At 65.9% G+C, this 56,508-nt stretch carries 50 protein-coding genes and 5 tRNA genes (2 of these 55 running past the window's edge); 20 read left to right on the top strand and 35 right to left on the bottom strand.

Annotation, left to right across the window (positions count from 1 at the left end; genetic code table 11):
- The 16 genes from AC57B5_RS01815 to AC57B5_RS01740 all read right to left on the bottom strand — a co-directional run.
- Positions 1-305, bottom strand: partial view of a type IV pilin protein gene (locus AC57B5_RS01815; RefSeq protein WP_496398578.1) — the 5' portion only. The gene continues 184 nt to the left of window position 1, outside the view; the window shows 305 of its 489 coding nt (coding positions 1-305); the start codon lies at positions 303-305; its stop codon lies off the left edge, out of view.
- Between the two features lie 5 nt (positions 306-310).
- Positions 311-4,789, bottom strand: coding sequence for a pilus assembly protein (locus AC57B5_RS01810; protein WP_496398577.1), 4,479 nt, complete (start codon positions 4,787-4,789; stop codon positions 311-313).
- A 46-nt stretch (positions 4,790-4,835) separates the two neighbouring features.
- A complete protein-coding gene (locus AC57B5_RS01805; RefSeq protein ID WP_496398576.1) occupies positions 4,836-5,429 on the bottom strand; it encodes a pilus assembly PilX family protein in 594 nt (197 codons plus the stop codon).
- Entirely contained in the window at positions 5,426-6,220 is a 795-nt protein-coding gene (locus tag AC57B5_RS01800; RefSeq protein WP_047468784.1) for a prepilin-type N-terminal cleavage/methylation domain-containing protein, read from the bottom strand. Before AC57B5_RS01800 ends, AC57B5_RS01805 begins: the two co-directional genes overlap by 4 nt.
- A 28-nt stretch (positions 6,221-6,248) precedes the next feature.
- Entirely contained in the window at positions 6,249-6,770 is a 522-nt protein-coding gene (gene pilV / locus AC57B5_RS01795; RefSeq protein ID WP_496398575.1) for a type IV pilus modification protein PilV, read from the bottom strand.
- Positions 6,771-6,793: 23 nt separating this feature from the next.
- Complete coding sequence (locus AC57B5_RS01790; protein WP_065346276.1) at positions 6,794-7,306, bottom strand: GspH/FimT family pseudopilin; 513 nt, start codon at positions 7,304-7,306, stop codon at positions 6,794-6,796.
- A 450-nt stretch (positions 7,307-7,756) separates the two neighbouring features.
- Positions 7,757-7,832: transfer RNA gene (locus AC57B5_RS01785), tRNA-His, on the bottom strand.
- Between the two features lie 255 nt (positions 7,833-8,087).
- Positions 8,088-8,163 (bottom strand) — tRNA-His (locus AC57B5_RS01780).
- A 74-nt stretch (positions 8,164-8,237) separates the two neighbouring features.
- The gene (locus AC57B5_RS01775) at positions 8,238-10,133 is read right to left on the bottom strand and encodes a SurA N-terminal domain-containing protein (RefSeq protein ID WP_496398574.1); all 1,896 of its coding nucleotides are present in this window, start codon (positions 10,131-10,133) and stop codon (positions 8,238-8,240) included.
- A gap of 60 nt (positions 10,134-10,193) precedes the next feature.
- A tRNA-Val gene (locus tag AC57B5_RS01770) sits at positions 10,194-10,269 on the bottom strand.
- A gap of 14 nt (positions 10,270-10,283) precedes the next feature.
- Positions 10,284-10,556 carry an HU family DNA-binding protein gene (locus tag AC57B5_RS01765; RefSeq protein WP_012204727.1) on the bottom strand — a complete coding sequence of 91 codons (273 nt, stop codon included), beginning with the start codon at positions 10,554-10,556 and terminating at the stop codon, positions 10,284-10,286.
- Positions 10,557-11,008: 452 nt separating this feature from the next.
- Positions 11,009-11,578, bottom strand: coding sequence for a CDP-diacylglycerol--glycerol-3-phosphate 3-phosphatidyltransferase (gene pgsA, locus AC57B5_RS01760; RefSeq protein ID WP_026062576.1), 570 nt, complete (start codon positions 11,576-11,578; stop codon positions 11,009-11,011).
- A gap of 77 nt (positions 11,579-11,655) precedes the next feature.
- Positions 11,656-13,608, bottom strand: coding sequence for an excinuclease ABC subunit UvrC (gene uvrC, locus AC57B5_RS01755; RefSeq protein ID WP_034391951.1), 1,953 nt, complete (start codon positions 13,606-13,608; stop codon positions 11,656-11,658).
- Positions 13,609-13,666: 58 nt separating this feature from the next.
- Positions 13,667-14,653, bottom strand: coding sequence for a Bug family tripartite tricarboxylate transporter substrate binding protein (locus AC57B5_RS01750; RefSeq protein WP_034391950.1), 987 nt, complete (start codon positions 14,651-14,653; stop codon positions 13,667-13,669).
- 51 nt (positions 14,654-14,704) lie between these two features.
- A complete protein-coding gene (locus AC57B5_RS01745) occupies positions 14,705-15,694 on the bottom strand; it encodes a hydroxymethylglutaryl-CoA lyase (RefSeq protein WP_496398573.1) in 990 nt (329 codons plus the stop codon).
- Positions 15,691-16,908 carry a CaiB/BaiF CoA transferase family protein gene (locus AC57B5_RS01740; RefSeq protein WP_013803127.1) on the bottom strand — a complete coding sequence of 406 codons (1,218 nt, stop codon included), beginning with the start codon at positions 16,906-16,908 and terminating at the stop codon, positions 15,691-15,693. The genes AC57B5_RS01745 and AC57B5_RS01740 overlap by 4 nt, the downstream gene beginning before the upstream one ends.
- 168 nt (positions 16,909-17,076) lie before the next feature.
- On the opposite strand from AC57B5_RS01740, the gene AC57B5_RS01735 reads away from it, so the two are divergent.
- The 5 genes from AC57B5_RS01735 to AC57B5_RS01715 all read left to right on the top strand — a co-directional run bounded on the left by AC57B5_RS01735 (position 17,077) and on the right by AC57B5_RS01715 (position 22,046).
- Entirely contained in the window at positions 17,077-17,961 is an 885-nt protein-coding gene (locus tag AC57B5_RS01735; RefSeq protein ID WP_496398572.1) for a LysR family transcriptional regulator, read from the top strand.
- Positions 17,962-17,966: 5 nt separating this feature from the next.
- Positions 17,967-19,100 (top strand): elongation factor P maturation arginine rhamnosyltransferase EarP, encoded by a 1,134-nt coding sequence (earP, locus tag AC57B5_RS01730; RefSeq protein WP_496398571.1) that lies wholly within the window; start codon positions 17,967-17,969, stop codon positions 19,098-19,100.
- Between the two features lie 162 nt (positions 19,101-19,262).
- On the top strand, positions 19,263-19,817 hold the full coding sequence (gene efp, locus AC57B5_RS01725; protein WP_012204719.1) for an elongation factor P: 555 nt from the start codon (positions 19,263-19,265) through the stop codon (positions 19,815-19,817).
- Positions 19,818-19,970: 153 nt separating this feature from the next.
- Positions 19,971-20,573, top strand: coding sequence for a DUF2239 family protein (locus AC57B5_RS01720; RefSeq protein ID WP_496399422.1), 603 nt, complete (start codon positions 19,971-19,973; stop codon positions 20,571-20,573).
- Positions 20,574-20,627: 54 nt separating this feature from the next.
- Positions 20,628-22,046 carry an MATE family efflux transporter gene (locus AC57B5_RS01715; RefSeq protein WP_096915858.1) on the top strand — a complete coding sequence of 473 codons (1,419 nt, stop codon included), beginning with the start codon at positions 20,628-20,630 and terminating at the stop codon, positions 22,044-22,046.
- A 63-nt stretch (positions 22,047-22,109) separates the two neighbouring features.
- Here the strand turns inward: AC57B5_RS01715 and adhP are convergent, their stop codons facing one another.
- The 9 genes from adhP to AC57B5_RS01670 all read right to left on the bottom strand — a co-directional run bounded on the left by adhP (position 22,110) and on the right by AC57B5_RS01670 (position 32,798).
- A complete protein-coding gene (gene adhP / locus AC57B5_RS01710; protein WP_034391942.1) occupies positions 22,110-23,138 on the bottom strand; it encodes an alcohol dehydrogenase AdhP in 1,029 nt (342 codons plus the stop codon).
- Between the two features lie 150 nt (positions 23,139-23,288).
- Complete coding sequence (rimO, locus tag AC57B5_RS01705) at positions 23,289-24,677, bottom strand: 30S ribosomal protein S12 methylthiotransferase RimO (RefSeq protein WP_016453016.1); 1,389 nt, start codon at positions 24,675-24,677, stop codon at positions 23,289-23,291.
- 92 nt (positions 24,678-24,769) lie between these two features.
- Positions 24,770-25,309, bottom strand: coding sequence for a polyhydroxyalkanoate synthesis repressor PhaR (phaR, locus tag AC57B5_RS01700; RefSeq protein WP_043819348.1), 540 nt, complete (start codon positions 25,307-25,309; stop codon positions 24,770-24,772).
- A gap of 213 nt (positions 25,310-25,522) precedes the next feature.
- Positions 25,523-25,599: transfer RNA gene (locus AC57B5_RS01695), tRNA-Val, on the bottom strand.
- Between the two features lie 70 nt (positions 25,600-25,669).
- The gene (locus AC57B5_RS01690; RefSeq protein ID WP_034391915.1) at positions 25,670-26,935 is read right to left on the bottom strand and encodes a Zn-dependent hydrolase; all 1,266 of its coding nucleotides are present in this window, start codon (positions 26,933-26,935) and stop codon (positions 25,670-25,672) included.
- A gap of 24 nt (positions 26,936-26,959) precedes the next feature.
- Complete coding sequence (gene hydA, locus AC57B5_RS01685) at positions 26,960-28,420, bottom strand: dihydropyrimidinase (RefSeq protein ID WP_496398570.1); 1,461 nt, start codon at positions 28,418-28,420, stop codon at positions 26,960-26,962.
- Between the two features lie 30 nt (positions 28,421-28,450).
- Positions 28,451-29,944, bottom strand: a complete 1,494-nt coding sequence (locus AC57B5_RS01680) for an NCS1 family nucleobase:cation symporter-1 (protein WP_100566248.1) — start codon at positions 29,942-29,944, stop codon at positions 28,451-28,453.
- Positions 29,945-30,076: 132 nt separating this feature from the next.
- Entirely contained in the window at positions 30,077-31,396 is a 1,320-nt protein-coding gene (preA, locus tag AC57B5_RS01675) for an NAD-dependent dihydropyrimidine dehydrogenase subunit PreA (RefSeq protein ID WP_013803150.1), read from the bottom strand.
- Between the two features lie 34 nt (positions 31,397-31,430).
- Positions 31,431-32,798 carry an NAD(P)-dependent oxidoreductase gene (locus AC57B5_RS01670; protein ID WP_496398569.1) on the bottom strand — a complete coding sequence of 456 codons (1,368 nt, stop codon included), beginning with the start codon at positions 32,796-32,798 and terminating at the stop codon, positions 31,431-31,433.
- Between the two features lie 324 nt (positions 32,799-33,122).
- Here AC57B5_RS01670 and AC57B5_RS01665 point away from each other — a divergent pair, with 324 nt between their 5' ends.
- Both AC57B5_RS01665 and speG read left to right on the top strand, forming a co-directional pair.
- Positions 33,123-33,803 (top strand): TetR/AcrR family transcriptional regulator, encoded by a 681-nt coding sequence (locus tag AC57B5_RS01665; RefSeq protein WP_013803152.1) that lies wholly within the window; start codon positions 33,123-33,125, stop codon positions 33,801-33,803.
- Between the two features lie 4 nt (positions 33,804-33,807).
- Complete coding sequence (gene speG, locus AC57B5_RS01660; protein ID WP_012204707.1) at positions 33,808-34,338, top strand: spermidine N1-acetyltransferase; 531 nt, start codon at positions 33,808-33,810, stop codon at positions 34,336-34,338.
- Positions 34,339-34,348: 10 nt separating this feature from the next.
- Here the strand turns inward: speG and AC57B5_RS01655 are convergent, their stop codons facing one another.
- The 4 genes from AC57B5_RS01655 to AC57B5_RS01640 all read right to left on the bottom strand — a co-directional run bounded on the left by AC57B5_RS01655 (position 34,349) and on the right by AC57B5_RS01640 (position 38,290).
- Positions 34,349-34,762: a DUF1801 domain-containing protein gene (locus tag AC57B5_RS01655; RefSeq protein ID WP_496398568.1), complete on the bottom strand. Its 414-nt coding sequence runs from the start codon at positions 34,760-34,762 to the stop codon at positions 34,349-34,351.
- Positions 34,763-34,892: 130 nt separating this feature from the next.
- Positions 34,893-34,969: transfer RNA gene (locus tag AC57B5_RS01650), tRNA-Val, on the bottom strand.
- A 67-nt stretch (positions 34,970-35,036) separates the two neighbouring features.
- A complete protein-coding gene (locus AC57B5_RS01645) occupies positions 35,037-37,286 on the bottom strand; it encodes a RelA/SpoT family protein (RefSeq protein ID WP_099750527.1) in 2,250 nt (749 codons plus the stop codon).
- Positions 37,283-38,290 (bottom strand): alpha/beta fold hydrolase, encoded by a 1,008-nt coding sequence (locus AC57B5_RS01640; RefSeq protein WP_454710457.1) that lies wholly within the window; start codon positions 38,288-38,290, stop codon positions 37,283-37,285. Before AC57B5_RS01640 ends, AC57B5_RS01645 begins: the two co-directional genes overlap by 4 nt.
- Before the next feature lie 69 nt (positions 38,291-38,359).
- On the opposite strand from AC57B5_RS01640, the gene AC57B5_RS01635 reads away from it, so the two are divergent.
- Positions 38,360-39,154, top strand: coding sequence for a 3-hydroxybutyrate dehydrogenase (locus AC57B5_RS01635; RefSeq protein WP_012204702.1), 795 nt, complete (start codon positions 38,360-38,362; stop codon positions 39,152-39,154).
- A 72-nt stretch (positions 39,155-39,226) separates the two neighbouring features.
- Here the strand turns inward: AC57B5_RS01635 and AC57B5_RS01630 are convergent, their stop codons facing one another.
- On the bottom strand, positions 39,227-39,973 hold the full coding sequence (locus AC57B5_RS01630; protein WP_043819357.1) for an SIMPL domain-containing protein: 747 nt from the start codon (positions 39,971-39,973) through the stop codon (positions 39,227-39,229).
- 305 nt (positions 39,974-40,278) lie between these two features.
- On the opposite strand from AC57B5_RS01630, the gene ompR reads away from it, so the two are divergent.
- Positions 40,279-41,016, top strand: coding sequence for an osmolarity response regulator transcription factor OmpR (gene ompR, locus AC57B5_RS01625; protein ID WP_017404718.1), 738 nt, complete (start codon positions 40,279-40,281; stop codon positions 41,014-41,016).
- 243 nt (positions 41,017-41,259) lie between these two features.
- Positions 41,260-42,762, top strand: coding sequence for an ATP-binding protein (locus AC57B5_RS01620; RefSeq protein WP_012204699.1), 1,503 nt, complete (start codon positions 41,260-41,262; stop codon positions 42,760-42,762).
- A 103-nt stretch (positions 42,763-42,865) separates the two neighbouring features.
- On the opposite strand, the gene ispF is transcribed toward AC57B5_RS01620, so the two are convergent.
- Positions 42,866-43,345 carry a 2-C-methyl-D-erythritol 2,4-cyclodiphosphate synthase gene (gene ispF, locus AC57B5_RS01615; RefSeq protein WP_013803157.1) on the bottom strand — a complete coding sequence of 160 codons (480 nt, stop codon included), beginning with the start codon at positions 43,343-43,345 and terminating at the stop codon, positions 42,866-42,868.
- A 16-nt stretch (positions 43,346-43,361) separates the two neighbouring features.
- Positions 43,362-44,192, bottom strand: a complete 831-nt coding sequence (gene ispD, locus AC57B5_RS01610; protein WP_454709244.1) for a 2-C-methyl-D-erythritol 4-phosphate cytidylyltransferase — start codon at positions 44,190-44,192, stop codon at positions 43,362-43,364.
- A 161-nt stretch (positions 44,193-44,353) separates the two neighbouring features.
- Here ispD and mfd point away from each other — a divergent pair, with 161 nt between their 5' ends.
- From mfd to AC57B5_RS01590, 4 genes are all read left to right on the top strand, one after another.
- Complete coding sequence (mfd, locus tag AC57B5_RS01605; RefSeq protein WP_013803159.1) at positions 44,354-47,848, top strand: transcription-repair coupling factor; 3,495 nt, start codon at positions 44,354-44,356, stop codon at positions 47,846-47,848.
- Positions 47,849-47,865: 17 nt separating this feature from the next.
- Positions 47,866-48,531 carry a hypothetical protein gene (locus AC57B5_RS01600; RefSeq protein WP_349613091.1) on the top strand — a complete coding sequence of 222 codons (666 nt, stop codon included), beginning with the start codon at positions 47,866-47,868 and terminating at the stop codon, positions 48,529-48,531.
- 79 nt (positions 48,532-48,610) lie between these two features.
- Positions 48,611-49,324 (top strand): phosphoserine phosphatase SerB, encoded by a 714-nt coding sequence (serB, locus tag AC57B5_RS01595; protein ID WP_012204694.1) that lies wholly within the window; start codon positions 48,611-48,613, stop codon positions 49,322-49,324.
- Between the two features lie 305 nt (positions 49,325-49,629).
- Positions 49,630-50,160, top strand: coding sequence for an ABC transporter substrate-binding protein (locus AC57B5_RS01590; protein ID WP_141833792.1), 531 nt, complete (start codon positions 49,630-49,632; stop codon positions 50,158-50,160).
- A 66-nt stretch (positions 50,161-50,226) separates the two neighbouring features.
- On the opposite strand, the gene AC57B5_RS01585 is transcribed toward AC57B5_RS01590, so the two are convergent.
- Entirely contained in the window at positions 50,227-50,445 is a 219-nt protein-coding gene (locus AC57B5_RS01585; RefSeq protein ID WP_063326593.1) for a DUF3820 family protein, read from the bottom strand.
- Positions 50,446-50,641: 196 nt separating this feature from the next.
- Between AC57B5_RS01585 and AC57B5_RS01580 the strand changes: the two genes are divergently transcribed.
- A complete protein-coding gene (locus tag AC57B5_RS01580) occupies positions 50,642-51,427 on the top strand; it encodes a MetQ/NlpA family ABC transporter substrate-binding protein (protein ID WP_012204689.1) in 786 nt (261 codons plus the stop codon).
- Positions 51,428-51,524: 97 nt separating this feature from the next.
- On the opposite strand, the gene AC57B5_RS01575 is transcribed toward AC57B5_RS01580, so the two are convergent.
- The gene (locus tag AC57B5_RS01575) at positions 51,525-52,427 is read right to left on the bottom strand and encodes an EamA family transporter (protein ID WP_034391880.1); all 903 of its coding nucleotides are present in this window, start codon (positions 52,425-52,427) and stop codon (positions 51,525-51,527) included.
- 108 nt (positions 52,428-52,535) lie between these two features.
- Between AC57B5_RS01575 and AC57B5_RS01570 the strand changes: the two genes are divergently transcribed.
- Positions 52,536-53,033 carry an Lrp/AsnC family transcriptional regulator gene (locus tag AC57B5_RS01570; RefSeq protein WP_013803176.1) on the top strand — a complete coding sequence of 166 codons (498 nt, stop codon included), beginning with the start codon at positions 52,536-52,538 and terminating at the stop codon, positions 53,031-53,033.
- 30 nt (positions 53,034-53,063) lie between these two features.
- Entirely contained in the window at positions 53,064-53,375 is a 312-nt protein-coding gene (locus AC57B5_RS01565; RefSeq protein WP_496398567.1) for a hypothetical protein, read from the top strand.
- Positions 53,376-53,384: 9 nt separating this feature from the next.
- On the opposite strand, the gene AC57B5_RS01560 is transcribed toward AC57B5_RS01565, so the two are convergent.
- Positions 53,385-54,035, bottom strand: coding sequence for a LysE/ArgO family amino acid transporter (locus tag AC57B5_RS01560; RefSeq protein ID WP_496398566.1), 651 nt, complete (start codon positions 54,033-54,035; stop codon positions 53,385-53,387).
- A 70-nt stretch (positions 54,036-54,105) separates the two neighbouring features.
- Between AC57B5_RS01560 and AC57B5_RS01555 the strand changes: the two genes are divergently transcribed.
- From AC57B5_RS01555 to pilV (AC57B5_RS01545), 3 genes are all read left to right on the top strand, one after another.
- On the top strand, positions 54,106-55,011 hold the full coding sequence (locus tag AC57B5_RS01555) for an HTH-type transcriptional regulator ArgP (protein WP_012204684.1): 906 nt from the start codon (positions 54,106-54,108) through the stop codon (positions 55,009-55,011).
- Positions 55,012-55,461: 450 nt separating this feature from the next.
- Positions 55,462-56,304, top strand: a complete 843-nt coding sequence (locus AC57B5_RS01550; RefSeq protein ID WP_496398565.1) for a GspH/FimT family pseudopilin — start codon at positions 55,462-55,464, stop codon at positions 56,302-56,304.
- Between the two features lie 19 nt (positions 56,305-56,323).
- On the top strand, positions 56,324-56,508 hold the beginning of the coding sequence (gene pilV, locus AC57B5_RS01545) for a type IV pilus modification protein PilV (protein ID WP_496398564.1). The gene runs 304 nt beyond the window's last position; the window shows 185 of its 489 coding nt (coding positions 1-185); the start codon lies at positions 56,324-56,326; the stop codon falls past the right edge of the window.

Below are 56,508 nucleotides of genomic sequence, written 5' to 3'. Positions count from 1 at the left end.
TCCCCCCAGGGCAGTCTGAGGTTGGCGACGGAGCTTGTGTAGCCGCCGTTCTGCGCCCGCCAGCGCTCCTGCCGGGCGGCGGCCTCGCCCAGCAGGCTTTGCGCCTCCACGCGCCGCGATCGCAGCACGTATTCCTGGTAGGAGGGGTAGGCGATCGCCGAAAGGATGGCGACCACGGCCACCGTGATCATCAGCTCGATCAGCGTGAATCCATGTAGCTTGCTGCGCACGCATTTCTCCTTGGAGGCCCGCAGGGCCAGCCAGACGGCCGGGGCCGGCAGGCCCCTGTGTGTAGTGGATGGCATGGCGGTCACGGGTTCGCTGGCTGGCGGCGCCAGCTCTGTCGCCCCCGGTCCACTCCGCTGTTGATATCGTCGCCCCCGGTCTTGACTGGGTCTCCCGCCCCGCTTGGCTTTCCGCTGGAGTCGAAGATCTTCGCGCCGCTGATGGTGGGCCTGCCCGGCCCCACCTCGCGGCCGTTGACCTGCTGGCCTGCCAGGTTGTCGGAGGCGTTGAAGATGCCGTCGCCGTTCACATCGAAGGCGACATAGTCGGTCTTGCCCCCGGTGTCGGGATCGATGGCGTAGATCGTGCTGGCCAGGCCTGCGGAGCAGGGGTCGCCCAGCGGCGGCCGGATGGAGGTGAACACCAGTCCCCGCCCGTACAGGCTCATGTCGTAGACCAGTCTTTCTCCGTCGCGCGGCAGATCGACGTACCAGCCCCAGCTGTGCACATTGGAGTCGGCGGTGCTGGTGGCGTCCTTGTACCAGGTGACCGGGTTGGCCGACAGGGCGAACTTGCCCGGAAAGCCGCTCACCTGGGTGAACTGCTGGGCCTGCAGATCCCCGCGCCCCTTGCCGGCGGTAGGCAGCGGCTGCGGCGCAGTCGTGGCGGGTGTGCCGTAGCGATCCCAGACGCCGAACACCGATTGCCGGCGCATGTCCAGCTTGTCGTCATCCGTCATGAAGCGGCCCGTGCCGAAGGCCACCACATCGCCCTTGCCGCTGGAGTGCCGCACCACGTAGGGTGCGGTGGTGATGGACAGCCGCTTGCCGCCGCTGCGTTCGGACTCGCGTGCCACAAAGAACAGTTGCGCATTCCATGAGCCGCTGGCACCACTGGCCAGGTCCACGCGCCATACATTGCCCGCAAGATCACCGGCATAGGCCAGGTCCACCTTGCCATCGCCGTTGTTGTCCACCACGGCGGCACGCGACAGGCCGTTCTTCGGCGCAGGCAGCGCGTTCAGCTCCGCAGCCGTCATGCCTGCCGCGAAATCAAAGCGCCGGATGACCTCGCCACTGGAGACATCCAGCACAAACAGGCTGGACTCGCCGGAGGCGCTGTTCGACGCCTGGTAGCCATTGGACAGGAACACCACCCACCTGCCCTTGGACCGGCCGGCGTCGTTGAGCCGCGCAACGACAGGCGCGGGCATCGAGTAACCCATGCGTTCGTCCTGTTCAACCCCGAACTCCCACAGCAACCGGGGGGAGGTGGGGTCCGTGACGTCCAGCGCGAAGACCTGCCGCCCGCCCGCGCCCAGGCTGCCGACCAGCACCCTGTGCCAGGCGTTGCCGAAGTAGACATCCGAGACCACGGGCGTCCCGTCCACGAAGTAGCGGTGGGGAGCGCCGCCCGTGCCATACCGGGACGCCAGGACATTGAGCGAATCCTTCACGCCCGATGGAATGAAGGCGAACTCCTCCTTGCCCGATGCCGCATCGAAGGCGTGCAGCATGCCGTCGTTGGCGCCCACATACAGCATCTCCTTGGCAGCCTGTTTCGCGGCAAAGGCGGCATAGGTGGTGCTGCCCTCCAGCTTGTCCGCAGCGGAGGCGCGGTACAGGCCGCCCTTGACCCGCACCAGCGAGGAATTGACGATATCGCCCAGCACATTGGGCTTTCCGCTGTCCAGGGGCTTGCGCACGCGCAAGTCATCGCGCACCTCGCCACGCAGGAACTCGATGCGCTTTTTTGCCTGGCCATCGGCGGAGTTCGTGGCCGGGTCCGTGTTGAGCACGGCCAGCCAGGACGCATCGGAGCGCTGCCCGCTGAGACTGGAGTACGTGAAAGGGCTCAGCGACACGGCACTGCCGGTCCTGCTGGGATAGTAGATCTTGCGGTCATCGGCGGACCGCGCCGACAGGAGTTCCGCCGCGCTCCAGACCAGCGTTCTGTCGCTGGTAGTGAGCTTCTCGCGGATGACATCGCCGCTCCAGTACTGGACCTCGAACGTGGTCCGGTACAGGTCGGCGCCTTCGCCCAGTGTCGCAGTGGGCATGTCCACGCTGACCGCCGTCACGGAACTGATGCTCTGCAGGATGTCGTTGAACGCCTTGGTCAATTGGTCCTTGAGCGTGCCGGCATTGGTCACCAGAAAATAGTTGTCCGGATCTCCCGTGATCTTGGAGGGGTCGCGGTCCGGCACACCGTACTTGGCGGCATACCACAGCGGCCCCTTCAGGAAGCTGCCCGCGTCGGTCGCATTGCCGGGAGTGAAGCTGCGGGTGGCCGTGAGCCCCAGGTTCGTGCATTCCGTGCGCTGCTGGGCCGAGATGCTGCCCCGGCAGTAGCCCGGATCGCGATTGGGTGGCGTGTTGTAGGCGTAGTAGGCCGAGGCCGTATCCTTGTCACGCACCTCCAGGTACATGCCGTCCTTGGTGGTGCCCGAGATCACATAGCCCATGTGCTGTCCCAGGCCGCCAGCGGCGTATTCGGACACCATGTCGATCTTCACCTTGCCATCGGCCTGCAGCGCGACCGTGTAGCGCGCGATGGCGTCCATGTCATGGTCGGCGCCCTGCTCCACGTCCTCGTAGTTGATGCGGAACTCCGCATAGGGCCGCCCGCCATTGACCGAGGCATCGATGTCCGCCTTGCCCGTGTTGGCAATGTTGACCACGTAGTAGTCGACGATCTGGTTGGTCGGCGTGAAGACCGCATTGTTCACGGTGCTGCCACCGGCACTGCCGGAGACGGTCTTGGCAAACGGCGCAATGGTCACAAAGCGTTTGCCGCCGATCGGAAAGCGTATTTCCGGCAGCGGTGACGCAATGGCCACGGAGTAGGTCCTCAGCGCATTCTTGCCCTGGCTGTTGCCGAAGATGGCATTCCTGGCGCCGAAACGGGCCACACCGGCGGCATAGTAGGTGCCTTCCTTGCTGGGCTCCTCGGGAGACAGGCCGCGCGCCCAGGACAGGTCTGCAATGGTCTTGACCGAAGGAGCCTGGTCGGCATTGGCCGACGTTGACTGGCCGATGAAGAAGTTCTTCCCGTCTATGCGCTCGGCCGAGCCGATGGCCGCCACCTCGTCAGAGACATTGAAGCCATTGAGGGCGCTGGCGCCGACGCTCGCGTAGCGGCTGCCGGGCAGCTTGCCGTCGTAGGAGGGATTGATGTCGCTGAGCACCGTCATGACGGGACGGGAGCAGTACTGGTAGCCGCCCCCGCCTTCGGCCTTGGCCTTGTAGGGCGTTTCCCAGGCGGGCTTGGACAGGCCCAGGGACGCGTCCTTGGAGGAGCCGCCGGCGTAGTCATAGATGCCGAGGGCCTGGGACGCGCCGCCGAAATAGCGCATGGTCTCGAACATCATTTCGCTGATGGGATTGCCCCACATGGCGCACTTTGAAGGCTTGTCCAGCGAACTGATGGGGCCGGACGTGATCCAGCCGCATTCCACGTATTTGCCGCCGGTGTAGCCGATCAGGCGCTGGCGGTCTATGTTGGCGACCACGCCATTGACACCCGTCCTGAACTGGCCCGTCTGAGGGTCGACCTCCTCTGCGAAATTGCTGATATTGCGGCGCAGCACGCCGCCGGCGATGTTTTTCTCGTACGAGCCTGTGAGCAGGCCGAAGTACATCTTCCCGTTCTCTCCGAAGTCGTGCAGCAGCCCCGTGGGCTTGTAGATGGTCTTGCCGCCGTTGGGATAGGCCTTGCAGCTGGCCTCGAGCAACTGGACATTGCTGCTGGAGCAGGCCTCCACAAGCAGGTTGTAGTCGGTGATCCTGCTGGTGCCTCGCGCGCACGAATTGCCGCCTGCACAGTTGCTCTGCCCTGCAAAGCCCTCCTGGGACACCCAATCCCAGATCTGGAACGAGGAGTCATTGAGCACGCGCAACTGGGTGATGACGCCAGCGGCCTCCCCCAGCGTGGTGACGGCAAACAGATGGCGCGTGCCGGACGCCGGCTGGCGCAGCGGCGCATAGTCCGAAATGCTGTAGACCCCGAGATCCCGCGCAGGGTCATAGGCCTTGCCCCAGCTGTGCGCATCCCTGGGAATGTAGGCGGTCTGCAAAACGGTGCGCGAAGCCGTGTCCTCCGCACGCATGCCGCCATAGAGCACGCGGCGTATGGCGTCCATGCGCGATGTGCCCAGATAGTTCAGGAAGTCGCCACTCCAGTTGTTCGAGCACTTTTTCCTGTTGCTTCCGGTCGCTGCCTGCGAGGGCACGAAAACACCCTTGGAATAGCTGTAGCAGACGTTGTTGTTGAAGTAGCCGTAGTAGTCGATCTGGTCCGGCTTGTATCCGACATCGATCACACCGTCGCCGTTGAGGTCGGAGGCATCGTTGTAGGCCTCGTAGTACAGCTTGTGGTCACGCCCCATCACCAGCATGTTCAAGGGCGCCAGCGCCTGGTTCACGAACAGCGGCATCTGGGACAGCACGGTGTCCGCGCGCCCCTGGGCATGCGCCGGCGTACTGGCCAGTGCCAGTGCGCACGTCCACAGCGCCAGGGCCGGCCACGCGAGTGCCCGGCCCTGGCGCGCCCTCGGGCCATGCATGGTTTTCCAACTTGCAATGCGAGCCATTGAAGCTCCCTCCCCCTGCTTACTTTATGAACATGTTGACGCTGGACCGCAGGCACAGCGCATCCGCTCCGCAGGCCTGAGCCTGCGACTTTTCCGTGGCCTGGGCATTGACCTCATAGAAGTCCGTGCAGCCGGTGGCGGGTGCATCCAGCGCGGACGTCGCACTACCCGACTTGGGACAGGCGGTCGTGATGTATCGGGGATACCAGTACCCATCGGGCTTCTGAAACCCGGCCGCCTTGGCCTTGGTCGTCCGAAAATCCGTACCGAGCCCGATGGAGTCCGTACGCACATCGGACACCGAGCAGGGAATGCCGCTGCCCTCGGCCACCGGAGTGCCGGCGCCATTGCAGGGCTTGAGCGCGACGGCATGCTCCAGCAGCTTGCGCTCGCCTTCTCGCAGCGTGCCATCCGCGGTTTCATACAGCCGCTGGCTATCCACCATGTTGGCGGCGATGCGCGCCTCCAGCGTGGCCACGCGCATGCCGACCACCGCCAGCAACAACACCAGCAGCAGCATGATCATGGACACCAGCAAGGCATTGCCGCGCTGGCGCCCGTCCAGGACACAGGACATGCAGCGGCGGCTCCGGGCTCCGATCAGCGCGGTCATGGCATCAGATTCCTCAGGGTGAGCGTGCCGGTGGCCAGTTGCAGCAGGGCGCCGGCATTCGCATCGCATCGGGCCGCGGCGCCGCCCAGTTGCGCCCAACGCTCGCAGACGGTGGAGGCCATGCCCTGCGTCACCTTGCCGGAGCTTTCCAGCAAGAGGGCAAGGCGCAGGGAACGGATGGCTTCCTGCTGCCCGGGCAACGTGGCCGCGAAGGCATCGACCCGACGTATCGCGCCGGGCGCTGTCTGCCGATCGATGCCGAACTCGAAATGCACCGCCCGCACGCCATCGGCAAGCGGCACAACCTCCTGCGCAGCCCGGCAGACCAGCACACCACTTTCAACGGTGTATTTCTCCGCGAACATGCCGGTCGCCGGCGCCGGAGCGTCATAGGGGCCGGCGGCTCCCAGGTTCGCGGGCGTGCCCGCACAATCGGTTTCCGCAGCGTCCCGGGGCTGGAAGCGAAGGCAGATGCTCTGCGCGTCAGCCGCGTAGAGCGCCTGTCCCTGGGCGAACTGGCAGCCGTTGGGATGGGGCGAGGAATCGGCAGGAAATGCGTCGAACATCGCCTGCGAAGGGTCTCTTCTGTAGCCTGCCTTGGAAAACTCGGAGTCCAGCACGGCCAATGCCAGCCGGCTGTTGCCGAGGTTCTCGCTCTGCCCCACGCGAAAACCGAAGCTCGACAGCCCCTGCATGTAGATGGTGGTGGCAATCAGCACGAGGAACAGGCCGATGGCCAGCGCCACCAGAATCTCCACCAGGGACAGGCCCGCCTGGGAGGGCATGCGCATGCGGCACGCCCGTGCGCCCGGCCCGCGCTCAAAGCCGCGACCGCAGCGTGAATGTGCAAAATTCATTGTCGCTTCCATCCAGACATTGGCCTTTCTTGACCGGCCAGGCCACCGTCACGGACACCAGGCCATCGGCATCGGCGCTCACGGCGAAGGAGCTGTCGATGCGGTCCGCGGTGAGATCGGGCACCAGCTTGCGGGCCCGGTCGCCCCAGCAGGCCAGGCGCTGCGCCCGCGGCTGCGGCAAAGGCTGGCAGGCCGCAAGGGCCGCGGGCATCGCGGCCCCCTGCAGCTTCTGATAGCCGGCCAGTTCCTCCACGGGCGCACCCTTCGCGTCCAGGACCGTGGCCGTATCCCCCCGCAGGGTCTCCAGCAGTTCGGAAGCCAGCATGGATGCCATCTGGCGCCGCTCGGTATCCACGGTGTATTCAATGGCACGCACATGGATGCGCACGGCGCCCAGCAGCCCCACGGCCACCAGCAGCACGGCGACGAGTACCTCGATAAGGCCTGCGCCGCGTTGCCTGCGAGAAGAAAAAGGAATGGACATGTTGCAGACCCGTTGCACGCGCATCAGCAACTGCCGCCGGCAGGCAGCCGCTGCTGGCGCACAAGCCCGGCGCGAGTCACTCTCAGGCAGTGCATGCGCGTGGCATGGCGAGCCGTGACGGTCAGCGTGTACAGCGTGCTGGCGCCGGAGAACTGCCTGGCGGTCCCCGTGGTTTCGAACAGGACGCCCTGGGAAGAATCACCGGAGGGCGACACGGTCACGGCATCAGGCACCCGGGCCTCGCGCACCAGTTGCCCTCCCGACTTGGCGGACCATGTCTGCCCCGCACCCACGAAGCTGCTTTCCACCCGTTTGTAGACCGCTTCGGAGCGAGCCAGCTGCAGCAACGACTGCAACTCGAGCGCAGCCGAGCTGACGCGCTGGTTGGCTATTTGGACGATGAAGGAAGGAGCGGCCAGAGCGGCCAGAATCGCGACCAGCGCCACCACAACCATCATCTCGATGAGGGTGAAGCCACGGGGCCGTTGCCACCTGCCGCCTGGACAGCCGTTGCGCGTGTAACCGGGATTTTTCATGCAAGCGTGCTTCTCGTTGGCGGGGGACCATGCGACAGGCCTGCAAGCCCTGCGCCATTGCTCTTGATTGATGTTTGCAATCGTAATTCAATAGCAATGCAAAACACCTATTGACACAGGTCATAGGACAAATATAGGACTTGTCTTATAAAAACCTGCGCAGAGCGCAACACCCCATCCAGCAAGCCCGGCCCGCCGTCCGCGCACGCAAGCTCGGCGGAACGGCCGGCGCAACGGGCATGGCCACGGTGGCGATACGGCAGATCGCGAAGTCAGGCAGGCAGGCCTCGCATCAAGCGCCTGAAAATCCACGGCAGCATGAGTGGCCGCAATCCAGCCGCAGCGCGATTGGCCATGCGAATATCCCGTCTGCTTCCAGCCCGAGGAAGAAAAAGTTTTCGCCCAAAGCAAAAATCCCCAGTGCATTTCTGCACTGGGGATTTTCTTGTTTGGGGTGGCTGATGGGGCTCGAACCCACGACAACAGGAATCACAATCCTGGACTCTACCAACTGAGCTACAGCCACCGTTGAAGCATTCGATTATATGCCAAAAACCAGCAGACAAATGCTTTGGAACAGGCGTTGCGTGACGGATCGGGAGCAGCAGGAACAAAGGCGCATCGGGGGACGCGGGCAACGGGCAGGATGCCGCCATCCTCCATGCAGCCGCAGCCGGCAGGAGCCTTGCCCGGCGTCCCTGGAGCTTTCGGGGGCAACCAGTCCCCCTGCCGCCCAAAGCAAAAATCCCCAGAGCATTTTTGCTCTGGGGATCTTTTTATTTGGGGTGGCTGATGGGGCTCGAACCCACGACAACAGGAATCACAATCCTGGACTCTACCAACTGAGCTACAGCCACCGTAGAAGAACGCTATTCTATTCCAAAAAACCGCTTGATTTCTGAAATTTCTGTTTTGCTAGAAATTTCTCTCATCAGGGGCGCGGGACCTTGATCTGCACCTTGAGCTGTTTCTTGAGAAGCTCGTAGTATGCCATAGCTTCTGCGACGGCAGAGCTTCGCAGGAAGTCCTGCTTCTGCGCGGCAGCAGCCTGTGCATCATCGGCCGGGCGCTCGACGATGCGGTTGATCTTGACCACGGCATAGCCTTGGGCACCCATGTCGACACCCGTCCAGGCAGGCAGCTGAGCGGTCGGTGCGCGCAGGGCGGCATCCACCACTTCGCGCGACAGGCCTTCGGGCTGGTCACGGCTGATCACCTTGGCGGCAGGCAGTTGCGCCGCATCAGGCTTGGCCTTCCATGCTGCAAGCTTGGCCTCGCCATCGGACTTGGCCAGTTCGGCGGACTTTTGCGCCACGTACAGGGTGCGCAGCTTGTCGCCCACCTCGGCCATGGGCAGCGTGCGGGCAGGCGTGTACTCCACCACGCGGCCGGCCACCAGTTGGCTGGAACCCAGCTCCACTGCGTCGGTGTTGCGCTTGTTGTTCAGCGAGTCGCTGGAGAACAGCGCCTCCAGGAAGCGGGGGTTGGCCAGGGGACCCTTGACGTTGGGGCCGGGCTGGCGCGTCACATGGTCTGCCTTTTGCACGGTGAGCTTGAACTTCTCGGCCACGGGCTGCAAGCTGTCCGACTGCTCGTAGACCGCATTGGAGAAGCCTTCCGCCAGTTCGGCGAACTTGCGCTGGGCCTGCTGCTGCTTGAGTTCGGCTTCCAGCTTGGGACGCATCTGCTCGAAGCTCGGCGCCTTGGGCTTCTTGATGTCCACCAGCGAGATGATGTGGTAGCCGAAGTCGCTGTGCACCACGTCGCTGATGTCGCCGACCTTCATGCCGAAGGCTGCGTCCTCGAAGGGCTTGACCATGGCACCGCGGCCGAAGTAGCCCAGATCGCCACCCGATGCAGCGGAGCCACCGTCCTGCGAATTGGCCTTGGCCAGTTCGGCGAAGCGCTTGGGGTCCTTGCGCAGCTCGGCCAGCAGTTCTTCGGCCTTGGCCTTGGCTTTTTCCTGCTCGGCGGCAGGCGCATCCTTGCTTGCATTGATCAGGATGTGGCTGGCACGGCGCTCTTCGGGGCCGGCCAGGCGCTCGGCGTTCTGGTTGTAGTAGGAACGCACATCGTCTTCGCTCAGCGTGATGCCGGCCTCAATGCTGGGAACGTCCAGCAGCAGGTATTCCACCTTGGCCTGCTCCGATTGCTGGAACTGGCTGGTGTGGGCATCGTAGTAGGCCTTGAGGTCTGCCTCGGTGGGCTGGACCTTGCTGGCGTAGGCGCTGGCTTCAAAGCGGGCCACCTGCACTTCGCGGCGCTGGTACAGCGCATCGATGGCCTGCTTGACCTGGGTGTCGGTCGCAAAGGCCGTACCCGTCACGCCACCCATCACCTGGTTCATGGACAGTTCGCGGCGCAGGTTGGCCTCGAAGCCTTCGGGCGTCAGGCCCTGCGATCCGACCAGGGCGCGATAGGCCTCGGCATCCATCGAGCCATCAGGCTTCTTGAGCGCGGCAATCGCGGGGATCTCCTGCAGCGTGCGCACCAGTTGCGCATCGGATGCGGCCAGGTGCATCTTCTGCACGGCAGCGGCCAGCACCTGGTCACGCACCATCTTCTCCAGCGTGGCGTAGCGCGCCTGCGGAGAGTCCAGCAGCTTGGGGTCGATGTTGGGGTTCTCGGCGCGCAGGCGATCACTCTCCATGCGGTGCGCGTTCTCCCAGTCGGCCTGCTTGATCTCATGACCATCGACACGTGCGACGATGACGCTGGACTCTGTGAAGTAGTTCTGGTTCACACCCACGAAGATGAACGAGGGAATGATCAGCAAGAACAACAAGATCATCACGAACTTGGAATGCTTGCGGATGGATTCGAACATGGTCTGTCGTCTTTCAATGGCAGAAATAGAAAAGGCGAACTTTCGTTCGCCTTTTGTTCTTGGTGGGTGCTGACGGGGTCGAACCGCCGACCTACGCCTTGTAAGGGCGCCGCTCTACCAACTGAGCTAAGCACCCCACCTTGACTGGTGTCAGTTCAGGGCATCTTTCAATGCCTTGCCCGGACGGAACTTTGGAACCTTGGCGGCCTTGATCTTGATGGTTTCGCCGGTGCGGGGGTTGCGGCCCGTACGAGCAGCGCGCTTACCAACGGCGAATGTGCCAAAACCAACGAGCGACACTGTACCACCCTTTTTGAGGGTTTTCTTCACAGCCTCAATCGTGGAATCCAGTGCACGAGCAGCCGCAGCCTTGGAGATGTCGGCGTTGTTAGCGATGTGCTCAATCAGTTCGGTTTTATTCACAAGATGCCTCTGGAGAAATAAGTGAATGGGATGTCTCTGCGGCCACCAACTTGGCTCGGCCAGAAACCCGGCGCGACGGATACGGAATCTGGCTTGCCGTTCGACGCCTGCCTCGGGGCAGACATCGGTGAATTAAAGCCATCGACCTTCCAGGTGTCAATGCACGCTGCGCATCGCAGCGACAGGGGACGATTCTATGCGGTTTTGGCGCCAGCTTTGGCTTTGCGGCCGGTTTTTTGCGCCCGGCGCAGGCTAGCGGCTTCACGAATTGACAAGGGTTGACAATGGACTTGTCCGCTGCAGGCCTTGCCAGTGCTGCAATGCGCCTCACCGCTTCGCATCCACGACGCCGCAGCGGCTGCCCTGCCTGATTCAAATGCTTCCAAAAAAGTAGCAACGCCAGACAGTTTGACGTGTCTGGCGCAGAATCCCGGGAACGGCCAGAAAGGCCCTCAGTGCGTGACCCGCGCGCGGATCTCGGGCAGGGCTTTTTGCAGGTAGTACACCATCGACCAGACGGTGAGCACCGCCGCCACCCAGATCAGCACCTGGCCCCAGACGCCGGTGTCGATCATGCCGAACACACGGCCGTCGTACAGCAGGAAGGGGATGGCCACCATCTGCGCCGTGGTCTTGAGCTTGCCGAGCATGTGGACGGCCACGCTCTTGCCCGCGCCCAGGTGCGCCATCCACTCGCGCAGGGCCGAGATGGCGATCTCGCGGCCGATGATGATCAGGGCCACGAACACATCGGTGCGCTGCAGGTGCACCAGCACCAGCAGCGACGCGCAGACCAGGAACTTGTCGGCCACCGGGTCGAGGAAGGCGCCGAAGGCCGATGTCTGGTTGAGCTTGCGCGCCAGGTAGCCGTCGAGCCAGTCGGTGGCTGCGAAGACGATGAACATGACCGTGGCGACCAGGTTGCGGGTCGCCACATCGAACGGCGCGTAGAACACCCCGACGATCAGCGGAATCGCGACGATCCGCGTACAGGTCATCAAGGTGGGGATTGTGAGAAACATGGCCGCCATTGTGTCACGTACCTTGGTGTTTGAGGTTCTGTTTCAAGGCCCGCGGTGCAGCCTGCGGGACGGTCATTTCAATGCAATGCACGGTAGATATCTTCAGCCAGCGCGGCCGAGATGCCGTCCACGCTGCACAGGTCCTCGACGGTGGCTTCGGACACGCCGCGCACGCCGCCAAAGCGCTGCAGCAGGCGCGCGCGCTTCTTGGGGCCCACGCCCGGAATCTCCTCGAGCTTGCCGCCGCCCACCCGCACCTTGGCACGCGCCGCGCGCATGCCGGTGATGGCGAAGCGGTGGGCCTCGTCGCGGATCTGGGCCACCAGCATCAGCGCGGCCGAGTCGTAGCCCAGGTAGATCTTCTCGCGCCCGTCGGCAAAGACCAGCTCTTCCAGGCCGACCTTGCGCCCCTCGCCCTTTTCCACGCCCACGATGCGCGAGACATCGAGGCCCAGCTGCTCGAAGACTTCGCGCGCCATGCTGACCTGGCCCTTGCCGCCGTCGACCAGCACCAGGTCCGGCAGTTGCGGCTGCTTGCCCGTGAGCTCGGCACCGCCCGCCTCCCTTTGCGCCTCGGCCACGCGGCTGTAGCGGCGCGTCAGCACCTGGCGCATGGCGGCATAGTCGTCGCCGCCCGTGATGCCTTCGATGTTGAAACGCCGGTATTCGCTGCTTTGCATCTTGTGGTGATGGAAGACCACACAGGAAGCCTGCGTGGCCTCGCCCGCCGTGTGCGAGATGTCGAAGCATTCGATGGTGAGTTCATCCAGGTTCTCGCAGGCCAGGTCCAGCGCCTCGACCAGCGCGCGCGTGCGCGCCTGCTGCGAGCCTTCTTCGGCCAGCAGGCGGGCCATCTGGATGTCGGCGTTCTTTTGCGCCATCTCCAGCCAGATGCGCCGCTGCTCGCGCGGTTGCTGCACGGCGGTGATGCGCACGCCGCCTTGCTCGCTCAGCAGGGCCAGCAGCTTCTTGTCCACCGGATGGCTGACGATGAGCACGGGCGGCACGGCCACGCCGGTGTAGTGCTGGGCGATGAAGGCCTCCAGCACGATGTCCTCAACCGGGCGCGCGGATTCGGCAAGATTGGCCTCTTCCTCGCCGGCGTAGACCGAGGCGGCATCGCCCAGGTTGGCGGGAAAGTACGGCCGGTCGCCCAGGTGGCGGCCGCCGCGCACCATGGCCAGGTTCACGCAGGCGCGGCCGCCCTGCACCTTCACGGCGAGGATGTCCACGTCGCGGTCGTCGGCGGTTTCTATGACCTGCTGGTGCAGCACGCGCGACAGCGCCGTCATCTGGTTGCGTACCTCGGCGGCCTGCTCGTATTCCATGCGCCCGGCGTGCTCCATCATGCGGGCCTCCAGCTGGCGCAGCAGTTCCTGGGTTTCGCCGCGCAGCATGGCCTCGGCATTGCGCACATCCAGCGCATAGGCTTCGGGCGAGATCAGATCCACGCAAGGGCCGCTGCAGCGCTTGATCTGGTAGAGCAGGCAGGGGCGCGAGCGGTTGGCAAAGACCGTGTCCTCGCAGGTGCGCAGCCGGAAGACCTTCTGCAGCAGCTGGATGCTTTCCTTGACGGCCCAGGCGTTGGGATAGGGACCGAAGTAGCGGTGGCGCTTGTCCACGGCACCACGGTAGTAGGCCATGCGCGCGAAGCGCTGGTGGGCAGGCTCGCCAGCCTGGCCGTCGCGCGCGGCCACGCCGGTGATCTTCAGGTAGGGATAGCTCTTGTCGTCCCTAAACAGGATGTTGTACTTGGGGTGCTGCGTCTTGATGAGGTTGTTTTCGAGCAGCAGGGCCTCGGCCTCGGAGCGCACCACCGTGGTCTCCATGCGGGCGATCTTGCCCACCATGTGGCCTATGCGCGTGCCGCCATGGTTCTTGGTGAAGTAGCTGGAGACCCGGCGCTTGAGGTTGATGGCCTTGCCCACGTACAGCAGGCCGCCTGCCGCGTCGAAATAGCGGTAGACGCCGGGCAGGCCCGGCAGCGCTGCCACCTGGGCCAGCAGTTCATCGGAATGGGGTTCGGACATGCGCCTATTGTGGCCGCTGCCCGGGCCCGCCGCAGCGGGCCTGCGGGCCCTCGGGCTCTTACTCGGCCTCGATCTTCGAGGACTTGACCACCTGGGCCCAGTTGGACCACTCGGTCTTGACCATGGCGCCCAGCTGCTGCGGGTTCATGTAGTCCGCCGTGGCGCCCTGCTCCTGTGCCTTTTGCTTGAAGGCCGGGTTCTCCACCACCTTCTTGAGGTCGGCCGTGAGCTTGTCGATCACGGGCTTGGGCGTGGCGGCGGGCGCGAACACGGCAAACCAGGAGGTGGCGTTGACGCCCGCATAGCCGGCCTCGGCCGTGGTGGGCGCGTCAGGCAGGCTGGGCAGGCGCTGCGTGCCGGTGACGGCCAGCACGCGCAGCTTGCCGCTTTGCACGTGGGGCATGAAGGGCGGCGCCGTGCCGAAGGTCAGGTCCACCTGGCCGCCCAGCAGGTCCTGCAGCGCGGGGCCGGTGCCCTTGTAGGGGACGTGGACCATCTTGATGCCGGCCTGCTGCTCCAGCATGGCGCCCGTCACGTGCTGAAGCGAGCCATTGCCCGACGAGGCGTAGTTCAGCTTGCCGGGGTTGGCCTTGGCATAGGCCACGAGCTCGGCCAGCGTCTTCACGGGCAGCTCGGACCGCACCACGATGATCTGCGGCGCCGACAGCACATTGGCCACGGGCTGGAAGTCGCCCTGCTCCCAGATGCGGGCCTTGGTCAGGTGGGGCGAGATGACGTGGTAGCCCGAGTACTGCATGAGCAGGGTGTAGCCATCGGCCTCGGCACGCTTGACCAGGCTGGCTGCGATGGAGCCGTTGCCGCCGCCCTTGTTGTCCACCACCACCGACTGGCCGATGACGGGCGCCAGCGCCTGGGCCGCCATGCGCGCCGCCAGGTCGGTGGTGCCGCCGGCTGCGGCCGGCACGATCATGGTGATGGTCTTGGCGGGGTAGCCGCCCTGGGCCAGCGCGGCTGTGCCGCCCAGGCCCAGTCCTGCGATGGCCATGGCCACGGCTGCGATCTGTCTGCGTTGAATCTTCTTCATCTTTGTCTCCTTGGTTTGCTCGGTTCTTGTGAATGAGAATGCGCGCCGGCCTCAGCCCTTGGCCAAGGCCCGTTCGCGGATGGCTGCAAAGTCGGCTGGCGGCTGGTGCAGGTCCAGCCGCGCGCCGGCCTTGGCGATCTGGCTGGCCGTGTCATGGCCGATCAGCGCGGGAAGGCTGCGCGCGGCCGCGACGATCTGCGCCAGGTCCACGCCGGTGTCGTAGCCCATGAGCTGCAGCGCGTGGACGATGTCCTCGGTGCAGGCATTGCCCGATGCGCCGGGCGCGTAGGGGCAGCCGCCCAGGCCGCCGATGGAGGCATCGAAGCGGTCGCCGCCCGCCTCGATCGAGGCCAGCACATTGCCCAGGGCCATGCCGCGTGTGTTGTGGAAGTGCAGGGTCAGTCCCAACTGCGGCCAGCGCTGCCGGAAGGCGGCCACCATGTCACGCACCTGGGTCGGGAAGGCCATGCCCGTGGTGTCGCACAGCGTGATGCCCTGCACGCCCAGGTCGGCAAAGCGCTGCACCCAGTCGAAGACTTCCTGCTGCGGCACATCGCCCTCCATGGGGCAGCCAAAGCAGCACGACAGCGAGACGTTGACCGGCACGCCCGCCTGCTGCGCCGTGGCCACGACCTGCGCCAGCGCCGCGAACGACTGGCTGCGCTGCATGCGCAGGTTGCACAGGTTGTGGGTTTCGCTGACCGACATGACGAGGTTGAGCTCGTCCGTGCGCGCCTCGATGGCGCGCTCGGCGCCGCGGGCATTGGGCACCAGGGCCGTGTAGATGGTGCCGGGCCGGCGTTCTATCTCACGCATGACGATCTCGCCATCGCGCAGCGCGGGAATGGCCGTGGGCGAGACAAAGGCCGTGACCTCGATCTTGGACAGGCCAGCCTGCGACAGCGCATTGACCAGGGCAATCTTGTCCTCGGTGGGGACAAAGGCCTGCTCCATCTGCAGCCCGTCGCGCGTGCCGACCTCGTTGAAGAAAACGCGGCGGCCCGCGCCCTGCCAGACATCCGTGGGGTGGACGGCATTCATTGGATCACTCCCTTGCTGCGCAGCAGCGCAATCTGTTGGGCCGTGAGGCCGGCCTCGGCCAGCACGGCATCGGTGTCATCGCCCACATGGGGCGCACTGCTGCGCACCGTGCCGGGCGTGAGCGAGAGCTTGGGGACGATGCCCGGCACCTCGATGTCGTCGCCGTCGCGCGTGTGCTGGCTGAGGATCATGTCGCGGGCGCGGTAGTGCGGGTCCTCGGCAATGTCCTTGGCCGTGTAGACCTTGCCGGCCGGCACGCGCGCGGCGGCCAGCTGGTCCATCACGGCCTGCACGCTCTGCGAGCGCGTCCAGCCGCCGATGACGGCGTCGATCTCGGCGATGCGCGCAACGCGGCCCGCGTTGTCGGCCAGCTGCGGATCGTCGGCCAGGTCCTGGCGGCCGATGGTGGCCATCAGGCGCTTGAAGATGGAGTCGCCATTGCCGGCCACCAGCACCCACCCGTCCTGGCAAGGATAGGCGTTGGACGGCGCAATGCCCGGCAGCGCGCTGCCCGCCGCCTCGCGCACGGCACCAAAGGCGCTGTATTCGGGCAGCAGGCTTTCCATGACGTTGAACACGGCCTCGTGCAGGGCAACGTCGATGACCTGGCCGGCACCGCCGTTCACCTTGCGGTGGTACAGGGCCATCATCACGCCGATCACGCCATGCAGCGCGGCCAGCGTGTCGCCAATCGAGACGCCCACGCGCACCGGCACGCGGCCCGGCTCGGCCGTCAGGTGGCGCAGGCCGCCCATGGCCTCGCCGATCACGCCAAAGCCCGGCAGGTCGCGGTAAGGGCCGGTCTGGCCGTAGCCCGAGATGCGCAGGATGACCAGGCCGGGGTTGAGCGCATGGAGCTCTTCGGGCGACATGCCCCAGCCTTCCAGCGTGCCGGGGCGGAAGTTCTCGACCAGCACATCGGCCTCGGCGATCAGGCGCCGCGCGATGTCCTGGCCCTCCTGCTGGCGCAGGTCCAGCGCCACCGAGCGCTTGTTGCGCGACTGCACCTGCCACCAGACCGAGGTGCCGTTCTTGATCAGGCGCCAGTTGCGCAGCGGATCGCCCGCGCCCGGCGCCTCGATCTTGACCACGTCGGCGCCGAACTCGCCCAGCGTCTTGCCGCAGAACGGCCCTGCAATCAATTGCCCCATCTCGACCACGCGCACGCCATTGAGCGCGCCGGGTGTGGGTGCCTGCCTTGTCTGTTGTGTCATGGGTTAGCGCTTCCTCTTTGTCTCCTGCGGCCAGCCTCCGATGGCATTGCCGCGGCGCCGATCTTGCCGCCGTCCGCGCCGGCCGCAAAACGCTCAAGCGCGACGCTGCCATCGCAAACCGGCATGGCAGAACCCAGCCGGGCGGGGCCGGGAGATAATCGCCACCCCATGAAACTTGACCCGATTTCGCTGCGCCTGTTCGTGGCCGTGATGGAGGAAAGCGCCATCGCACGCGCCGCCGCACGCGAACACATCGCCCCCTCGGCCGCCAGCCGGCGGCTGGCCGAGCTGGAAAGCCAGCTGCAGGTGGAGCTGTTCACCCGCAGCAACCGCGGCAGCGTGCCCACGGCCGCAGCCTATGCACTGCTGAACATGGCGCGCGGCGTGCTCAACGACCTGGACGGCATCGGCGAGCAGATGCGCGAGTACGGCAGTGGCCTGCGCGGCCATGTGCGTGTGATGGCCAACATCTCGGCCATCACCCAGTTCCTGCCCTCCCAGCTGCAGCGCTTCCTGGACCAGCAACCGCATGTGGACGTGCGCCTGCAGGAGCGCGTGAGCAGCGACATCGCGCGCGCCGTGGCGGACAACGAGGCCGACATCGGCATCCTCAACCAGGGCAGCTACGGAGAGAAGATCCGCCTGCGCCCCTACCGGCGCGATCGCCTCATCGTCATCGTGCCCCAGGGCCATGCGCTGGTACGGCGGCGCTCGCTGCGGCTGGCCCAGGTGCTGGACCATGACCTGGTGGGCATGCACGCCGGCAGCGCGCTCAACCACCAGATCACGCGCGCCGCGGCCGACCTGGGCCTGCAGCCCCGGCTGCGCATGAAGGTCACGGGCTATGACGCGCTGTGCCTGATGGTGGCCTCGGGCCTGGGCGTCGGCATCCTGCCCGAAGGCAGCGCACGCCTGTACCTGGGCGCCCTGCCGCTGCGCTGCATTGCGCTGGACGAGCCCTGGGCCGAGCGCCAGCTGATGCTGTGCGTGCGCTCGCAAGAGGCACTGCCGCCTGTGGCGCAGTTGCTGGTCGAACACCTGTGCGAACCCTGATTCCCATGCTTGCCTTCAACCCCATCCCCCCGGCCCCTCTGCCAGAGCAGGCCGCTGCGCTGACCTGGGACATCTTCTGCCAGGTCATAGACAACTTTGGCGACATCGGCGTGTGCTGGCGCGCGGCGGCCGACCTGGCTTCACGCGGCCAGCGCGTGCGGCTGTGGATGGACGACGCCAGCGCCCTGGCCTGGATGGCTCCCCGGCCCCACCCGGCCGGGCTCAGCGTGCACGGCTGGCCCACGCAGGCGCAGGATGTCCCGCAGGCCGTGGGCGATGTGGTCATCGAGGCCTTCGGCTGCGAGATCCCGCCGCCCTTCCTGGCAGCCATCGCGCGCCGGGCACCGCTGTGGATCAACCTCGAATACCTGTCGGCAGAGGACTATGTGGAGCGCTGCCACCGCCTGCCCTCGCCGCTGATGTCGGGGCCGGCTGCGGGGTTGACGCGCTGGTTCTTCTACCCGGGCTTCACGGCCGCCACGGGCGGCCTGCTGCGCGAGCCGGACCTGGCCGCGCGCCAGGCAGCTTTTGCTTCCGAGGGCCGGCAGGCCTGGCGCACACGCCACGGCATAGGCACCGGCGATTGCGCTATCTCTCTGTTCTGCTACGAGCCCCCTGCCCTGCCGCAATGGCTGGCCGAGCTGCATTCAGCCCCCCCGGTCCCGCAGGCCACGCATTTGCTGGTGACCCCGGGGCGCGCAGCCGCCGCCGTGCAACAGGCCATGGCCAGCGTGCCCGCCACGGAACAAGGCGCGGTGACCCGGCATGCGCTGCAGCCCTGCCCTCAACCTCAGTTCGATGAAATGCTCTGGGCCTGCGACCTGAACCTGGTGCGTGGCGAGGATTCGCTGGTACGCGCACTGTGGGCGGGCCAGCCGCTGGTCTGGCACATCTATCCCCAGCACGACGACGCCCATCACGACAAGCTCGACGCCTTTCTTGACTGGCTGCAGGCACCAGCCAGCCTGCGCGCCTTCCACCATGCCTGGAACGGCATGGCACCGGCAAGCACCCTGCCCGCAATCACGCCCGCGCTGCTGCAGCAATGGCAGGAATGCGTGCAGGCGGCACGCTCGCGGCTGCTGCAACAGACCCCATTGATTGAGCAGCTACAAGCTTTCGTGACCGAAAAAAGCTAGAATGCACGTTTTGCCTCCCTGGAGGCGCCGCTGCGGGCGACCGCCAGCCGGCCGCCATCGACCAACCAGGGTTGCACCCGCCGCGGAACTGCGGCAGGCGCACCGTCCCAGCGACTTCGCTTGCCTGCCCTGTTGAGCGGCTCAACCTCAGCCAAGCAAGCTATGAAAATCGCTCAAGAAATCCGCGCCGGCAACGTGATCATGCACGGCAAGGACCCGATGATCGTCCTGAAGACCGAATACGCTCGCGGTGGCCGCGGCGCCGCCACCGTCCGCATGAAGCTCAAGTCCCTGCTGGGCAACATGGGCACCGAAGTCGTCTTCAAGGCCGACGACAAGATCGACAACGTGATCCTGGACAAGAAGGAGTGCACCTACTCCTACTTCGCCGATCCGATGTACGTGTGGATGGATGCCGACTTCAACCAGTACGAAGTGGAAGCCACCAACATGGGTGACGCCATCAACTACCTGGAAGACGGCATGGAAGCCGAAGTCGTGTTCTACGACGGCAAGGCCATCTCCTGCGAACTGCCCACTTCCGTGGAACGCGAAATCACCTGGACCGAACCCGCCGTCAAGGGCGACACATCGGGCAAGGTGCTCAAGCCTGCCAAGATTGCCACCGGCTTCGAAGTGCCCGTGCCCCTGTTCGTGAGCCAGGGCGACAAGATCGAAATCGACACCCGCACGGGCGAGTACCGCAAGCGCGTCTAAACAACGCCTGCAGTTCCCTCTGCGAAGCCCCTGGCAGTCTCTGCCAGGGGCTTTTTCTTTGGGCGCGCGGTATCCACGCAGATATTTACCCGGATTTAATTGACTTGCTAATTTTACCCGGCTAATATCTGCCGCATGACTACCGACTCTTGCATGGCGGGCGCCGAGCCCGCACCCAGCTACACCATCTTCCAGGGCCATGGCCGTCTGCTCCAGGGGGACAGGCCTGCCGTCCTGCAGTTCCTGCAAAGCCATGAACAACAGGCGCAGGGCAGTGGATCGGCACCGCCGTTGTGGGTTTTCGACGACCACAGCGGCATGCGGCTGGACCTGGACTGGCGCAGCGAACTGGCCGCATCGCCCGCACCCGGTCAAGCCGCCGCCCCGCGCAGCGTGGGCCGCCCCAAGCTGGGCGTGGTGGCACGCGAAGTCACCTTGCTGCCGCGCCACTGGGAATGGCTGAACCGCCAGCCCGGCGGCGCCTCCGGCGCACTGCGCAGGCTGATCGAGGAGGCGCGCGGCAAGCACGCCGCACAGGATGCCGTGCGCGCCGCCACCGAAGCCGTCTACCGCTTCATGAGCGAGATGGCGGGCGACCTGCCCCATTTCGAGGACGCCAGCCGCGCCCTGTTTGCACGCCAGGCCGAAGCCTTTGCACAGCACACCGCCGCCTGGCCCGAGGATGTGCGAAGCTATCTGCAGCAACTGGGCGGCCCCGTGTGGGCGGACTCACCTGCGGCGCCAGCCCAGGACTGAAGACCTGAACCGGCCCGACCTCACTGCTTTTCTCGTCGCATTACCAGACACAACATGACGAAACCAACCGAACCCCTGCCCCAGGCCGCCGCGCCTGCCGCATCCAGCCCCGGCGGGCCGCCCATTGCCGGCAGCCAGCCGTTGTGGCGCACCTTTCTGGTGTTCCTGGGCCCCATGGTGCTGGCCAACATCCTGCAATCGCTGTCGGGCACCATCAACAGCGTCTTCATCGGCCAGATGCTGGGCGTGCAGGCGCTGGCCGCCGTCGCGGCCTTTTTTCCGGTGATGTTCCTCTTCATCGCCTTCGTGATCGGCCTGGGCGCGGGCTCCTCGGTGCTGATCGGCCAGGCCTACGGCGCGCGCATGCATGACAAGCTGCGCGCGATTGCGGGCACGGCCATGTGCATAGGGCTGCTGTTCGGCGCCATCGTGGCCCTGTTCGGCGGGCTGTTCACCGAGCCGCTGATGCGATTGCTGGGCACGCCGCCCGACATCATGGAGCAGGCCACGCTGTACTCGCGCATCGTGCTGCTGGGCATGCCGGGGCTGTTCGTGTTCCTGCTGGCCACCTCGCTGCTGCGCGGCGTGGGCGACACGGTCTCGCCCATGCTGGCCCTGCTGATCTCCACGGGCACGGGCCTGGCCTGCACCCCGGCGCTGATCGCGGGCTGGGCCGGCCTGCCGCGCCTGGGCGTGGCCAGCGCGGGCGTGTCCATGATCCTGGGCTTCACCCTGGCGCTGGCCTGGCTGGGCTGGCGGCTGCGCCGCATCGGCAGCCCGCTGGCGCCCAATGCCGCGCTGTGGAAGGCCATGCGCATTGACCGGACCCTGCTCAAGAGCATCCTGCGCGTGGGCATTCCCACGGGCGTGCAGATGATTGCCTCGTCCATGGCCGGGCTGGTCGTCGTGTCGCTGGTCAACGGCTTCGGCTCCAGCGCCACGGCCGCCTATGGCGCGGTCAACCAGATCAACTCGTTTGCGCAGTTTCCCGTGATCTCGGTCGCCATCACGGCCTCCATCCTCGGCGCCCAGGCCATCGGCGCGGGACGCAGCGAGCGCCTGGGAGCCATCACGGCCACGGCCATCCGCATGAACCTGGCATTGGGCGCCGCCCTGGCCCTGATCGGCAGCCTGTTCGCACGGCCGCTACTGGGCATGTTCATCACCGACGAGCAGGTGCTGGTGCTGGCCATCGAGCTGCTGTACATCGTGCTGTGGAGCGGCCTGCTGCTGGGCTGCTTCATTGCCCTGTCGTCCATCATGCGTGCCAGCGGCGATGTGGTCATTCCCACGGCCATCACCATCACGGTGCTCGCCGTGCTGGAGCTGCCCATGGCCTGGTGGCTGAGCCGCAGCTTCGGGCTGATGGGGATCTGGATGGCGCTTCCGCTGTCCTACACCCTGACGCTGTGCCTGCAGACCGCCTACTACAAGCTGGTCTGGAAGAAGCGCCCCATCCGCCGCATGGTGTAAGGCGTGCGCCATGCAAAACAGGCTTCCCGAGGGAAGCCTGTTTTTTTTGGGGTGGGCAAGGCGTCAGGCGTTCAGGTCCAGCACCACGCGCCCTTCGATCTTGCCTTCATGCATGCGCGCAAAGATGTCGTTGATGTTCTCCAGCCGGTCTGTGGACACGGTGGCCTTGACCTTGCCCATGGCCGCGAAGTCCAGCGACTCCTGCAGGTCCAGCCGCGTGCCCACGATGGAGCCGCGCACGGTCACGCCGCTGAGCACCATGTTGAAGATGGGCAGCGGGAAGCTGCCGGGCGGCAGGCCGTTGAGCGATACCGTGCCGCCGCGCCGCACCATGCCCAGCGCCTGCTCGAAGGCCTTGGGCGATACCGCCGTCACCAGGGCGCCGTGTGCGCCGCCAATCTCCTTTTTCAGGTAGGCCGCAGGGTCCGTGGTCATGGCGTTGACCGTGACCTGTGCGCCCAGGCGCCGGGCCAGCGCCAGCTTGTCGTCATCCACATCCACCGCCGCCACGTTCAGGCCCATGGCCTTGGCGTACTGCACGGCCATGTGGCCCAGGCCGCCGATGCCCGAGATCACCACCCAGTTGCCGGGCTTGGTGTCCGTGACCTTCAGGCCCTTGTAGACGGTGACGCCCGCGCACAGCACGGGTGCGATCTCGATCAGGTCCACGCTGCCGGGCAGCAGGCCCACGAAATTGGCATCGGCCAGCGCGTACTGCGCAAAGCCGCCGTTGACGGAGTAGCCGGTGTTCTTTTGCTGCTCGCACAGCGTCTCCCAGCCGCCCAGGCAATGCTCGCAATGGCCGCAGGCCGTGTAGAGCCAGGGAATGCCGACCCGGTCACCCTCCTTCACATGGGTGACGCCTGCACCCACGGCGGCCACATAGCCCACGCCTTCATGGCCGGGAATGAAAGGCGGATTGGGCTTGACGGGCCAGTCGCCCTGCGCCGCATGCAGGTCGGTATGGCAGACGCCGCAGGCCTCGATCTTCACCAGCACATGGCCGGGATCGGGCCTGGGCACCTGGACTTCCTCGATGGTGAGCGGCTTGCCAAACTCCCGCACCACGGCGGCCTTCATGGTCCTGTTCATTCGCGCCATCCTTTCTTTGCGTCAAAGTAGGTACAGCATTTCAGCGAAGCGACCTGAACGCCTTGATCAAAATCAGGCCTTGGACCATCAAGGACAAAAAAAGCGGGCAAGGAAAACCTTGCCCGCTTTTCAGGGATGCGAATGCAGGCCTTACACAGGCTGGCCCACCAGGTCGTGACCCTGCGTGCCCACGATGCGCGCCTTCACGAAGTCGCCCACCTTGTAGGTCTTGCTGGCCTTCTCGGGCGGCAGCAGGTGCACCAGGCCATCGATCTCGGGGGCATCGGCATAGCTGCGGCCCACGCCACCCTTCTTGCCCAGGCCCACGGACTTGTCCACCAGCACCTGCATGGTCTGGCCCACGCGCTTTTGCAGGCGCGCAGTGGAAACCTCCTCGGCCACGGCCATGAAGCGCGCGCGGCGCTCCTCACGCACTTCCAGGGGCAGCATGCCGGGGATCTCATTGGCGGCAGCGCCTTCGACGGGGCTGTAGGCAAAGCAGCCCGCGCGGTCGATCTGCGCCTCGCGCAGGAACTGCAGCAGGTGCTCGAACTCCTGCTCGGTCTCGCCGGGGAATCCCGCGATGAAGGTGGAGCGGATCACCAGATCCGGGCAGATTTCGCGCCAGCGCTGCAGGCGCTCCAGGTTCCTCTCGCCGTTGGCGGGGCGCTTCATGCGCTTCAAGACATCGGGATGGCTGTGCTGGAAGGGCACGTCCAGATAGGGCAGCACGCGGCCCGTGGCCATGAACGGAATGATCTCGTCCACGCTGGGGTACGGGTAGACATAGTGCAGGCGCACCCAGGCGCCATAGGGCTCGGCGATCTCGGCCAGCGTCTGCACCAGTTCGAGCATGCGCGTCTTCACCGGCTTGCCGTCCCAGAAGCCCGTGCGGTACTTCACATCCACGCCATAGGCCGAGGTGTCCTGGCTGATCACCAGCAGTTCCTTGACGCCACCCTCGAACAGCGCACGCGCCTCCTTGAGCACATCGCCCACGGGACGCGAGACCAGGTCGCCGCGCATGGAAGGGATGATGCAGAAGGTGCAGCGGTGGTTGCAGCCCTCGGAGATCTTCAGGTAGGCGTAGTGCCTGGGCGTGAGCTTGATGCCCGCCTCGCCAAAGGCGCCCGGCACCAGGTCGATGAAGGGATCGTGCGGCTTGGGCAGATGGGTGTGGACGGCGTTCATCACCTCCTGCGTGGCGTGCGGACCGGTCACGGCCAGCACGCTGGGGTGCACTTCCTGGATCAGGTTGCCGCCGTCCTTGCCCGCCTTGGCGCCCAGGCAGCCCGTGACGATGACCTTGCCGTTCTCGGCCAACGCCTCGCCAATGGTGTCCAGGCTCTCGCGCACGGCGTCATCGATGAAGCCGCAGGTGTTGACGATCACCAGGTCAGCGCCCTCGAAGGTCTTGGAGGTCTGGTAGCCCTCGGCGCTGAGCTGGGTAAGGATGAGTTCGGAGTCCGTGAGTGCCTTGGGGCACCCAAGAGACACGAAGCCCACGCGCGGAGCGGCCGCGCCTGCAGGGGTTGTCATGGTTGTTGCGTCGCTCGTGGGGGTCATAGGGGCGATATTGTCCCAGTTCTGCGAGAACTTGGTAAACCGCCCCTGAACTTATCCCTGCAAGCTCAGCTATTGCGCTTGATCCCGAGCGCACCCAGCATCTGCTCGGTCTGCTTTTGCATCTGGTCCTGCATCTGGGTGAACATGTTCTGCGACTGCTCCATGTAGCTGCTCATCATGTTCTGCATGGCGGGCGGCTGCATGCGCATGAACTGGCTCCAGGCCTCGGGCGAGGTGCCCTGGGCCTGCTCGGCCAGCTTGTTCTGGAAGTCGGTGAACATCTGCACGTTCTTTTCCAGGTAGGAGCCCATGTAGCCCTGCATGGCATGGCCGTAGAAACGGATGATGTTGGCCAGCACGGTCTCGGAGAACATGGGCGCGCCGCCGGCCTCTTCTTCCAGAATGATCTGCAGCAGGATGCTGCGCGTGAGGTCTTCGCCGCTCTTGGCGTCCTTGACCACCACGGGCTCGTTGCTCATTACCAGCTGCTTGACTTCCGTCAGCGTGATGTAGGAGGACGTGTTGGTGTCGTAGAGACGGCGGTTGGGGTATTTCTTGATCACGCGCTGGGCGCTGGGGGCGGCGGCTGTTGTCGTCTCTTGCATTGCAATGCTTCTCCTCTTGTACGTGCTTGTACGGGCAATTGATCTATTGCACTGCAACAGATTCTAGGCAGCGCACACAGCACCTGGCGCAGCAGTAACCCTGATGGTGATCAACGCATGCGACAGAGCGAATGGCTGCCTTGCCGCCGTCCGGGCAAAAAAAATCCCGCTTGAAGCGGGATTTTCTGCAGCCCCTGGTGAGACTGCTTTGTTTGGTAGGCGCGATTGGACTCGAACCAACGACCCCCACCATGTCAAGGTGGTGCTCTAACCAGCTGAGCTACGCGCCTGTCGTTTGTTGAAGCCGCAAGTATAGCAGTGCAAAACAGGGCTTCCGGGCAAGTTGCGCAGTTTTTCCGATCACAGCACCCTGGCGCGTTCCAGCATGGCGTGCATCAGCACATTGCAGCCTGCGGTGATGTCGGCCGGCGTGGCGTCCTCGATCTCGTTGTGGCTGATGCCGTCCTTGCAGGGGATGAATACCATGCCGGCCGGCGCCAGCCGCGCCATGTAGACCGCATCATGCCCGGCGCCCGAGACGACGGGCATGTGCGAGTAGCCCAGGGCCTTGGCGGCGCGCGCCACCGCATCCACGCAGTCGGCATGGAAGGGTTGGGCGGGGTAGCTGGACACCAGGTTGATCGCTATGGGCAGACCCGTCTCCCGGCTGATACGGTCGGCCACGGCGCGGATGTCGGCGTCCATGGCTTCGCAGTCGGCATCGGTGGCGTTGCGCAGGTCGATGCTGAATTTGACCTGGCCCGGGATCACGTTGCGGCTGTTGGGATGGACCTGCACCATGCCCACGGTGCCGCGCCCGTGGGGCGGATGGCGGTGGGCGCAGGCCACCACTTCCTGCATGAGCTGCGCGGCGGCCTGCAGCGCATCCTTGCGCAGGGCCATGGGCGTGGGGCCGGCATGGGCCTCCATGCCCGTGACCACGCAGTCGTACCAGCGGATGCCCAGCACGCCGGTGACCACGCCAATGGTCCTGGCGTTGTCCTCCAGCACCGGGCCCTGCTCGATGTGGGACTCGAAGTAGGCGCCGATCGGGTGGTCGCCCGGTTCCTGGCTGCCCACATAGCCGATGCGCTCGAGCTCGCCCTTGACGGTCTTGCCTTCGGAGTCGGTGGCCGCATAGGCATGCTCCAGCGTGAAGGCCTTGGCGAACACGCCCGAGCCCATCATCACCGGCACGAAGCGCGAGCCTTCCTCGTTCGTCCAGAAGGCCACCTCGATGGGCGCTTCGGTCTCGATGCCGTGGTCGTTGAGCGTGCGCACGACCTCCAGCCCCGCCAGCACGCCGTAGTTGCCGTCGAACTTGCCGCCCGTGGGCTGGGTGTCGATGTGGCTGCCCGTCATGATGGGCGGCAGGCTGTTGTCGCGCCCGGGCCGGCGCATGAAGCCGTTGCCGATCTTGTCGATGGTCACCGTCATGCCCGCCTCGCGCGCCCAGCGGGTCACCAGATCACGGCCCTGGCGGTCCAGGTCGGTCAGCGTCAGGCGGCAGACGCCGCCCTTGGGCGTGGCACCGATCCGGGCCAGCTCCATGAGTGAATCCCACAGCCGGCTTCCGTTGACGCGCAGCTGCGCGATGTCCTGCTTCACTTGGGTATCTGTATCCATTGCGGTCTCCTTGTCATGCGGGCTTCAGCGCGCCACGGCCGTGGGCTGCAGCGTGGCGGCGCGGCGCTGCACCGCGTCGAAGTTGGGGCCGAAGGCCGGGCGCTTGATATAGCGCCCCTTGCCCTTCTCGGCACGCAGATCGCCCTGCGCATAGGCCACCACGCCCTGGCTGATGGTGTGGCTGGGCATGCCTTGCACGGTGCGCCCCTCGAAGATGTTGTAGTCGCCCTTGGAATGCTGGGTCTTGACCGACAGGGTGTGGATGGCGGCAGGGTCCCAGACGACCAGATCGGCATCGGCGCCCACGCCGACCAGACCTTTGCGCGGATAGATGTTGAACAGCCGGGCGGTGTTGGCCGAGGTGATGGCCACGAATTCGCTGGGCGTCAGCCGGCCGGTGTTCACACCCGCATCCCAGATCACGGCCAGGCGCTCTTCCACGCCGCCGGTGCCGTTGGGGATCTTGGCGAAGTTGTCCCGGCCCATGGCCTTCTGCGCGGCGCAGAAGGTGCAATGGTCGGTGGCCGTGGTGTGCAGCTGGCCCGACTGCAGGCCCTGCCACAAGGCCTCCTGGTGGCCCTTGGCGCGGAAGGGCGGGCTCATCACATGGGCGGCGGCCTTCGCGAAGTCGGGGTCGCGGTACACGCTTTCGTCGATCACCAGATGGCCGGCCAGCACCTCGCCATATACGCGCTGGCCACGCGCACGGGCAGCGGCAATGGCCTGCGCCGCCTCGGTGCAGCTGACGTGCACCACGTAGATGGGCACGCCCAGCACGCCGGCGATGGCGATGGCGCGGTTGGCCGCCTCGGCCTCCACCATGGGCGGGCGGGCCAGCGGATGGCCCTCGGGCCCGGTGATGCCCATCTTGGCCACTTCCTGCTGCAGCAGGTAGACCAGCTCGCCGTTTTCGGCATGCACCGTGGGCATGGCGCCCAGCTCCAGCGCGCGCTTGAAGCTGTTCACCAGGGTTTCGTCGTCGCACATGATGGCGTTCTTGTAGGCCATGAAGTGCTTGAAGCTGTTGATGCCCTCCTCGCACACCAGCGTGCCCATGTCGGCATGGACGCTGTCGCTCCACCAGGTGACGGCCACGTGGAAGGAGTAGTCGGCCGCAGCCTTCTCGGCCCAGCCGCGCCATTTGCGGTAGGCGTCCAGCAGCGGCTCCTGCGGATCGGGAATGACGAAGTCGATGATGCTGGTGGTGCCACCGGCCAGCGCCGCCGCCGTGCCGGTGTAGAAGTCATCGGCCGTGACCGTGCCCATGAAGGGCAGTTGCATGTGGGTATGCGGATCGATGCCGCCGGGCATGACGAACTGCCCCGAGGCATCGATCACCTGCGCCCCGACCGGCACCAGGGCCGCCACATCCGGCCCCACGGCCGCAATCGCCCCATCGACACACAGCACATCGGCCTTCTCCTGCCGGTCTGCATTCACCACCGTGCCGCCACGCACCCATACCGAACCCTGTGATTGACCCATAGCGTCATGCCTCCTGTTGGTTGGTCCGGCCTATGCCTTGCTCAGCGCGGGTGCGCCCTTGGTCACCTGGCCTGCCATGCCGATGCGGTAGACCACGCCGGCAATGAACAGGCCGATGAACCATGCGTAGTCATAGGCATGCTTGAAGAAATCACCCACGTTCGGGAATGCAGCGGGGAACGCCGCGTGCAGGAAGCCGGGCAGGTTGGGCGCCACGCCCAGGGCGAAGGCCGCCACGGCCACCCAGTTCCAGCCGTTGGAGTAGCGGTAGACGCCCTCTTCCCTGTACAGGTCTTCCACCACCAGCTGCTTTTTGCGCACCAGGAAGTAGTCCACCATCAGAATGCCCGCGATCGGCCCCAGCAGGGCCGAGTAGCCGATCAGCCAGGTGAAGATGTAGCCCTCGGTCGATTCCAGGATCTTCCAGGGCATCATCACGATGGCAATGGCCACCGTCATGTAGCCGCCCACGCGGTAGCTGATCTTCTTGGGCGCCAGGGCGGAGAAGTCATAGGCCGGCCCGACCAGGTTTGCCGCCAGGTTCACGCTCACGGTGTCGATCAGCAGCACGATCAGCGCGATCAGCACGGCCGCCCCCGTCATGCGGCTGGCGACATCCACGGGGTCCCACAGGGCCTTGCCGTAGATCACCACGGTGCCCGATGTCACCACCACCGCCAGCATGGCCAGCAGGCCCATGGGCACCGGCAGGCCGATGGCCTGGCCCACGACCTGGTCCTTCTGCGACTTGGCAAAGCGCGTGAAGTCCGGAATGTTCAGCGCCAGCGTGGCCCAGAAGCCCACCATGGCCGTCAGCGACGGCCAGAACACCGACATGAACTGGCCCGCCTTGGGGCCGCCCGGCGCGTACTGCGAAGGCTGCTCCATGATGGGGCCGAAGCCGCCGGCCTTCTGGTAGACCCATCCCAGCAGCACGAAGCAGATCAGGATCTTGAGCGGCGCAGTCCAGGTCTCCAGCTTGCGGATGGACTCTATGCCATGCACCACGAAGTAGAACTGGATCGCCCAGAACACGAGAAAGCACACCAGCTGCCCCACATTGATGCCCAGGCCCGCGATCTTCTCGCCTTCCAGCGGATGGCCCAGCAGCACGCCCAGCAGGGTGTAGATCATCATGCCGCCGAACCAGGTCTGGATGCCGTACCAGCCACAGGCCACCAGGGCCCGCAGCAGTGCGGGCAGCTTGGCCCCGTGGGTGCCGAACGAGGCACGGGCCAGCACGGCAAAGGGAATGCCGTACCTGGCCCCGGCATGGCCGATGAGCAGCATGGGAATCAGCACGATGAGATTGCCCAGGAACACCGTCATCACCGCCTGCGACCACGACATGCCGTTCGTGATCATGCTGGCGGCCAGCGTGTACGCCGGAATGCACATCACCATGCCTATCCACAGGGCGGCGAAGTGGTACCAGGTCCAGGTTCGCTGGCTCGGCAGCGTGGGTGCGAGGTCGTGGTTCCACAGGCTGCCTGCGGACTCACCGGAATGCGGGGCATGCGACATTGCGAAGCTCCTTCTCGAAGAGAGAAATCACCAATCCATTGCTGATCCAGGGTCTGACCTTTTCCATCAAGCGCATTTCGTGCCAGGTCGGCCCGGATGCGGGCCGTGCGCCGACCTGCCGCAATGCCCCCTCTAGCCCTGCGCCGTCACGGCCTGGCGCATGGGGTTGTTCGGATGCGTGGTCCAGTTCGCATACTCCCCGGTGACCGTCTGGCCGGTGCGGGGGTCCACCTCGCCCGGCTGCAGGCTGCGCATGGTGATGCATTCGGGCACGGGGCAGATGGACACGCACAGGTTGCAGCCCACGCATTCGGTGTCATCCACCTCGAACCGGCGCACACCACCCTCCTTGCTGAAGGTGATGGCCTGGTGGGAGGTGTCCTCGCAGGCCACGTGGCAGCGCCCGCACTGGATGCAGCTGTCCTGGTTGATGACGGCCTTGTCGATGTGGTTGAGGTTGAGGTCCTTCCAGTCCCTGACCGTGGGCACGGCCCGGCCCTGGAAGTCCTCGATGCGCGCAAAGCCGTGCGCGTCCATGTAGTTGGACAGCCCGTCGCACATGTCCTGCACGATGCGAAAGCCGTAGACCATGGCCGCCGTGCATACCTGGACATTGCCGCATCCCAGCGCGATGTATTCGGCCGCGTCCTTCCAGGTGGTGATGCCGCCAATCCCCGAGATGGGCAGGCCCGCCGTCTGCGGGTCGCGCGCGATCTCGGCCACCATGTTCTGGGCGATGGGTTTCACGGCCGGGCCGCAGTAGCCGCCGTGCGAGCCCTGGCCGTCGGTGCTGGGGTGCATGACCAGGGTGTCCAGGTTCACGCCCATCAGCGAGTTGATGGTGTTGATCAGGGACACCGCATCCGCGCCGCCGGCCTTGGCCGCCCGCGCCGGAAAGCGCACGTCGGTGATGTTGGGCGTCAGCTTCACGATCACAGGCAGCCGGCTGTACTGCTTGCACCACTGCGTGACCATCTGGATGTACTCGGGCACCTGGCCCACGGCCGCGCCCATGCCGCGCTCGCTCATGCCGTGCGGGCAGCCGAAGTTCAGCTCCAGCCCGTCGGCGCCGGTGTCCTCCACCATGGGCAGGATGCGTTTCCAGCTTTCCTCCACGCAGGGCACCATCAGCGAGGCGATCAGCGCGCGGTCAGGCCAGGCCTTCTTCACGCGGGTCATCTCCTCCAGGTTGGTGCGCAGCGGCCGGTCGGTGATCAGCTCGATGTTGTTCAGGCCCATCACGCGCCGGTCCTGCGCCATGAGGGTGGAGTAGCGCGGCCCGTTCACGTTGACCACATGCGGGTCCTCGCCCAGCGTCTTCCACACCACGCCGCCCCAGCCGGCCTCGAATGCGCGGGTGACGTTGATCTCCTTGTCCGTGGGCGGTGCCGAGGCCAGCCAGAACGGATTGGGGCTGGAAATGCCCAGAAAGCGGCTGCTGATGTCTGCCATGTCAATGCTCCTTGAAAAGCGCGGGCACAGCCGCTCAAACCCCGGCCGCCACGGCGCTGGTCAGCGCCTGGTGCATGGCTCGCGCGGCGACCTTGCCGTGCTCCACCGCCTGCACGGTCAGGTCCTGGCCACCGGCGCGGCAGTCGCCGCCGGCCCACACGCGCGGCACGCTGGTGCGGCCTTCGTCGTCGGTGTCGATGCGGCCGTCACGCAGGGCAATGGCCGCGCCCGCCGGCGTGCCGACATAGGTCTGGCCAATGGCCTTGAGCACCATGTCGGCCGGCACGTCGAACACCTCCTGCGTCACCTGCAGCCTGTCGCCCTCCATGCGGGTGCAGGCCATGCGCACGCCGCAGACCTTGCCGTCCTGCACCAGGATCTCCTGGGGCGCAGCCCACAGCCGCAGGTTGACGCCATGGGTCTGCGCCCATTCCTGCTCCACCCAGGAGGCGGACAGCGCATCCTTGCCCCGGCGGTAGAACATGGTGACCTCGTCGGCGCCCAGCAGCCGGGCCTGCACGGATGCATCCACCGCCGTCATGCCACCGCCGATCACCACCACGCGCCGGCCCACCGGCACCGTGGATTTGTCGGCCGCCTGGCGGATGTCGGCAATGAAGTCCACCGCATTGCGCAAGCCCTCGGCTTGCGGCTCGGCCGCGCCCAGCGCATTGACGCCCGCCAGGCCCAGGCCGAGAAATACGGCGTCATGCTCTGCCAGCAGCGAATCCAGCGTGAAATCTCGCCCCAGCCGCTGGTTGTTGCGCGGCGTGATACCGCCCACGGACAGCAGCCAGTCGATCTCCTTTTGCGCAAAATCATCGGGAGTCTTGTAGCTGGCCAGGCCGTATTCATTGAGCCCGCCCAGCTTGGGCCGGGCGTCGAACAGCACCACCTCGTGGCCCTGCAGCGCCAGCTGATGGGCGCAGGTCAGGCCGGCAGGGCCAGCTCCGACCACGGCCACCTTGCGGCCCGTGGCGGCGGCACGCTGGAACAGCGGTGCACCATCGGAGGCCATGAAGGCATCGGTCGCATAGCGTTGCAACGCACCAATTTCGACCGGTTTGTCTTCCTGGGTGTTGCGCACGCAGGCCTGCTCGCACAGCTGCTCCGTGGGACAGACGCGGGAGCACATGCCGCCCAGCGGATTGGCCGTGAGGATTTCTCGCGCCGCGCCACGGACATTGTCCTGGGCAATGCGGGCGATGAAGGCCGGCACATCGATGCTGGTGGGGCAGGCCGTGGTGCACGGCGCGTCATAGCAGTAGTAGCAGCGCTCGGCCTCGATCAAGGCCTGGGAACGGTTCAGCGCGGGATGGGCGTCGGAGAAATTGGCCGCGTAGTCGGCCAGGTTCAGTCGGCCGGCGGCAATGCCGCAGGCGCGTTGCGCGGGGCTATCCATGGTGCATCCTCCAGAGTCAGGATTGAGGGCGTGAAAGGGGCCGCAGCATGCAGGTGCACGCCGGGCCATCTCGGACAACGCAAGGCGGGCCGCAGGAAGGACTCCTGAACGGCCCCGGATCCAACAACACAGTCTTCGGAGGTTTCATCGTGGTCCTCGCATGTGTAAGTGACGCCTCTTGTCGGGCGCACCGGGGGTGGAACGGAATTTACGCGGGTGAAAAAATTTACCAATCAGTAAAATCACCCAGAAAGTCGTCAGCAAGAAAGATGCCAGACAATCGCACCAAAATGGCGCCACTTATCCCGACTTACCATCTGCGCAATGGCAACCCTTTCTGACAATGCGCCCCCTTCCCTGGCACGATCGGCCACGCGCAAACCCACGGCTGCACGGCTGCGCAAGGAACTGAACATCCTGCAGACGGCCGAGCTTCACTTTGCGCAATACGGCTTCGAAGGCGCATCGCTGGAACTGATCGCGCACGACGCCGGCCTGAGCCGCCACAACCTGCTGTACTACTTCGCCAGCAAGGAGGAGCTGTACCTGCGCGTACTGGGCGACGTGCTGACGCAGTGGCTGGCCGGCATGTCCGACCTGCTGCGCGGCGACGATCCTGCGGAGGCCCTGCGCATCTACATCCGGGCCAAGCTGCAGTCCTCGCGCGAGCGGCCCCATGGCTCCCGTGTCTTCACGCGCGAGGTGATGGCCGGCGCGCCCCGCTTCGGACAGGCCATAGCGAGCCAGGTGGGCCCGGCGCTGGCGGCAGACGTGCAGGCCTTCGAGCGCTGGGTGGCGCAGGGCAAGATTGCCCGCGTGGATTTCACCCACCTGATGTTCATCCTCTGGTCCGTGACCCAGGCCTATGCCGACCAGCAGGCCCAGTTCGCGCTGCTGCTGGGCCGGCCGGAACTGACCGCCGACGACTACGACACGGCGGCCGATCTGATCTACCGGCTGGTAATCCGTGGCCTGCAGCCGGATACCGCGGCTCTCGCACAATGAGCGCATGAATCACAGCATCCGCCTGAGACCCCTGGAGCGCGAAGATCTGCGCTCCGTGCATCTGCTCAACAACAACGCCGCCATCATGCGCTACTGGTTCGAGGAGCCTTACGAGACCTTCGACGAGCTTTCCGCGCTCTACGACGCCCACGTGCACGACCAGACCGAGCGCCGCTTCATCGTCGAGCACCAGGGCGATCGCGCCGGTCTCGTCGAGCTGGTGGAGATCGACCTGATCCATCGGCGCGCCGAGTTCCAGATCATCATCGCCCCCGAGCAGCAAGGCCAGGGCATCGCAGCCCAGGCAACGCGGCTGGCGCTGGACTATGGCTTCAAGACGCTCAACCTGCACAAGATCTTTCTCCATGTGGACCAGGAGAACGAGAAGGCCATCCACATCTACGCGCGCATAGGCTTCGTGCAGGAAGGCGTGCTGATCGACGAGTTCTTCGCCAACGGCCAGTACCGCAACGCCATCCGCATGTACCTGCTGCAAAACGATTACCTGCAGGCACAGGCCGGCATCGGCACCTGAGCGCGGACCTTCATCCTTTCGGCGACCTCTTCCTGGCAGCCGCCTCGTTGAGGGCGGCCGCCTCGCGCACCAATTCCTTGAACGCTTGCGCATCGATCTCCTCGCCCTCGCGGATATCGATGGCACGGCGCACCTTGCCTTCAAGGCTGGCGTTGAACAGGTGCTGCGGGTCGGCCAGCGATGCGCCTTTGGGAAAGGTGAGCTTCACGGCCGATTGGTAGGCCTCGCCCGTGCACAGAATGCCGCTGCACGACCAGACCGGCACCGACCATTTCCACTCTTCCGCCACGTCCGGAAGCGCTTGCACGATGAGCCGGCGCACATGCGCCAGCACCTCGCCGCGCCAGCCGCCCAGCTCGGCAATGCGCTGGTTGATCAATACGCTGGCCGACGCGGCCGCCTCGGGCGAAACTGTCTTGATCATCCATGTCTCCCAAAGTGATGCATGTTCGATCACAAGACAGGCCAAGGCAAGACTACAGGGAGAACGCACAAACAAAAAAGCCTTCTGAGTGATCAGAAGGCTTTTTGCATTCCATCTGGCAATGGAAAATTGGTAGGCGCGATTGGACTCGAACCAACGACCCCCACCATGTCAAGGTGGTGCTCTAACCAGCTGAGCTACGCGCCTGTGTTTGTTCGAGAAAGCGATTCTAGCACGGCTTTTTCAGCCTCCAGGCAAAAATGCCTGAACATGCTCAACGCCGCCGCGCCGAACGCACGCCCGCCACGGCGGCCACGATGCCCAGCACCTTGCTCAGGCGGCCCGAATCGGCCACCTCCACGGTGAAGGTCATCCAGGCCGTTCCCTTGACGGACTGGGTCTGCACGCCAATGACATTGGTCTTTTCGCGCGCAAAGACTTCCGAGATATCGCGCAGCAGGCCCTGCCGGTCGGCCGCCTCCACGGACACATCGACCGGGTAGACGGCCGAAGCCACGGTGGCCGCCTTGGGCTGGCCCCAGGCCACATCGATCACGCGCTCGGAATTGCGCGCCGCCATCTCGCGGAAGTTGGAGCAGTCGGAGCGGTGCACGCTCACGCCCTTGCCGCGCGTGACGAAGCCCCGGATGTCGTCCGGCGGCGCAGGCTTGCAGCACTTGGCCAGCTGGGTCATCAGCGAGTCCACGCCAACGACCAGCACGCCGCCCTTGGGCGAGTCCGTGCCGCGCGCCTTGCGCACGAGGGTGAATTCCTCGGGTTCTTCCTCCACCTCGGCGGGCCGAAGCACGGTCTCGATATTGCGCAGCGAGTACTCGTCCTTGCCGACGACCTCGAACAGCGCATCTGCCGACTTGAAGCCCAACTGCACCGCCAGCTCCTCCAGCTTGACGGCGGTCTTGCCCTCGCGCTGCAGCAGCTTTTCGACGGCCTCGCGGCCGCGCGCGACGGTCTCGTGCGTGGCCTGGGCATTGAACCAGGCGCGCACCTTGGCCTTGGCACGGTTGCTGGTCAGATAGCCCAGGTCGGCATTGAGCCAGTCGCGCGAGGGGCGGCCTTCCTTGACCGTGGTGATTTCCACGGTCTGGCCGTTTTGCAGCGGCGTGTTCAGGGGCACCATGGCGCCGTCCACCCGCGCGCCACGGCAGCGGTGGCCCAGGCTGGTGTGCACGGAGTAGGCAAAGTCCACGGGCGTTGCGCCCTGCGGCAGCTCGATGACGGCCGCGTCGGGGGTGAGCACGTAGATGCGGTCCTCGAACAGGCCGCGATGGTGTGCGCCCGCCAGGTCGCTGCCCCAGGCCAGCAACTGGCGCAGCACGGCAATCTTGGCGTCGTATTCACTGCTGGCGGTGACGCCCGCATAGCCCTTGGTGCCCGCCTCCTTGTAGGCCCAGTGGGCCGCCACGCCGTGCTCGGCATGGTCGTGCATGGCCTGGGTGCGGATCTGGATCTCGATGGCACGGCCCGTCTCGTCGCGCACCACGGTGTGCAGCGACTGGTAGCCGTTGGGCTTGGGCTTGGCGATGTAGTCGTCGAATTCCGCCTCGATGGGCGTGAACTGCTCATGCACCCAGGACAGGGTGGCATAGCAGTCCTTGATCGTGGGCACGACGACACGCATGGCGCGGATGTCGAAGACCTGGTCGAAGTTCAGCGACTTGCCGCGCATCTTCTTGACGATGCTGTAGATGTGCTTGGGCCGGCCCTGCACCGTTGCGCTGATGCTGTGCGCGCGCAGGTCGGCCTCCAGCCGTGCCCGCATCTGCTCCATGTAGGCCTCGCGCTCCACGCGCTTTTCATCGAGCAGGCGGGCCACTTCGCGATAGGTCTCGGGCTCCAGGAAGCGCAGGGACAGATCTTCCAGCTCCCACTTGATCTGCCAGATGCCCAGCCGGTTGGCCAGCGGCGCGAACACCGTCAGCGCCTCGCGCGCAATGCCGGGAGAGACCGGGCGCTTGCTGGCCGCGTAGTAGCGCAGCGTCTGCAGGCGCGAGGCCAGCCGCAGCAGCACGACACGCAGATCGCGCGAGAAGCCCAGCAGCATCTTGCGCACGTTCTCGGTCTGCGTGGCTTCATCGTCCAGATACTGGCCACCCAGCTCGGCGCCGCGCGCCTGCTGCTGCACGCGCATGAGCTTGTTGGTTTCCACGGCCAGGGTGGCGAAGTTCTCGCCAAAGGCCTTGGCGATCACTTCCTGCGGGCGATTCAGGTGCACGCTGGCATGCACCAGATAGATCGCCGCCTGCATCGTTTCGGAGCCACCGATGGTCTTGAGGATGGCGGCCACCGCATCGGCATGGGCCATCGTGTTCTCGCCGGACTCCATGGTCTCGGTGGCGATCAGCGGCTCGGCAAAGCTGCGCGCGCGGGCCAGCGCGTTGACCTGTTCGGGCAGGGTCTGCGACGTGGCCGTGATCAGGTGCGGCAGCACCGCCGGCACCTGGCCCGGCGCGGCTGCGGCGGGCGAAGGCACCTGCACGGCGGCCTCGCTGCTGGCGGTCTTCATTCGTCACTCTCCCTGGCCTGCTCGGCAAGATTCATGGTGCTTGGCAAGCGCTCTTCTCCCCATAAGAACCGGCACAGCAAGGCCACCTGCCCTGCTGCGACGAAGGTGGGCGCATGCCCCACCCCTTCAAATTCCACGCAATGCGCCTTCGGGCCGCGCTGCGCCATGGCCTGCGCCGTGGCCGCAGTCAGCAGATCGGACTGCGCACCACGAACTAGCAAGACGCGTGCCTTGATCTGGTCATACAGCTGCCACAGCAGCGCTTCGCCGGCCTGGGCCATCTCGGGCGTCATCTGCTGCATGGGCACTGCAATCTGCGGGTCGTAATGCAAGACAAGGCCGCCATCGGCGGCCGGCCGCATCATAGGTCGCGTCAATCGCGACCATTGCCCTTCGCTATGTGGGCCGAAGCCTTCGGAAATCAAGAGCAGCGCATGGGCTGCCTGTTCAAGATTTTCAAAATGCAGGCCCTTGCCCAGATACTGACCTATGCGCTCCAGGGCAGACCACTCGATGACAGGCCCCACATCGTTGAGCACCAGCCTGCGGATGGGCGCCGGCAGCGGCAGCCCCGGCTGGCCTGCAAGCGCCATGCCGATCAGCCCGCCCATGCTGGTGCCCACCCAATCCAATTGTTCGACGGGCGCCTGCGCATGCACCTGGGCCAGCAAGGCCAGCATGTCGGCTGCGTAAAGAGGCACCTGGTAGGCGGCCGGATCCTGCAGCCAATCGCTCTCGCCACGCCCGACCACGTCGGGGCAGATCACGCGGGCTCGTTCGCTGAGGCGCTCGGCCAGCACGTCGAAGTCACGCCCCTGGCGCGACAGGCCGTGCACGCAGACCACGACATGGGGATGGTGCGGATCGCCGGTGCGATTCCATTCCCAATAGGCCATGCGGTGCGACGCATTCTCTTGAGCAGCCGGGCTGGCAGTACGGCTCCAGGGTGAGGCACGCCCGGCAACTGCCGGGCAGGATACGTAGTTCAGCGTAGGATGATTCATGGAAACGCATTCGCGGAGCCGGCGCCGATAATGGCTGTGTTGCATCGTACATTCATTCGGAGACTCTCTATGTTGAAAGGCAAGACCGCCCTCGTGACCGGTTCGACCAGCGGAATCGGCCTCGGGATCGCGAAGGCGCTGGCCCGCCAGGGCGCCAATATCGTGCTCAATGGTTTCGGCGATGTGGACGGCCCCCGTGCCGAAGTGCTGGCCGCAGGCCAGGCCGCCGGCGCCCAGGTCGCCTACCACGGTGCCGACATGAGCCGCGTGGCAGACATCGAGGACATGGTCCAGTACAGCGTGCGCAACTTCGGCCAGATCGACATCCTCGTGAACAATGCCGGCATCCAGCACGTGGCACGCGTGGAAGACTTCCCGCCCGAGCGCTGGGATTCCATCATCGCCATCAACCTGTCCAGCGCCTTCCACACCTCGCGCCTGGTCCTGCCCATGATGCAGGCGGCCGATGGCGGCAAGGGCTGGGGCCGCATCATCAACGTGGCTTCGGTGCACGGCCTCGTGGGCTCGGCGCAGAAGTCCGCGTATGTGGCGGCCAAGCACGGCATTGTCGGGCTGACCAAGGTCACGGCGCTGGAGAACGCCACCTCCGGCATCACCTGCAACGCCATCTGCCCCGGTTGGGTGCTGACACCGCTGGTGCAAAAGCAGGTGGACGCCAAGGCCGAGCAGCACGGCATCAGCAATGAAGAAGCCAAAAAGCTGCTGCTGGGCGAAAAGGAACCCTCGATGCAGTTCACCACGCCCGAGGAGCTTGGCGAACTGGCCGTGTTCTTCTGCTCGCCCGCTGCCGCCAACGTGCGCGGCGTGGCCTGGAACATGGATGGCGGCTGGGCTGCGCAGTAATCGCGGCCAGACAGGACCACTGCCAAAAAAGGAGCGCCACGGCGCTCCTTTTTTCATGGATGGGTCACCCGGTCAGTACATCTGCACCGAGCCCGACACGTGGACCATCACCTGGGCCTTGCCCGCTTCCACGGACACGGCATCCATTTCCGCGCCGGCGGCCTTGGCGGACATGGCCATCATGCGCGGACGCGGCATGGGCACCGAGGTATCGCTGCTGCTCACGTTGACCTCGCGCAGGCTGTAGTTGGCAAAGCCGAAGCTCTTGGACAGCGTGGTGGCACGCTGCTTGAACTGCTCGATGGCCTTGGCCTGGGCCTCGCCCTCGACCTTTTCACGGGCCTCGCGCGACAGGCCGAAGCCCACTTGCGACAGCGTCATGTCCTGCACCTGGGCCGCCGTCTGCGTGATGCGCGCGAAGTCGCGGCCCTGCAGAAGAATCTCGGCGCGGCCCTGCCAGCCTTCCACCTTGTTGTCCTTGCCATAGCGCGGATAGATGCCGAAGCTGCCGGTGCTCACATCCATCTGGCCCGACTGGGCGCTGCGCTTGGTCACTGCCATGGCGGCCTCGACCACTTTCTGCAGCTGGGACTGGACCGTGGCCGCATCGCGCCCTTCGCGCGTGGCCGACAAGGTGGCGGTCAGCAGGTCCTGCACCACATCCACCGAGCCTTCTGCAGACAACTGCACCACATTGGCCGGCTGTGCCTGCGCCGAGGCGGCGTTCTGCGCCCAGGCACCGCTGGCACAGGCCAGCGCAGTGGCCGCGACCACGGACTTGACCCAGGGGCGGGACAGCTGTTTGGAAAGCTTGCTCATGCGTTCACCCTTTGAAATGAAAGGTAGTTCAGGGATACAACTGCATGCCGCCCTTTCGCTACGGCATGCCGCCAGATGGTGACAGGTGTGGAGCCGTTCAGGCCTATTCGCCCCGTCATTCACAACATTATTGCAACGATAAATGCATCAACGCGGCGAACCCATAGTTAAATATTCTTAAGACACATTTTCCGTTCTAAATTTAAAAGCAACATCTGTAACACACGGCAAAAGTTCGGGGTTTTGACCAGACTTTTCAGCGCAAGCTGGTAACAATGGCGGCTGTTACAAATGACCGACCGAGGATGAACATGGCCACTACGACCAACCGCACCGACAAGATCCTGGTGGTGGATGACGATGCGCGCATCCGCGACCTGCTGCGCCGCTACCTGACGCAGGAAGGCTTCGAGATCATGATTGCCGAAGATGGCAAGGCGCTGAACCGCATCCTGCTGCGCGAAACAGTGGACCTGATCGTGCTTGACCTGATGATGCCCGGCGAGGATGGCCTGTCCATCTGCCGCCGCCTGCGCTCGGCCAATGACCGCACGCCCATCATCATGCTGACCGCCAAGGGCGAGGATGTGGACCGCATCGTGGGCCTGGAAGTGGGCGCCGACGACTACCTGGGCAAGCCCTTCAACCCCCGCGAACTGCTGGCCCGCATCCATGCCGTGCTGCGCCGCCGCCCGCCGCAGGAAGCGCCGGGCGCGCCTTCCGGCGACAACGAGGTGGTGAGCTTCGGCCCCTTCACCTTCGACCTGGGCACGCGCGTGCTGCAAAAGAACGGCGAGGAACTGCCGCTGACCACGGGCGAATTCGCCATGCTCAAGGCCCTGGTGCGCCACCCGCGCCAGCCGCTGTCGCGCGAGAAGCTGGCCCTGCTGGCGCGCGGCCGCGAGTTCGAGCCCTTCGACCGCAGCCTGGACGTGCAGGTCTCGCGCCTGCGCAAGCTGATCGAGGAAGATGCTGCCGCACCGCGCTATATCCAGACGGTCTGGGGTGTGGGCTACGTGTTCGTACCCGATGGCGCGAACTGAAATGCATCACCCCCTGAGGCGCTGCGCGCCTTCCCCCTCTCTCGCTCCGCGGGAGGGGGACGACGCCCTCGCCGCGAGGCGGCTCTTGCTCGGCGTCCCTGGGTTGGGGCCGTAACGTTTTATGTGCCGTTGACAATGCGCAGCGCCAAAACCTCACCCTGTCGACCGAGACAACCGGTAACGCAGGCTGGCCGGCACAGGCGTAATCTCGCAGCCGGCCCCTAGAATGACGAACCGCATTCCATGAGTTCCTTCACCGTCCCGCCCCACGACGCCACCAGCCCTGCGCCGCTCGACTACGAGCGGCGCATGACTGCGCGCTCTCCGCTGGGACTCAATCTTTTCTGGCGTACCTTCTGCCTGCTGGCCCTGCTGCTGGTGGGCAGCATCCTGGCGTGGCTGCAGACGCTGCGTGCCTTCGAGTTCGAGCCGCGCACGCTGCACACCGCCCAGCAGATCGCCTCGCTGGTCAACCTCAGCCGCGCGGCCCTGGTGCATTCGGATGCCATCAACCGCGTCTCTCTGATCAAGACCATGGCCGACCAGGAAGGCGTGCGCATTCTGCCGCGCGAGCCTGGCGACAGCTTCGAGCTGCTGGACCAGAGCACGCTGGGCAAGCGCCTGACCGAGGAGCTCACGCGCCGCCTGGGCTACGGCACCATCGTGGCGCGCAGCGTCAATGGCGAACCGGGGCTGTGGGTGGGCTTCACCATCAATGGCGACCGCACCTGGCTTCTGATGGACCGCTCGCGCTTCACGCCGGCCAGCGGGCGCACCTGGCTGATCTGGCTGATCACGGCCGGCCTGCTGTCCCTCGCGGGCGCGGCAGCCATCGCGCGCCTGATCAACCGGCCGCTCAAGCAGTTGAGCTATGCGGCCAACCGCGTGCGAGATGGCGACTTTGACGCCAGCCAGCTCGACGAGGAAGCCGTCACCAGCGAGATCCGCGAGGTCAACATCGGCTTCAACCGCATGGCGCAGAAACTGGCCCAGCTGGAGCAGGACCGCGCGGTGATGCTGGCTGGCATCTCCCACGACCTGCGCACGCCGCTCGCCCGCCTGCGACTGGAGACCGAGATGAGCGTGGTGGACGACGTGGCGCGCGAGCACATGGTGGCCGACATCGTGCAGTTGGACGCCACCATCGACAAATTCCTGGACTACGCCCGCCCCGACCATGTGACCCTCAACCCGGTCAACCTGCATGCCGTGGTGTCTTCCTGCGTCTATGCGGTGCAGGACCACCGCGAGCTGCAGATCAGCATGGCCGTGCCCGAAGGCGTCTATGTGCTGGCCGACGAGGTGGAACTGGCGCGCGTGATCTCCAACCTGTTCGAGAACGCACGCCGCTACGGCAAGACGCCCGAGACCGAAACCACCCACGTGGACGTGACGGCATCGGAGCGCGAAAGCTGGGTCGTGATTCGCATCCGCGACCATGGCCGGGGCGTGCCGCCCGAGCAGTTGGCCAGCCTGACCCAGCCCTTCTTCCGTGGCGACTCTGCGCGCACGGCCGCAGCGGGCGCGGGCCTGGGCCTGTCCATCGTGGACAAGACGGTGCAGCGCATGGGCGGCGTGTTTGCGCTGTCCAACTCCTCCACGGGCGGGCTGGTTGCCCATGTGCAGTTGCAGCGTGCCTCGGGCGTGGCCAAGGGTGCCGAGCCCGAGCAGCGTCTGCAGCGCCCGCAGATCAAGCGCCAGCTGCCTCCGCGTGCGCAGGACGGCGCCCTGGACGGAGAAGACTGAGCCCGCAGTGCGCGTTCGTCAGATACGTTCGGCAGATACAAAGGCCCCGGCGATCATTGACCGATCGCCGGGGCCTTTTGCCATGGGGACGGCACCCCGCTGGTCAGGCGCGGAACAGCAAGGCGGCGGCGCGCGCCTCCATGGCCTGTTGCTGGCCCACGGGCCCGAGCTTCTCGGCCGTCTTGGCCTTGACGTTGACCTGGTCCAGCGCCAGGCCCAGCGCCGTGGCGATGCGCTCGCGCATGGCAGGAATGTGCGGCGCCAGCTTGGGAGCCTGGGCAATGATGGTGCTGTCGATGTTGCCAATCTCCAGGCCCGTGGCGCGCACGCGGCGCGCCGCCTCCACCAGCAGCACCAGCGAATCGGCGCCACGGAATTCGGGGTCGGTGTCGGGGAAATGCCGGCCGATGTCGCCCAGCGCCGCGCCGCCCAGCAGCGCGTCGGTGATGGCGTGCAGCAGCACGTCGGCATCGGAGTGGCCCAGCAGGCCCAGTTCATGCGGCACCTCGATGCCGCCCAGGATCAGCTTGCGCCCGGGCACCAGGGCATGCACGTCCCAGCCCTCGCCAATACGAAAATTCATGTGAAACATTCCAGGTTCAGAAAAACGGATTGCCCGACGCCTGCGGCTGGTCGCGCTTGCCCCGGTAGCGTTCCAGCGTCGCGCCATGCGCGCGCTGCGACAGCACGGCGGCAGCCAGCGCAAAGTCGTCGGGATAGGTGACCTTGAAGTTCTGCGCACCGCCGGGCACCAGGCGCGGGCGCTGGCCCACGGCCTCCATGGCGCTGGCCTCGTCGGTCACGGCCGATCCCGCGTGTTCCAGGGCGTCAAGCAGCGGCGCGATGCGAAACATCTGCGGCGTCTGCGCCAGCCATTTGTCGCTGCGGTCCACCGTGCCCGCCACGCGCACCCCGCCAGGCCCGGTCACGGCTGTCTTGAGCGTGTCGGGCAGCTTGTACGCCAGCAGGCCGCCCACGGCATCGTGCTCGCAGGCGTCGATCAGGGCATCGATCAGTTCGGGCGTCACCAGGCAGCGCGCGGCGTCGTGCACCAGCACCCAGTCGTGCGCGCTCGCACCGCGCGCCAGCAGCTCCTTCAGGCCGTTGGTCACGGATTCGGCCCGCGTGGCGCCGCCGCAAGCCGCCGTGGAGTAGCGCGTGGGCGACGGGCCCGGCAGGCCCTGGCGCCAGAAATCATCGCCAGGCGCGATCACCACCAGCGTGTGGTGCACGCGCGCTGTGCCCGCAAAGGCGGCCAGCGTGTGCGCCACCATGGGCGCACCGGCCACCAGGTGGTATTGCTTGGGCAGTTCAGGCGCAGGCACATCGGGTGCGATGGCGCGCGAGCCCGTGCCCGCGCAGGGGATCAAGGCCCACAGGCGGGCCGGCTCCAGGGATGCGGGCGCAGCCGCCGCAAGCAGATCTGTCATGGTGGCGCATTGTAGTGACGGCCATGCGCCACCATGGACATGCGGGCATGCCTGCATGGCCGCCATGCGTGCTGGCTAAAATGGTTCGATACCCCTCTGCGCGTGCCGAGGGGTTTTGTCGTTACTTCGCCCAGGCGCTGCGGCGCCCACGTCCAAGCACCATGGAACTGCCCAAGCTCACTCCCGGAAAACGCTTCACCCTGCCCCGCCCCGTGGGCAGCGCCGACGCCCTGCTGCTGGCCCGCCTGGGCGAGCGCGAGAAGGCTGCAGGCCGGGTGACGGCCATCGTCACGGCCGACGCCTCGGATGCCCAGCGGCTGATCGACGAGATGGCCTTCTTCGCCCCGGGCCTGCGCTGCGCGCTGTTCCCCGACTGGGAGACCCTGCCCTACGACAGCTTCTCTCCCCACCAGGACCTGATCAGCGAGCGCCTGGCCACGCTGTGGCGCATCAACCAGCGCGACAAGGAGCATGGTGCCGACGTGGTGCTGGTGCCCGCCACCACGGCGCTGTACCGGCTGGCGCCGCCCTCCTTCCTGGCCGGCTACACCTTCGAGTTCAAGAGCGGCCAGAAGCTGGATGAGGCCAAACTCAAGGCCCAGCTGACGCTGGCCGGCTACCAGCATGTCTCCCAGGTGGTCAGCCACGGCGAGTACGCGGTGCGCGGCGGCCTGATCGACCTGTTTCCCATGGGCTCGCTGCAGCCCTACCGCGTGGATCTGTTCGACGACGAGATCGACTCCATCCGCACCTTCGACCCCGACACCCAGCGCAGCCTCTACCCCGTGCCCGAGGTGCGCCTGCTGCCCGGCCGCGAGTTCCCCATGGACGAGGACGCGCGCGCCAAGTTCCGCCAGCGCTGGCGCGAGCTGCTGGAGGGCGATCCCACGCGCAGCCGCATCTACAAGGACATGGGCCAGGGCATTGCCACGGCCGGCATCGAGTACTACCTGCCGCTGTTCTTCGACGAAACGGCCACCGTGTTCGACTACCTGGGCGCCGATGCCACCGTGGTGATGCATGGCGACCTGGAGCCGGCCTTCCAGCGCTTTTGGCAGGACACCAAGGAGCGCTTCCGCCTGGTGCAGGGCGACCCCGAGCGCCCGGCCCTGCCGCCCGAGGTGCTGTTCCTGTCCGCCGACCAGTTCTACACGCGCGCCAAGGAGCACGCCCAGCTCGCGCTGCGCCCCGGCACCGAGGACGTGGCCGACAGCGCCATCTTCCAGAAGCTGGAGGACCTGTCCGTGGTGCGCGGCGCGGAAGACCCGCTGGCGCGCCTGCAAAGGCACATTGCCACCAGCGCCCACCGCATCCTGCTGCTGGCCGAGTCCGATGGCCGGCGCGAAAGCCTGCTGGACTTCTTCCGCGCCTCGGGCGTGAACCCGCCGGTCTTCGACTCGCTGGCCGAGTTCCAGGGCGATGCGGGCGAGAAGGTGGGCATTGCCACGGCCGGCCTGATGAACGGCTTTGCCTGGGTGGAGGAAGGCCTGGACTTCGTCACCGAGACGGAGCTGTTCGCCACCAGCCCCACGGGCCGCAGGCGCCGCCGCCAGGAGCAGGTCAGCGATGTGGAGGCGCTGATCAAGGACCTGTCCGAACTCAAGGTGGGCGACCCCGTGGTGCATTCGGACCACGGCATCGGCCGCTACCAGGGCCTGGTCAACATGGACATGGGCCAGAAGAACCCTGACGGCACGCCGGCCGTGCAGGAGTTCCTGCACCTGGAGTACGCGGGCAACGCCGTGCTCTACGTGCCTGTCAGCCAGTTGCAGCTGATCAGCCGCTACACGGGCGTCTCGCCCGAGGACGCGCCGCTGCACAAGCTCGGCGGCACGCAGTGGGAAAAGGCCAAGCGCAAGGCGGCCGAGCAGGTGCGCGACTCGGCAGCCGAGCTGCTGAACATCTATGCGCGCCGCGCCGCACGCCAGGGCCATGCCTTCCGCTACTCGCCCCAGGACTACGAGCAGTTCGCCAACGACTTCGGCTTCGAGGAAACAGCGGACCAGCGCGCCGCCATCCACGCCGTGATCCAGGACATGATCAGCCCCCAGCCCATGGACCGCCTGGTCTGCGGCGACGTGGGCTTCGGCAAGACCGAGGTGGCGCTGCGCGCGGCCTTCGTGGCCATCACGGGCGGCAAGCAGGTGGCCTTCCTCGCGCCCACCACGCTGCTGGCCGAGCAGCATTACCAGACCCTGGTGGACCGCTTCTCCAAGTGGCCGATCAAGGTGGCCGAAGTCTCGCGCTTTCGCTCGGGCAAGGAGATCACGGCGGCCGTCAAGGGTATTGCCGATGGCTCGGTGGACATCGTCGTGGGCACGCACAAGCTGCTGTCGGAGTCCACGCAGTTCAAGAACCTGGGCCTGCTGATCATCGACGAGGAGCACCGCTTCGGCGTGCGCCACAAGGAAGCCATGAAGGCCATGCGCGCCGAGGTGGACGTGCTCACGCTGACGGCCACGCCCATCCCGCGCACCATGGGCATGGCGCTGGAAGGCCTGCGCGACCTGTCCGTCATCGCCACCGCACCCCAGCGGCGCCTGGCCATCAAGACCTTTGTGCGCAACGAGGGCACGGGCGTGATCCGCGAGGCCGTGCTGCGCGAGCTCAAGCGCGGCGGCCAGTGCTACTTCCTGCACAACGAGGTCGAGACCATCGAGAACCGCAAGCAAAAGCTCGAGGAAATCCTGCCCGAGGCACGCATTGCCGTGGCCCACGGCCAGATGCCCGAGCGCGAGCTCGAACGCGTGATGCGCGACTTCGTGGCCCAGCGCTACAACATATTGCTGTGCTCGACCATCATCGAGACCGGTATCGACGTGCCCAGCTCCAACACCATCCTCATCAGCCGCGCCGACAAGTTCGGCCTGGCCCAGCTGCACCAGCTGCGCGGCCGCGTGGGCCGCAGCCACCACCAGGCCTATGCCTACCTGATGGTGCCCGACCTGGACAGCCTGACCAAGCAGGCCCAGCAGCGGCTGGAGGCCATCCAGCAGATGGAGGAACTGGGTTCGGGCTTCTACCTGGCCATGCACGACCTGGAGATCCGCGGCGCCGGCGAGGTGCTGGGCGAGAACCAGAGCGGCAACATGATGGAGGTGGGCTTCCAGCTCTACAACGAGATGCTGTCCGAGGCGGTGCGCAGCCTCAAGGCCGGCAAGGAGCCCGACCTGCTCAGCCCGCTGTCGGCCTCCACCGACATCAACCTGCACGCGCCGGCCCTGCTGCCCAACGACTACTGCGGCGACGTGCATTTGCGCCTGTCCTTCTACAAGAAACTGGCCACGGCACGCACCAGCGACCAGATCGACACCCTGCTCGAAGAAATCGTGGACCGCTTCGGCAAGCTGCCGCCCCAGGCACAGACGCTGATCGACGTGCACCGCCTGCGCGTGCTGTCCCAGCCCTACGGCGTGGTCAAGGTGGATGCGGCGCCCGGCGTGATCAACATCACCTTCAAGCCCCAGCCGCCCGTGGACCCGATGGCCATCATCCACCTCATCCAGAAGAACAAGCACATCAAGCTGGCCGGCAACGAGAAGCTGCGCATCGAGCGTGCCCTGGACAACCCCAAGGACCGCGCCCAGATGGTGCGCGACGTGCTGCGCAGCCTGGGCCAGCCGCTGGTGGAAGCGAAGGCGGCCCAGCCCGCATAGAACGCGTCGTTCCAGCCATGTTCCTCGAAGCGAGCATCGCCCTGCTGGCCCTGGCCACCGCGCTGTGGCTGCGCCCCTGGCGCATGCTGGCCGGCCGCCCGGGTCCGGGCGGCCCGCAGGACCGCATGGCCTCGCCCCTGATCACGCCGCTGCTGGGCGTGCTCGTGCTGCTGCCCTGGATCTGGGCCCTGCCCACGCTGCACCGCATGCCGCTGCAATTGCAGTGGTCATCGGCGCCGCTGGTGGTGCTCATGCTGGGCTGGCCGCTGGCCGTGCCGCTGCTGCTCATCGTGGGCGCGCTGGCCGCCCTGCTGTCGCCGGCCCTGGGCTGGGGCGATGCGCTGGGCATCGCGGTCTGGCAGGGTATCGTGCCTGCCACGCTGGCCATGCTCTGGGGTGCGGCGCTGCGGCGCTGGCTGCCGCATCAGATCTTTGTCTACATCCTCGCGCGCGGCTTTGCGGGCACGGTGCTGTGCGTCTTCATCGCCGCGCTGCTGGCCCAGGCGGCGGGCCACGCCCTGCCCGGCGTCAACGAGGATCTGTCACGCATCGCGCGCTGGCTCATGGCCTGGGGCGATGCCGTGGTCACCGGCATGGTCACCGCCATCTTCGTGGTGTTTCGCCCCCAATGGCTGGCCACCTGGTCGGACGCCATCTACCTGCGCCAGCCGCCCGCAGCCTGACGGCAGGCCCGCCACTGGATATGATCTGCGCCTGTTTCCCGCCAGCCCGGCGGCCCGTCCCCTTTTTGCTGCCCCATCCATGACCGATGTCACCGAATTCGCGCCCGGACTGCTGATCCGCGGCATCCAGCCGCCACTGAAGCTGGCCGACTACAAGCTCATCGCGTTCGACATGGACTCGACGCTGATCACCATCGAGTGCATCGACGAGATCGCCGACGCCACCGGCAAAAAGGCCGAGGTCTCGGCCATCACCGAAGCCACCATGCGCGGCGAGATCACCGACTTCAAGGACAGCCTGCGCCAGCGCGTGGGCAAGCTCGTCGGCGTGACCGAGGCCGACATGGCCCGCGTGCTGGCCGAGCGCCTGAAGCTCTCCCCGGGCGCCGAGACCCTGGTGCGCGCAGCCCAGGCTGCGGGCCTGAAGGTGCTGCTGGTCTCGGGCGGCTTCACCTACTTTGCCGAACATGTGCGCGGCATGCTGGGCATCGACTTCGTGCGTGCCAACGTGCTGGAGATGCGTGACGGCGCGCTGACCGGCGGCCTGATCGAGCAGCCCTGGGGCGACATCTGCGACGGCGCCGAAAAGCGCCGCACCCTGCTGGAAGTCGCCTCGCTGCTGGGCATTCGCCCCGACCAGTGCATCGCCGTGGGCGACGGCAGCAACGACATTCCCATGATGCAGGTCGCAGGCCTGTCCGTGGCCTACCACGCCAAGCCGCGCGTGCGCAACGAAGCCAAGGTCTCCATCACCGAAGGCGGCCTGGACCGCCTGCTGGAAGTCCTGCGCTGAAAACGGGCGGCAGGGCGCGCGCAGGCCGCTGCGCCGCTCCGCAATCAATAGCTGAGAATGTTCTGTGGGCTTGCTTTTCCGGCAAGCCCCAGTCTTTTCTACAATGCTTCACGCAGCCCCATAGGCCACCGCCCCAGCGCCGGGTGGCCCACCTACAACAGCAGGCTGCACGCCGGCGCATCCGCGCGCCGGTGCTTGGAATCTCCTTCCCCATCCCCATGTGACACACAAGGCCACAGGCTGCCCGCATACGGGCAGCCTGTGGCGCGCCGACCGGCGCGGGCCCGCCTGCGCCGACCGTGTACATGACCACCATGATTGGAAAAAACTCCGTGAAGACTTCGTTCCGCGCCACTGCCTCCGTGATCGCCCTGGCCATTGCATCGCTGACCGTGCCCACGCTGGCCCAGGCCAAGCGCATGGGCAGCGGCGGCAAGTCCGTGCGCCCGGCGTCGATCGGCAAGGCCCCCGCTCAGCCCGCAGCGCCTGCGGCACCCACCGCCAGCAAGGCGGCAACGCCTGCCAGCCCTGCAGCTCCTGCCACCCCCGCCGCACCGGCCGCGCCCGCCGCAGCCGCCGCTCCGGCAGCGGCACCTGCCACTGCAGGTGCTGCAGGCCCGGGCATGATGGGCACGCTGGGCGCCGCTGCCGTGGGCGCCGTGGCCGGCTCCATGGCCGGCAATGCGCTGGCCGGCGCGATGACCCCTGAAAAGGACGCCGCCGCCAAGGAAGCCGAAGCCAAGGCCAAGGCCGCTGAAACCGAGGCAGCCGAGCTGCAGCGCAAGGCCGACGAAGCCAAGGCCAAGGCAGAAGCCGCCCGCGCTGCCGCCAAGTAAACCGCCTGCGTTTTCCCCCGAAAAGGCCGCGCCCGTCGCGGCCTTTTGTTTTTTAGGGCAGTTGCTTCAGCGCGGCCCGGCGCGCAGCGGCTGCAGCAGGTGCGACAGGCCGTTGTGGTCCAGTTCCTGCATCAGCGCCAGCAACTGGCCCAGCTCTCCCTTGGGGAAGCCTTCGCGTGCGAACCAGTTCAGATAGTTGCCGGGCAGGTCGGCGATCAGCCGGCCCTTGTACTTGCCATAGGGCATGTGCACCTGCACCAGCTTTTGCAGCATTTCGGAGTCCATGGCGGCGATGGTACGCGCTGCGGCATCGCAAGAATCTGCATAAAAAGCCACAGCCTTATAACCAAATAGCAAAATTGTTCATTGCGGCCGCTGGCGCCGCACTAGACTATGCGCCTGCCTGCCGTACCGCCCGATACAGAACCACTCCACCGGGCCTGCGGCGTTTTTGCAACCCGTTGAAGAAAGTCCTCCGGTCATGTTGAAGAAAGCCCTCTCCGCAATCGCGATTGCCACGCTGGCCCTGACGGCCCAGGCCGCCGACGTGCTCAAGGTCGGCGCCACCGCCGTGCCCCATGCAGAAATCCTCAACCATGTGAAGCCGGCCCTGAAGGCCCAGGGCATCGATCTGCAGATCAAGGAATTCAGCGACTACGTGCAGCCCAATGCGGCCGTCGAGGACAAGCAGCTGGACGTGAACTTCTTCCAGCACCAGCCCTACCTGGACAGCTACAACAAGGACCGCAAGACTTCGCTGGTGGCCGTGCCCAATGGCAAGGTCCACGTGGAGCCCTTCGGCGGTTACTCGCAGAAGATCAAGAACGTGAAGGATCTGAAGGACGGCGCCACCATCGCCATCCCCAACGACCCCTCCAACGGCGGCCGCGCCCTGATCCTGCTGGCCAAGCAGGGCCTGATCGAACTCAAGGACCCCAAGAGCCTGACCCCCACGCCGCTGGACGTGGCCAAGAACCCCAAGAAGCTCAAGTTCAAGGAACTCGAAGCCCCGCTGCTGCCGCGCGCACTGGCTGACGTGGACCTGGCCCTGATCAACACCAACTACGCCATCGAGGCCAAGCTCAATCCCACCAAGGATGCGCTGTTCATCGAAGGCGCCGATTCGCCCTACACCAACATCGTGGTCTCGCGCCAGGACCGTGCCAACGATCCCAACATCGCCAAGCTGATGAACGCGCTGCACACGCCCGACGTGAAGAAGTTCATCCTCGAGAAGTACAAGGGCGCTGTCGTTCCTGCGTTCTGAGGCACAAGGAGTGCAGCCGGTCGGCTGCATCATGTCCCCGCAAAAAAAGCGCTGCCTCGGCAGCGCTTTTTTCATTCCCCTTCCCTGGTATCGCCACTCAACCCGCAGGCGTCACCTCGGCCGGCGCCTTGGCCGCCGCAGCGGGCCGCGTGATGGCGCTGCCCATGGCCGCGCCCATGATGCAGGCGATGGCCAGCCACTGGGTCCCCACCAGGTGCTCATGCAGCAGCAGCATGCCCATGAGGGCGGCAATCGCAGGCTCCGTGGCCAGGGCGATGCCGAAGGTGGCCGGTGGCAGGCGGCGCAGGGCCATCATCTCCAGCGTATAGGGCAAGGCGCTGGAGATGGCCGCCACCACCAGACCGAAGGCCAGGATGGACGGCTGCAGCAGCTTGGCCCCCGCCTCGGCCACGCCAAAGGGCACCACCACCATGGCGGCGAACACCAGGCCCAGCGACACGGCCTGGCCGCTGGGAATGCTGCCCAGGCGCTGCCCCAGCAGGATGTACAGCGCCCAGCAGATGGCAGCGCCCACAGCGCAGGCGATGCCCACGGGCTCCAGCACCAATCCGCCCGCGCCGGCGCCCCCTATCGGCAAAATCAGGGCCAGCCCTGCCACGGCCAGCGCCAGCCAGACAAAGTCCACCGGCCGGCGCGAGTGGTAGATGGCCACGGCCAGCGGACCGGAGAATTCGATGGCCACGGCCAGTCCAAAGGGAATGGTGCGCAGCGCCATATAGAACAGCAGGTTCATGGCGCCCAGCGCCACGCCGAAACGCAGCAGCGCCCAGGCCTGTGGCCGGGCCAGCGTCCAGCGCCAGGGCCGCCAGATGGCCACCAGGATCAGCGCGGCAAAGCCCACGCGCAATGCCGAAGTGCCCTGGGCGCCCAGCACCGGAAAAAGCTGCTTGGCCAGTGAAGTGCCCACGCCCAATGCCGTGACCGAGCCCAGCACGGCCAGCAGGGGCCAGGCGCGGTTCCATGTGGTGTTTGTTGTCATGGCCCGTACGATATTGCAGGCCAGCGATGCAAAAGGCTCGTTTTGGGGCCTCTTCGCGCAATATTCGCTCTTTCCGACCGCTCCGCATCCGTTTTCCGCCCCTCCCCCATGCCCGCCATCGCACTCGATACTTTTGACCGCGCCATCCTCGACGTGCTCCAGCGCGACAACCTCACGCCACAGCGCCTCATTGCCGAGCAGGTCCACCTTTCGGCACCGGCCGTGCAGCGGCGCATACGGCGCCTGCAGGAGCTGGGCGTGATCACGGCCAACGTGGCCGTGGTCGATCCCGTGCGCACGGGGCGTCCGCTCACCGTGCTCATCAACGTGCAGCTGGCCAACGAGCGCCCGGACCTGTCCCTGGCCTTTCGCGCGCGCGTGGCGCGCGAGCCCGCCGTGCAGCAGTGCTACTACGTGACCGGGGAAGCCGACTATTCATTGATCGTCACGGCTGCCGATATGCAGGAGTACCAGGCGCTGGCGGCGCGGCTGTTCTCCGGAGACGACAACATCCGGCGCTACACCACCTCGATCGCTCTGGAACGCATCAAGACCGGGCTGCAGTTGCCGATGGCAGAACACAAGCCCGACAATGAAACAAGTTGACACAACCTAGACATACACCAGGAGACTGCTTTGAGCGCACCTTCACCGGACAGCATGGCCCGCCTCGTCGCCACACGCACCCTCGACAAGTACGAGCGTGACTACTATCCAAAGCGCGACCGCATCACCATTTCCTTCCGGGGCGACCTGGCCGAGCAATACAACTACGACAAGATCCAGCCCTTGTCCGAGGCCCAGCGCCATGGCCACAAGGTCGTCATCGAGGCGACCAGCCAGAAGACCGGCGCCACGGGCCACTACTGCATCGAATGCAACAGCTGGAACCTCATCGAGGCCGTGGGCACCTGGGCGCCCGGCGAGCAAGCCCCGGCCCCAGACTGATCTGCGCCGTCAGCCAACTGCCGGTGCCAACGCGCTGCCAGCCACCCACCAGGCCAGCGCCAGCATCATCACGCCCGTGAAGCCATCGAGAACGCGCCAGGCCTGCGGCTTCTCGAACAGGCGCTTCATGCGGCGGCCCGCAAAGGCCAGCGCCACGAACCACGACAGGCTGGCCGATGCGGCGCCCACCACATAGACCCACTTGAGCACGCCTTCCTGGCGCGCGCCGATGGAGCCCATGAGCAGCACCGTGTCCAGATAGACATGGGGGTTGAACAGGGTGATCACGGCCAGCGTGGAGACCACGCCCAGCAGGCCACGCGGGGCCAGTTGCCCGCCCGATGCCGCCAGTTGCGCATCGGGCGCCATGGCCATGCGCCACAGCGCGATCAGCCCATAGGCCAGCAGGAAAAGGGCGCCGCCCAGCGTCAGGTAGCGGGCCAGGTCGGGGTTGTCGCCCAGCAGCCGGGCCATGCCCGCCACGCCCAGGCCGATGAGCACCACGTCGCTCACCACGCACCAGGCCACGCAGGCGCGCACATGCTGGCCTTGCACGGCCTGGCGCAGCACATAGAGGTTCTGGGCGCCGATGGAGACGATGAGAGACAGGCAGACCGTGAAGCCCGCCAGCCAGGAAGAAGAAACATTTGCAGTCCACATGGCCGGGATTGTCTGGCCGGCAAATGGTTAAGTAAAATTACATTTACTCAATCAAATGAAGAATATCTAAATGCTCGACTACGCCGGACTCGAAGCCCTGGCGGCCGTGGTGCGCGAAGGCAGCTTCGAGCGCGCGGCGCGCAAGCTGCATGTCACGCCCTCGGCCGTTTCCCAGCGCATCAAGCTGCTGGAGGAGCGTGTGGGCCAGGTGCTGGTACTGCGCGGCCAGCCCTGCTCTGGCACCGATGCGGGCCGCAGGCTGTGCCTGCACCTGGAGCAGGTGGCCCTGCTCGAAAACGATCTGCGCCGCAAGAACCCGGAGCTGGTCCCCGAGGGCCAGACCGCCCTGCCCACGCTCAAGCTGGCCGTCAATGCCGACTCGCTGTCCACCTGGTTCATGGATGCCATGTCCGCCTTCACGCGCGACGGCAACGAGCTGCTGGACATCAGCATCGACGACCAGGACCACACGGCCAAGCGCATCCGCGAGGGCGAGGTGCTGGCCGCCGTCACGGCCACTTCATCGGCCATTCCCGGCTGCAATACCTGGCCACTGGGCCGCATGCGCTACGTGGCGGCCGCCAGCCCCGACTTCATTCGCCGCTACCTGAAGGACGGCATCACGCCCGAGGCCATGGCGCGCACGCCCATGATGAGCTACGGCCGCAAGGACAGCCTGCAGGACCAATGGCTGCAACGCCTGGGCGCAGAGGGGCGGCGCAACACGCCGCGCCACTTTCTTCCCTCCAACCAGGGCTATACGCGGGCCTGCGAGCTGGGCATGGGCTGGGGCATGCACCCGCCGCTGATGATCGGCGCGCAGCTGGCCGAAGGCAGCCTGGTGGAGCTGCTGCCCGGCAACGACCTGGACATTCCCATGTACTGGGCCCATGCGCGCAATGCGCAGGCCAGCCTGCAGCGGCTGACCGACTGCGTGATCCAGGCGGCAGCCGCCTGTCTTGACCCGATGGAGTGAGGGGGCCATCGACGACCCTCTCTTTCCCCCTCGCCCACTCCGTCGAATCCACCTCCCCGGCCAATGCGTTTTTGCCAATCCGGGATCATCGCAATACCGGAAACAAACAGGTCTTCCATTCATTGAAGCCGCTGAAATACCGGCGTCAGCAGATAATCCCGCGCACGCCCGGAAAATGCAAACAGGAACAGTCCTAGAAATAAAATAGGAGCATTCCCATAAGGCGGATACAAGCGTCCCGGGGGCAAAAAGAAGGACTCAGATTTTCTGAAAAGCCTTGACATCATTTGCCGGGAGCCTAGAGAATTCGCGGGCCTCAAGGCAATTTCATAAAGCTGCCACTCTTTTTGAAAATCACCCAGGCAATAGACGCGCCTCGAAATACTTGCCATATCCAGGAAATCGACATCTCCGGCAATGCCTCCATTGCCGGATATTCAGGATTCGCCTATGACCACCACAGGAATACACAGGGACGAATACACGGGACAGGCAATGCAGGAGTACTCCTTCGCTTTTCATTTGCGCATTCCATTCATTGCGCATGCGGCATGCCAGCGGCGCCGCGAAGCCGGCGGCATGCCTGCGCCGCCCGCAGGGCGCCACCAGGGCTTCACCCTGGTGGAGATCATGGTGACCCTGGCCGTGATGGTCATCCTGCTGGCCATTGCCGCCCCCAACATGAACGACATGGTGCAGGCCAGCCAGCAGGAGTCCGCACTGATGCGCCTGTCCGCGGCCCTGCGCATGGCCCAGCACGAGGCGGGACGACGCAACCAGCGCATCACCATCTGCCCTGCCAGCGCGGGCCGCAAGGCCTGCAGCGACACCACCATCGGCAGCGGTCCCTATCAGGGGCTCCAGGATTGGTCCGGCGAGCTGATCGCCTTCAGCGACGGCAGCACCCCCCGCGTGATCGACGAGGACGACCAAGTCCTCAGGGTGTTTCCCAGCGTGCGCAGCGTGGATCTCTTCGCCTGGTATCCGACGGGCGGCCAGGGCATGAAATCGGCGGGCCACGCCGTACACGCGCTTCCGGACGGGCAGATCTGCTGGCCCACGGCCCGCCAGGGCGCACCGGGCGCCGAGCAGGTCCACCGCGTGGCCTACCCCTGCAACCCCGACGTGACCTTCACGGCCTGCCCGAGTCGCGCCCGGCACCTGCCCGCCCGCCATATCGCCATGTATGCCGGTGGCCTGCAGGACCTGGCACCGCGCGACCCGCTGCCCCGCGCCTCTGACAGCCGCAAGCCGCAAGCCGTGGACTGCGCCGGCGCCGCTTCCGGCCTCTGAACACAAGCGAGGACTTCGCATGGACAGGAAGGATCCACACCCCGCTCCCACCCCCGCCGCAGCTGCGGCATCGCAGGCAGGCTTCACGCTGGTGGAGGTCATGGTCACCCTGGTGGTCATTTCCGCCGGCCTGCTGGGCACCCTCAAGGGGCTCTATCAGAACCTGGGCGACCTCAATGCCTCCTACCAGCGCACGGCGGCCGT

The organism is Delftia sp. BGA-UO-ETr-SB1 (assembly GCF_059567865.1).
This window is presented reverse-complemented; position numbering and strand designations above follow the sequence as displayed.

Bases quoted from the DNA above. Each gene is read 5' to 3' on its own strand.
- AC57B5_RS01800 (WP_047468784.1), bottom strand. From the start codon at position 6,220: ATGCGCATGCCCTCCCAGGCGGGCCTGTCCCTGGTGGAGATTCTGGTG.
- uvrC (WP_034391951.1), bottom strand. From the start codon at position 13,608: ATGTCCGAACCCCATTCCGATGAACTGCTGGCCCAGGTGGCAGCGCTG.
- AC57B5_RS01560 (WP_496398566.1), bottom strand. From the start codon at position 54,035: ATGTGGACTGCAAATGTTTCTTCTTCCTGGCTGGCGGGCTTCACGGTC.
- AC57B5_RS01680 (WP_100566248.1), bottom strand. From the start codon at position 29,944: ATGTCGCATGCCCCGCATTCCGGTGAGTCCGCAGGCAGCCTGTGGAAC.
- AC57B5_RS01550 (WP_496398565.1), top strand. From the start codon at position 55,462: ATGACCACCACAGGAATACACAGGGACGAATACACGGGACAGGCAATG.
- ispF (WP_013803157.1), bottom strand. From the start codon at position 43,345: ATGAATTTTCGTATTGGCGAGGGCTGGGACGTGCATGCCCTGGTGCCC.
- AC57B5_RS01580 (WP_012204689.1), top strand. From the start codon at position 50,642: ATGTTGAAGAAAGCCCTCTCCGCAATCGCGATTGCCACGCTGGCCCTG.
- AC57B5_RS01690 (WP_034391915.1), bottom strand. From the start codon at position 26,935: ATGGATACAGATACCCAAGTGAAGCAGGACATCGCGCAGCTGCGCGTC.
- AC57B5_RS01640 (WP_454710457.1), bottom strand. From the start codon at position 38,290: ATGAATCATCCTACGCTGAACTACGTATCCTGCCCGGCAGTTGCCGGG.
- adhP (WP_034391942.1), bottom strand. From the start codon at position 23,138: ATGAACAGGACCATGAAGGCCGCCGTGGTGCGGGAGTTTGGCAAGCCG.
- serB (WP_012204694.1), top strand. From the start codon at position 48,611: ATGACCGATGTCACCGAATTCGCGCCCGGACTGCTGATCCGCGGCATC.
- pilV (WP_496398575.1), bottom strand. From the start codon at position 6,770: ATGTCCATTCCTTTTTCTTCTCGCAGGCAACGCGGCGCAGGCCTTATC.
- AC57B5_RS01775 (WP_496398574.1), bottom strand. From the start codon at position 10,133: ATGTTCGAATCCATCCGCAAGCATTCCAAGTTCGTGATGATCTTGTTG.
- AC57B5_RS01600 (WP_349613091.1), top strand. From the start codon at position 47,866: ATGTTCCTCGAAGCGAGCATCGCCCTGCTGGCCCTGGCCACCGCGCTG.
- AC57B5_RS01670 (WP_496398569.1), bottom strand. From the start codon at position 32,798: ATGGATAGCCCCGCGCAACGCGCCTGCGGCATTGCCGCCGGCCGACTG.
- AC57B5_RS01740 (WP_013803127.1), bottom strand. From the start codon at position 16,908: ATGACACAACAGACAAGGCAGGCACCCACACCCGGCGCGCTCAATGGC.
- AC57B5_RS01745 (WP_496398573.1), bottom strand. From the start codon at position 15,694: ATGAATGCCGTCCACCCCACGGATGTCTGGCAGGGCGCGGGCCGCCGC.
- AC57B5_RS01790 (WP_065346276.1), bottom strand. From the start codon at position 7,306: ATGAAAAATCCCGGTTACACGCGCAACGGCTGTCCAGGCGGCAGGTGG.
- AC57B5_RS01575 (WP_034391880.1), bottom strand. From the start codon at position 52,427: ATGACAACAAACACCACATGGAACCGCGCCTGGCCCCTGCTGGCCGTG.
- AC57B5_RS01630 (WP_043819357.1), bottom strand. From the start codon at position 39,973: ATGAGCAAGCTTTCCAAACAGCTGTCCCGCCCCTGGGTCAAGTCCGTG.
- AC57B5_RS01655 (WP_496398568.1), bottom strand. From the start codon at position 34,762: ATGATCAAGACAGTTTCGCCCGAGGCGGCCGCGTCGGCCAGCGTATTG.
- AC57B5_RS01720 (WP_496399422.1), top strand. From the start codon at position 19,971: ATGGCGGGCGCCGAGCCCGCACCCAGCTACACCATCTTCCAGGGCCAT.
- speG (WP_012204707.1), top strand. From the start codon at position 33,808: ATGAATCACAGCATCCGCCTGAGACCCCTGGAGCGCGAAGATCTGCGC.
- AC57B5_RS01735 (WP_496398572.1), top strand. From the start codon at position 17,077: ATGAAACTTGACCCGATTTCGCTGCGCCTGTTCGTGGCCGTGATGGAG.
- AC57B5_RS01620 (WP_012204699.1), top strand. From the start codon at position 41,260: ATGAGTTCCTTCACCGTCCCGCCCCACGACGCCACCAGCCCTGCGCCG.
- mfd (WP_013803159.1), top strand. From the start codon at position 44,354: ATGGAACTGCCCAAGCTCACTCCCGGAAAACGCTTCACCCTGCCCCGC.
- phaR (WP_043819348.1), bottom strand. From the start codon at position 25,309: ATGCAAGAGACGACAACAGCCGCCGCCCCCAGCGCCCAGCGCGTGATC.
- earP (WP_496398571.1), top strand. From the start codon at position 17,967: ATGCTTGCCTTCAACCCCATCCCCCCGGCCCCTCTGCCAGAGCAGGCC.
- ispD (WP_454709244.1), bottom strand. From the start codon at position 44,192: ATGACAGATCTGCTTGCGGCGGCTGCGCCCGCATCCCTGGAGCCGGCC.
- AC57B5_RS01810 (WP_496398577.1), bottom strand. From the start codon at position 4,789: ATGCATGGCCCGAGGGCGCGCCAGGGCCGGGCACTCGCGTGGCCGGCC.
- rimO (WP_016453016.1), bottom strand. From the start codon at position 24,677: ATGACAACCCCTGCAGGCGCGGCCGCTCCGCGCGTGGGCTTCGTGTCT.
- AC57B5_RS01635 (WP_012204702.1), top strand. From the start codon at position 38,360: ATGTTGAAAGGCAAGACCGCCCTCGTGACCGGTTCGACCAGCGGAATC.
- pgsA (WP_026062576.1), bottom strand. From the start codon at position 11,578: ATGTTTCTCACAATCCCCACCTTGATGACCTGTACGCGGATCGTCGCG.
- hydA (WP_496398570.1), bottom strand. From the start codon at position 28,420: ATGGGTCAATCACAGGGTTCGGTATGGGTGCGTGGCGGCACGGTGGTG.
- AC57B5_RS01585 (WP_063326593.1), bottom strand. From the start codon at position 50,445: ATGGACTCCGAAATGCTGCAAAAGCTGGTGCAGGTGCACATGCCCTAT.
- preA (WP_013803150.1), bottom strand. From the start codon at position 31,396: ATGGCAGACATCAGCAGCCGCTTTCTGGGCATTTCCAGCCCCAATCCG.
- AC57B5_RS01555 (WP_012204684.1), top strand. From the start codon at position 54,106: ATGCTCGACTACGCCGGACTCGAAGCCCTGGCGGCCGTGGTGCGCGAA.
- AC57B5_RS01665 (WP_013803152.1), top strand. From the start codon at position 33,123: ATGGCAACCCTTTCTGACAATGCGCCCCCTTCCCTGGCACGATCGGCC.
- efp (WP_012204719.1), top strand. From the start codon at position 19,263: ATGAAAATCGCTCAAGAAATCCGCGCCGGCAACGTGATCATGCACGGC.
- AC57B5_RS01590 (WP_141833792.1), top strand. From the start codon at position 49,630: ATGACCACCATGATTGGAAAAAACTCCGTGAAGACTTCGTTCCGCGCC.
- AC57B5_RS01805 (WP_496398576.1), bottom strand. From the start codon at position 5,429: ATGACCGCGCTGATCGGAGCCCGGAGCCGCCGCTGCATGTCCTGTGTC.
- AC57B5_RS01645 (WP_099750527.1), bottom strand. From the start codon at position 37,286: ATGAAGACCGCCAGCAGCGAGGCCGCCGTGCAGGTGCCTTCGCCCGCC.
- AC57B5_RS01750 (WP_034391950.1), bottom strand. From the start codon at position 14,653: ATGAAGAAGATTCAACGCAGACAGATCGCAGCCGTGGCCATGGCCATC.
- AC57B5_RS01570 (WP_013803176.1), top strand. From the start codon at position 52,536: ATGCCCGCCATCGCACTCGATACTTTTGACCGCGCCATCCTCGACGTG.
- AC57B5_RS01715 (WP_096915858.1), top strand. From the start codon at position 20,628: ATGACGAAACCAACCGAACCCCTGCCCCAGGCCGCCGCGCCTGCCGCA.
- ompR (WP_017404718.1), top strand. From the start codon at position 40,279: ATGAACATGGCCACTACGACCAACCGCACCGACAAGATCCTGGTGGTG.